The organism is Exiguobacterium sp. RIT452, assembly GCF_003598705.1.
Taxonomy (GTDB): domain Bacteria; phylum Bacillota; class Bacilli; order Exiguobacteriales; family Exiguobacteriaceae; genus Exiguobacterium_A; species Exiguobacterium_A undae.
Genome location: NZ_QXJB01000005.1, coordinates 1 through 57,671, shown reverse-complemented (window position 1 = coordinate 57,671; position 57,671 = coordinate 1). Strand labels below are relative to the sequence as shown.

General features: G+C 49.9%; 51 protein-coding genes and 2 riboswitches (1 of these 53 running past the window's edge). Of the genes, 6 read left to right on the top strand and 45 right to left on the bottom strand.

The window, feature by feature from the left end; translation table 11 throughout:
* Positions 1-183 carry the 3' portion of a hypothetical protein gene (locus D3D03_RS11845; protein WP_028106962.1) on the top strand. 15 nt of this gene lie to the left of the window's left edge, so 183 of the gene's 198 nt are visible here — the last part of the coding sequence; its start codon lies off the left edge, out of view; it ends in the stop codon at positions 181-183.
* A gap of 145 nt (positions 184-328) precedes the next feature.
* Here D3D03_RS11845 and D3D03_RS11840 read toward each other — a convergent pair whose 3' ends face one another.
* Positions 329-1,912 carry an ABC transporter permease/substrate-binding protein gene (locus tag D3D03_RS11840; protein WP_026833928.1) on the bottom strand — a complete coding sequence of 528 codons (1,584 nt, stop codon included), beginning with the start codon at positions 1,910-1,912 and terminating at the stop codon, positions 329-331.
* Positions 1,909-3,036: an ABC transporter ATP-binding protein gene (locus tag D3D03_RS11835; protein ID WP_026833929.1), complete on the bottom strand. Its 1,128-nt coding sequence runs from the start codon at positions 3,034-3,036 to the stop codon at positions 1,909-1,911. The genes D3D03_RS11840 and D3D03_RS11835 overlap by 4 nt, the downstream gene beginning before the upstream one ends.
* A gap of 206 nt (positions 3,037-3,242) precedes the next feature.
* Here D3D03_RS11835 and D3D03_RS11830 point away from each other — a divergent pair, with 206 nt between their 5' ends.
* Positions 3,243-4,262: a LysM peptidoglycan-binding domain-containing protein gene (locus D3D03_RS11830; RefSeq protein WP_119923672.1), complete on the top strand. Its 1,020-nt coding sequence runs from the start codon at positions 3,243-3,245 to the stop codon at positions 4,260-4,262.
* Positions 4,263-4,309: 47 nt separating this feature from the next.
* On the opposite strand, the gene lysA is transcribed toward D3D03_RS11830, so the two are convergent.
* The 12 genes from lysA to D3D03_RS11770 form a co-directional block, all read right to left on the bottom strand.
* On the bottom strand, positions 4,310-5,623 hold the full coding sequence (gene lysA / locus D3D03_RS11825) for a diaminopimelate decarboxylase (RefSeq protein WP_035387678.1): 1,314 nt from the start codon (positions 5,621-5,623) through the stop codon (positions 4,310-4,312).
* A 12-nt stretch (positions 5,624-5,635) separates the two neighbouring features.
* Positions 5,636-6,694, bottom strand: coding sequence for an alanine racemase (alr, locus tag D3D03_RS11820; protein ID WP_119923671.1), 1,059 nt, complete (start codon positions 6,692-6,694; stop codon positions 5,636-5,638).
* Positions 6,694-7,626 (bottom strand): branched-chain amino acid transaminase, encoded by a 933-nt coding sequence (locus D3D03_RS11815; RefSeq protein WP_028106967.1) that lies wholly within the window; start codon positions 7,624-7,626, stop codon positions 6,694-6,696. Before D3D03_RS11815 ends, alr begins: the two co-directional genes overlap by 1 nt.
* Positions 7,627-7,651: 25 nt before the next feature.
* Positions 7,652-8,359, bottom strand: coding sequence for a 2,3,4,5-tetrahydropyridine-2,6-dicarboxylate N-acetyltransferase (dapD, locus tag D3D03_RS11810; RefSeq protein ID WP_026833934.1), 708 nt, complete (start codon positions 8,357-8,359; stop codon positions 7,652-7,654).
* Positions 8,346-9,092: a 4-hydroxy-tetrahydrodipicolinate reductase gene (dapB, locus tag D3D03_RS11805; protein WP_119923670.1), complete on the bottom strand. Its 747-nt coding sequence runs from the start codon at positions 9,090-9,092 to the stop codon at positions 8,346-8,348. Before dapB ends, dapD begins: the two co-directional genes overlap by 14 nt.
* Positions 9,089-9,970, bottom strand: coding sequence for a 4-hydroxy-tetrahydrodipicolinate synthase (gene dapA, locus D3D03_RS11800; RefSeq protein ID WP_119923669.1), 882 nt, complete (start codon positions 9,968-9,970; stop codon positions 9,089-9,091). The genes dapB and dapA overlap by 4 nt, the downstream gene beginning before the upstream one ends.
* Before the next feature lie 20 nt (positions 9,971-9,990).
* Positions 9,991-10,983, bottom strand: coding sequence for an aspartate-semialdehyde dehydrogenase (locus tag D3D03_RS11795; protein WP_119923668.1), 993 nt, complete (start codon positions 10,981-10,983; stop codon positions 9,991-9,993).
* Positions 10,984-10,995: 12 nt separating this feature from the next.
* On the bottom strand, positions 10,996-12,195 hold the full coding sequence (locus D3D03_RS11790) for an aspartate kinase (RefSeq protein WP_026833938.1): 1,200 nt from the start codon (positions 12,193-12,195) through the stop codon (positions 10,996-10,998).
* Positions 12,196-12,308: 113 nt separating this feature from the next.
* Positions 12,309-12,486, bottom strand: a riboswitch (Lysine riboswitch).
* A gap of 67 nt (positions 12,487-12,553) precedes the next feature.
* A complete protein-coding gene (gene argH, locus D3D03_RS11785; RefSeq protein WP_119923667.1) occupies positions 12,554-13,927 on the bottom strand; it encodes an argininosuccinate lyase in 1,374 nt (457 codons plus the stop codon).
* A complete protein-coding gene (locus D3D03_RS11780) occupies positions 13,924-15,129 on the bottom strand; it encodes an argininosuccinate synthase (protein WP_119923666.1) in 1,206 nt (401 codons plus the stop codon). The genes argH and D3D03_RS11780 overlap by 4 nt, the downstream gene beginning before the upstream one ends.
* A gap of 119 nt (positions 15,130-15,248) precedes the next feature.
* On the bottom strand, positions 15,249-15,677 hold the full coding sequence (locus tag D3D03_RS11775; RefSeq protein WP_119923665.1) for a GNAT family N-acetyltransferase: 429 nt from the start codon (positions 15,675-15,677) through the stop codon (positions 15,249-15,251).
* Complete coding sequence (locus D3D03_RS11770) at positions 15,674-16,825, bottom strand: alanyl-tRNA editing protein (protein WP_119923664.1); 1,152 nt, start codon at positions 16,823-16,825, stop codon at positions 15,674-15,676. Before D3D03_RS11770 ends, D3D03_RS11775 begins: the two co-directional genes overlap by 4 nt.
* A 128-nt stretch (positions 16,826-16,953) precedes the next feature.
* Between D3D03_RS11770 and phnF the strand changes: the two genes are divergently transcribed.
* Positions 16,954-17,691, top strand: coding sequence for a phosphonate metabolism transcriptional regulator PhnF (gene phnF / locus D3D03_RS11765; protein ID WP_026833943.1), 738 nt, complete (start codon positions 16,954-16,956; stop codon positions 17,689-17,691).
* A gap of 66 nt (positions 17,692-17,757) precedes the next feature.
* Here phnF and D3D03_RS11760 read toward each other — a convergent pair whose 3' ends face one another.
* The 5 genes from D3D03_RS11760 to D3D03_RS11740 all read right to left on the bottom strand — a co-directional run bounded on the left by D3D03_RS11760 (position 17,758) and on the right by D3D03_RS11740 (position 25,191).
* Positions 17,758-18,855 carry an LCP family protein gene (locus tag D3D03_RS11760; RefSeq protein ID WP_035387679.1) on the bottom strand — a complete coding sequence of 366 codons (1,098 nt, stop codon included), beginning with the start codon at positions 18,853-18,855 and terminating at the stop codon, positions 17,758-17,760.
* 204 nt (positions 18,856-19,059) lie between these two features.
* The gene (gene nagB, locus D3D03_RS11755) at positions 19,060-19,818 is read right to left on the bottom strand and encodes a glucosamine-6-phosphate deaminase (RefSeq protein WP_119923663.1); all 759 of its coding nucleotides are present in this window, start codon (positions 19,816-19,818) and stop codon (positions 19,060-19,062) included.
* Between the two features lie 3 nt (positions 19,819-19,821).
* Positions 19,822-20,970: an N-acetylglucosamine-6-phosphate deacetylase gene (nagA, locus tag D3D03_RS11750; RefSeq protein WP_119923662.1), complete on the bottom strand. Its 1,149-nt coding sequence runs from the start codon at positions 20,968-20,970 to the stop codon at positions 19,822-19,824.
* 310 nt (positions 20,971-21,280) lie between these two features.
* The gene (gene mprF, locus D3D03_RS11745) at positions 21,281-23,839 is read right to left on the bottom strand and encodes a bifunctional lysylphosphatidylglycerol flippase/synthetase MprF (RefSeq protein ID WP_026833947.1); all 2,559 of its coding nucleotides are present in this window, start codon (positions 23,837-23,839) and stop codon (positions 21,281-21,283) included.
* On the bottom strand, positions 23,836-25,191 hold the full coding sequence (locus D3D03_RS11740; protein WP_026833948.1) for an MATE family efflux transporter: 1,356 nt from the start codon (positions 25,189-25,191) through the stop codon (positions 23,836-23,838). The genes mprF and D3D03_RS11740 overlap by 4 nt, the downstream gene beginning before the upstream one ends.
* A 97-nt stretch (positions 25,192-25,288) precedes the next feature.
* Between D3D03_RS11740 and D3D03_RS11735 the strand changes: the two genes are divergently transcribed.
* Complete coding sequence (locus D3D03_RS11735; protein WP_119923661.1) at positions 25,289-26,071, top strand: CHAD domain-containing protein; 783 nt, start codon at positions 25,289-25,291, stop codon at positions 26,069-26,071.
* Here D3D03_RS11735 and glsA read toward each other — a convergent pair.
* The 3 genes from glsA to D3D03_RS11720 all read right to left on the bottom strand — a co-directional run bounded on the left by glsA (position 26,068) and on the right by D3D03_RS11720 (position 30,680).
* Positions 26,068-27,000 carry a glutaminase A gene (gene glsA, locus D3D03_RS11730; protein ID WP_026833950.1) on the bottom strand — a complete coding sequence of 311 codons (933 nt, stop codon included), beginning with the start codon at positions 26,998-27,000 and terminating at the stop codon, positions 26,068-26,070. The genes D3D03_RS11735 and glsA overlap by 4 nt on opposite strands.
* Positions 27,001-27,233: 233 nt before the next feature.
* Positions 27,234-29,807 (bottom strand): ATP-dependent chaperone ClpB, encoded by a 2,574-nt coding sequence (gene clpB, locus D3D03_RS11725; protein WP_119923660.1) that lies wholly within the window; start codon positions 29,805-29,807, stop codon positions 27,234-27,236.
* 6 nt (positions 29,808-29,813) lie between these two features.
* The gene (locus tag D3D03_RS11720; protein ID WP_119923659.1) at positions 29,814-30,680 is read right to left on the bottom strand and encodes a DnaJ C-terminal domain-containing protein; all 867 of its coding nucleotides are present in this window, start codon (positions 30,678-30,680) and stop codon (positions 29,814-29,816) included.
* A gap of 191 nt (positions 30,681-30,871) precedes the next feature.
* Between D3D03_RS11720 and D3D03_RS11715 the strand changes: the two genes are divergently transcribed.
* Positions 30,872-31,063 carry a YwbE family protein gene (locus D3D03_RS11715; RefSeq protein ID WP_026833953.1) on the top strand — a complete coding sequence of 64 codons (192 nt, stop codon included), beginning with the start codon at positions 30,872-30,874 and terminating at the stop codon, positions 31,061-31,063.
* An 80-nt stretch (positions 31,064-31,143) separates the two neighbouring features.
* On the opposite strand, the gene D3D03_RS11710 is transcribed toward D3D03_RS11715, so the two are convergent.
* From D3D03_RS11710 to D3D03_RS11700, 3 genes are all read right to left on the bottom strand, one after another.
* Complete coding sequence (locus D3D03_RS11710; RefSeq protein ID WP_119923658.1) at positions 31,144-32,310, bottom strand: amidohydrolase; 1,167 nt, start codon at positions 32,308-32,310, stop codon at positions 31,144-31,146.
* A 12-nt stretch (positions 32,311-32,322) separates the two neighbouring features.
* Positions 32,323-33,177, bottom strand: coding sequence for a MurR/RpiR family transcriptional regulator (locus tag D3D03_RS11705; protein ID WP_119923657.1), 855 nt, complete (start codon positions 33,175-33,177; stop codon positions 32,323-32,325).
* A gap of 186 nt (positions 33,178-33,363) precedes the next feature.
* The gene (locus D3D03_RS11700) at positions 33,364-34,542 is read right to left on the bottom strand and encodes a CamS family sex pheromone protein (protein ID WP_026833956.1); all 1,179 of its coding nucleotides are present in this window, start codon (positions 34,540-34,542) and stop codon (positions 33,364-33,366) included.
* Between the two features lie 133 nt (positions 34,543-34,675).
* Here D3D03_RS11700 and D3D03_RS11695 point away from each other — a divergent pair, with 133 nt between their 5' ends.
* Positions 34,676-35,251: a class D sortase gene (locus D3D03_RS11695; RefSeq protein ID WP_026833957.1), complete on the top strand. Its 576-nt coding sequence runs from the start codon at positions 34,676-34,678 to the stop codon at positions 35,249-35,251.
* Positions 35,252-35,337: 86 nt separating this feature from the next.
* Here D3D03_RS11695 and ligA read toward each other — a convergent pair whose 3' ends face one another.
* The 20 genes from ligA to D3D03_RS11595 all read right to left on the bottom strand — a co-directional run bounded on the left by ligA (position 35,338) and on the right by D3D03_RS11595 (position 57,575).
* A complete protein-coding gene (gene ligA / locus D3D03_RS11690) occupies positions 35,338-37,332 on the bottom strand; it encodes an NAD-dependent DNA ligase LigA (protein ID WP_119923656.1) in 1,995 nt (664 codons plus the stop codon).
* A 14-nt stretch (positions 37,333-37,346) separates the two neighbouring features.
* A complete protein-coding gene (gene pcrA, locus D3D03_RS11685; protein WP_026833959.1) occupies positions 37,347-39,572 on the bottom strand; it encodes a DNA helicase PcrA in 2,226 nt (741 codons plus the stop codon).
* A gap of 44 nt (positions 39,573-39,616) precedes the next feature.
* Positions 39,617-40,300: a heptaprenylglyceryl phosphate synthase gene (gene pcrB / locus D3D03_RS11680; RefSeq protein ID WP_119923655.1), complete on the bottom strand. Its 684-nt coding sequence runs from the start codon at positions 40,298-40,300 to the stop codon at positions 39,617-39,619.
* Between the two features lie 84 nt (positions 40,301-40,384).
* Complete coding sequence (locus D3D03_RS11675; protein WP_026829299.1) at positions 40,385-40,609, bottom strand: hypothetical protein; 225 nt, start codon at positions 40,607-40,609, stop codon at positions 40,385-40,387.
* A gap of 12 nt (positions 40,610-40,621) precedes the next feature.
* The gene (locus D3D03_RS11670) at positions 40,622-42,001 is read right to left on the bottom strand and encodes a TrkH family potassium uptake protein (protein ID WP_026833961.1); all 1,380 of its coding nucleotides are present in this window, start codon (positions 41,999-42,001) and stop codon (positions 40,622-40,624) included.
* Between the two features lie 39 nt (positions 42,002-42,040).
* A complete protein-coding gene (locus D3D03_RS11665; protein ID WP_012369366.1) occupies positions 42,041-42,355 on the bottom strand; it encodes a YerC/YecD family TrpR-related protein in 315 nt (104 codons plus the stop codon).
* A gap of 67 nt (positions 42,356-42,422) precedes the next feature.
* A complete protein-coding gene (locus D3D03_RS11660) occupies positions 42,423-44,162 on the bottom strand; it encodes an adenine deaminase C-terminal domain-containing protein (RefSeq protein ID WP_119923654.1) in 1,740 nt (579 codons plus the stop codon).
* Between the two features lie 214 nt (positions 44,163-44,376).
* A complete protein-coding gene (gene purD, locus D3D03_RS11655; protein WP_119923653.1) occupies positions 44,377-45,633 on the bottom strand; it encodes a phosphoribosylamine--glycine ligase in 1,257 nt (418 codons plus the stop codon).
* A 15-nt stretch (positions 45,634-45,648) separates the two neighbouring features.
* Positions 45,649-47,169 carry a bifunctional phosphoribosylaminoimidazolecarboxamide formyltransferase/IMP cyclohydrolase gene (gene purH, locus D3D03_RS11650; RefSeq protein ID WP_119923652.1) on the bottom strand — a complete coding sequence of 507 codons (1,521 nt, stop codon included), beginning with the start codon at positions 47,167-47,169 and terminating at the stop codon, positions 45,649-45,651.
* On the bottom strand, positions 47,166-47,741 hold the full coding sequence (purN, locus tag D3D03_RS11645) for a phosphoribosylglycinamide formyltransferase (protein WP_026833965.1): 576 nt from the start codon (positions 47,739-47,741) through the stop codon (positions 47,166-47,168). Before purN ends, purH begins: the two co-directional genes overlap by 4 nt.
* Positions 47,738-48,772, bottom strand: a complete 1,035-nt coding sequence (gene purM, locus D3D03_RS11640) for a phosphoribosylformylglycinamidine cyclo-ligase (RefSeq protein ID WP_028106992.1) — start codon at positions 48,770-48,772, stop codon at positions 47,738-47,740. The genes purN and purM overlap by 4 nt, the downstream gene beginning before the upstream one ends.
* Before the next feature lie 19 nt (positions 48,773-48,791).
* Complete coding sequence (gene purF / locus D3D03_RS11635; RefSeq protein ID WP_026833967.1) at positions 48,792-50,201, bottom strand: amidophosphoribosyltransferase; 1,410 nt, start codon at positions 50,199-50,201, stop codon at positions 48,792-48,794.
* On the bottom strand, positions 50,177-52,396 hold the full coding sequence (purL, locus tag D3D03_RS11630) for a phosphoribosylformylglycinamidine synthase subunit PurL (RefSeq protein ID WP_119923651.1): 2,220 nt from the start codon (positions 52,394-52,396) through the stop codon (positions 50,177-50,179). The genes purF and purL overlap by 25 nt, the downstream gene beginning before the upstream one ends.
* Entirely contained in the window at positions 52,377-53,060 is a 684-nt protein-coding gene (gene purQ / locus D3D03_RS11625) for a phosphoribosylformylglycinamidine synthase subunit PurQ (RefSeq protein ID WP_026829307.1), read from the bottom strand. Before purQ ends, purL begins: the two co-directional genes overlap by 20 nt.
* A complete protein-coding gene (gene purS, locus D3D03_RS11620) occupies positions 53,057-53,305 on the bottom strand; it encodes a phosphoribosylformylglycinamidine synthase subunit PurS (protein ID WP_026833969.1) in 249 nt (82 codons plus the stop codon). Before purS ends, purQ begins: the two co-directional genes overlap by 4 nt.
* The gene (gene purC / locus D3D03_RS11615) at positions 53,302-54,009 is read right to left on the bottom strand and encodes a phosphoribosylaminoimidazolesuccinocarboxamide synthase (protein ID WP_119923650.1); all 708 of its coding nucleotides are present in this window, start codon (positions 54,007-54,009) and stop codon (positions 53,302-53,304) included. The genes purS and purC overlap by 4 nt, the downstream gene beginning before the upstream one ends.
* Positions 54,010-54,069: 60 nt before the next feature.
* The gene (gene purB / locus D3D03_RS11610) at positions 54,070-55,365 is read right to left on the bottom strand and encodes an adenylosuccinate lyase (protein ID WP_026830835.1); all 1,296 of its coding nucleotides are present in this window, start codon (positions 55,363-55,365) and stop codon (positions 54,070-54,072) included.
* Positions 55,362-56,465, bottom strand: coding sequence for a 5-(carboxyamino)imidazole ribonucleotide synthase (purK, locus tag D3D03_RS11605; RefSeq protein WP_026833972.1), 1,104 nt, complete (start codon positions 56,463-56,465; stop codon positions 55,362-55,364). Before purK ends, purB begins: the two co-directional genes overlap by 4 nt.
* Positions 56,462-56,953, bottom strand: a complete 492-nt coding sequence (gene purE, locus D3D03_RS11600) for a 5-(carboxyamino)imidazole ribonucleotide mutase (protein WP_026833973.1) — start codon at positions 56,951-56,953, stop codon at positions 56,462-56,464. Before purE ends, purK begins: the two co-directional genes overlap by 4 nt.
* A gap of 89 nt (positions 56,954-57,042) precedes the next feature.
* A riboswitch (purine riboswitch) is annotated at positions 57,043-57,144 on the bottom strand.
* A 224-nt stretch (positions 57,145-57,368) separates the two neighbouring features.
* The gene (locus D3D03_RS11595; protein WP_026833974.1) at positions 57,369-57,575 is read right to left on the bottom strand and encodes an NETI motif-containing protein; all 207 of its coding nucleotides are present in this window, start codon (positions 57,573-57,575) and stop codon (positions 57,369-57,371) included.
* Between the last annotated feature and the right edge of the window lie 96 nt (positions 57,576-57,671).

The following is a 57,671-nucleotide window of genomic DNA, read 5'->3' as shown; positions in this document are numbered from 1 at the left end:
GAAGAACGGTTAATGGTTGAGCTGTTTTCATCGACGAACAATCCAAGTTACGGTTTACCTACTTTACTGGAACAGGAAACAGATTGGTTGACGGAAGAGCTTCAAGCACGTATCGTTAGTGATGCCGAGCAAAAATCCTTGAGCTTAGGAATAATTCAATCAAGAGAGGAAGAACTTGTATGATCCAGCAAAGTACAGTTCGCGCTTGGCTCGCTAGTCGAATCAAAAAATAATGATCTAATCAGGATTACCTATTTTCCAAACCGATATAGCGCGTCAGCGCGCATAACAAAGAGCCGAAGCGGATTCCCGCCTCGGCTCTCTTTTTTTACTTTTTAATGAGACCTTCTTCAATCAAGAAGTCACGTGCGACATCTTCCGGACGTTCTTTTTCAACGTCCGCTTTAAAGTTCAGTTCCTGCATCTTTTCATCTGTGATTTTATCCTTCAACAGATTCAAGACTTCTTTCAGTTCCGGATGTTCTTCCAGCGTTTCCTGACGAACAAGCGGCACCGCGTAATACGGCGGGAAAAATTCTTTATCGTCCTCAAGGACCGTTAAATCAAATTTCTTCAACAAGCCGTCGGTCGAGAAACTATCGATGACATTTGTTTTTCCATTAGTTAACGCGGTATAACGAAGACCACCGTCAACCGGTTGAACGTCTTGGAATTTCATGTCTGGATACTTTTCCTTCAGTCCGAGGTATCCGTCTTCGCGGTTCGCGAATTCAATCGTCGATCCGAGGATGAGACGGTTACTGACTGCTGCCATGTCAGATACCGTTTTTAAGTCATACTTTTCAATATCTTCTTTTGTCATTGCTAACGCATACGTGTTATTAAAACCGATGGGATCGAGGACATCGACCTGACTTTTCGCCGGGATCATCTCCCCGACTTTTTTATAGACGGCTTCCGGATCGGTTTCGACGCCTTGTTTCAAGACATCGATCAGCAATGTTCCGGTGTATTCGACGTACGCATCAATTTCACCGGTCTCCAGTGCCCCGTAGGCGACTTTTGTTCCACCAAGGTTCAACTGGCGTTCGACCTCAAGATCGGTTTTTTCTTCAATCAAGTCTGCCAGCATGTTTCCTAAAATCAATTGTTCCGTAAAGTTTTTAGAGCCGATGACAATTTTATCTTCTTTCAAGAACGAATAAGCGACCGTTCCACCAATCAAGAGGAATACGATACTCGCAATGGCGATTTTCTTTCCGGCCGACATCGCTTTCCGACGTTTACGCGCCTTACTTTTGATACGACCGTCTGCAAGCGGGATACCGTTTGGTGCGACAGAGTACTCAATTCGACTGACGATGAAGTCGATCGCAAGGGCCAAGATACCGGCGGGAATCGCTCCGGCAAGGATTTGGTTATTATCGACGGTTTGGATACCTGAGAAGACCAGATAACCGAGTCCACCGGCACCGATGAAGGCAGAAATCGTCATCAAACCAACAGCGGTAACGGCCGAGATCCGAATTCCGGCCATCATGATCGGTAAGGCAAGCGGAATCTGAACTTTCCCTAAAATCTGGCGTTCAGTCAGACCAATTCCTTTTGCCGCTTCCAGCGTATCTCCCGGTATACTCGACAGACCGGTATACGTATTTTTAACGATCGGGAGGAGTGAATACAGGACGACCATGATGATCGCCGGTGTCGATCCGATTCCGATGAACGGAATCAGGAAACCGAGCAAGGCGAGACTCGGAACTGCTTGGACAACACTCGTCAAGGCGAGGATCGGTTTGGCAAACCGTTGATACCGTGTGATTAAAATCCCGATTGGAATCCCTAAGACGACGGCAATGACGACAGCAAATACAGTCAGTTGTAAATGTTCGAGTAAGAGGTCAAAAATTTGACCGGTGTTATTTTGTACATAATCGAAAAATCCATTCATTGTGCTTCCTCCTCCTGAATGAACTGCTCACTCAAGACGGAAAGTAAGCTACTTCTTGTAATCAGTCCACGTAATTGACCGGCTTTATTGGTGACCGGCAGATAACCTGTTTCTTCATGGTTCATGACTTCCAACACATCGAGTAAGGAATCCTGCTCATCAACCGCTACAAGTTCCCCTTCCATGACGTCTTCAATCCGAATCCCTTTATCCGGTGCTGTTTGAATATTCTTCAGTTTGACGATTCCCTGCAAAATCCGGTCACGGTCCGTAATCAACAGACTGTCGACCTTCCGTCCACGCATGATTTCAATACCTTGCAACAGCGTACGTTTCCCGCTGATTGAGACAGGATCTTCAATCATGATGTCTTCTGCTTTGATGAACGCCGGACTGCTCCAAATCTTATTTTTTCCAATAAATGATTCGACGTATTCATCTTTAGGGTGACGCAGGATTTCTTCCGGTGTATCGAATTGAACGATTTCCCCATCACGCATGATACAAATCCGATCAGCTAATTTAATCGCTTCATCCATATCGTGGGTGACGAATACAATCGTTTTTTTCACTTCTTCTTGGAGATTAAATAACTCTTCTTGGAGGTCATTGCGGGTTACGGGGTCAAGGGCACTGAACGGTTCATCCATTAAGATGACGTCCGGATCATTCATCAACGCCCGGGCAAAACCGACACGTTGCTGTTGGCCACCACTGAGTTCACTCGGATAACGATCAATAAATTGTTTTGGATCGAGACCGACCATCTGAAGTAACTCTTCCGTCCGGAGATCCATCTGATCATGATCTTTCCCTTCAAGACCGGCAATCAATTGAATGTTTTCCCGAACCGTCATATGTGGGAATAAACCCGTTTGTTGAATGACGTATCCCATGTGACGACGTAATTCAATCGTATCGGTTTTCATGATGTCTTTTCCGTTCACTAAAATCGTACCTGATGAAGGTTCAATCAATCGGTTGATCATTTTAAGAGACGTTGTTTTTCCACAACCACTGGGTCCGATGAAGACGACCAGTTCGCCCTCTTTGATTTCGAGGGTCAAGCCTTTTAAGACAACGTTATCTTTAAACTGCTTCCCAACGTTTTTAAATTCAATCATCCATATTCCACTCCTTTTACTATTTCCATATACCATGTTTTCCCTGTTCATTTCATGATTAAACAATTATTTTATTTTTTTCAGTTTGAACCCGTAAAAATTCGGGAATTATTTCCCTCTTTTTTAATTTTTTTGCTGAGAAAGGGTAATAGATAAGTAGAGGCAGACGAGGCAGAGTCATCCGAGAAAAAGGAGGCGAACTACACATGCACAGCAAGTGGATTCGGATCATCATGATTGTGTTAATGTCGCTTTTTCCTTTCTTCAGTTATGGTTTGACAGCAGATGCAGCGAGTTCGACATTTGTCACGAAAGGATCGACGACGAGTAAAGTCGTCGCACTGACGTTTGATGACGGTTCAGATGGTGGCAATATCACGAAGATTCTCAGTATCTTAAAAAGTAACAACGTCAAAGCAACCTTCTTCTTGACCGGTGCAGGGGCGAACAATCACCCTCAACTGATCAAAAACATTGCAACCGCCACCCCGACGCATCAACTCGGGAATCACTCTTACACGCACCCCGATTTTACGAAGTTAACTGCATCACAGATGACAAGCGAACTGTCCAAAACCGAGACATTGATCAAATCACTGACCGGCCGGACGACTAAACCGATTTTCCGTGCGCCGTTTGGTGCCAGCAACAGTGCGGTCCTCGCTGCCGTCGGAAATGCCGGTTACACCAAAACGATTCAATGGAACATCGACACAACAGACTGGAAAGGCATCAGTTCGACCGCCATCCTGGCGCGTGTCGTGCCGAACGTCGTACCGGGCTCAATCGTCTTGATGCACACCGGTGTAGGGGCGCCGGGTACTCCAGTTGCTCTCCCTTCAATGATTTCGCAACTTAAAGCAAAGGGCTACAAATTCGTCACGATTTCTGAACTGCTGCAACTTCCTCCAAGCGGCAGTAAAACCTATACCGTTAAATCAGGTGATACCTTGTACAAAATTGCCAATCTATACAATGTCAGCGTTTCAGCTCTTGCGAAAGCCAACAATATCACGAACTACAATCTGATTAACGTTGGTCAAGTTCTCGTCATTCCGGGCACTACACCTCCACCTGCGACCGTCACTTATACCGTGAAGGCTGGAGATACGTTATATTCCATCGCAACGAAATATGGCGTCACCGTTACCGCTCTCGCCAGTGCCAACAAGATTACCAATGTCAATTTGATTTCGGTCGGACAAGTTCTTGTCATTCCGAAGTAACTAAAAAAACACCTTCGTCCGTTAAAGGCGAAGGTGTTTTTGGTTTTTTAAGAGGATGGAATGTTTTCCAGTCCGAGATCACACTGGATCAAGTCGGCATACGTCTGTCGACGCACGACTTCACGGGACTCCCCGGCGTTGACGAAAACAACAGCCGGTCGTAGAAATTGGTTGTAGTTGCTCGCCATCGAATAGTTGTAGGCACCTGTTCCGAACACAGCTAGTGTATCTCCACTGACAGGTTCCGCCAGATCAGCTGACTCAGCGACCAAATCTCCTGATTCACACGCTGCACCGACAACGGTCACGTGACGTGTCTCCCCCTGGATTCGATTGGCGATGACCGTTTCGTACACCGCTCCGTATAAAGCAGGACGGATGTTGTCCGCCATTCCGCCGTCGACGGATAAATACGTTCGGACACCCTGTACTTCTTTAATTGCCCCGACGGTATAGAGAGTCGTTCCTGCATTCGCGACGACCCAACGTCCCGGCTCAATGCCGATTCGCGGACGATCGATGGCGAGACGGGATGTCTCTTCGTCGATGATCGCCATCACCCGCTCCATCGTCTGTTCGAAATCAAGTGGTTGATCCGCTTGCGTATAGGCAATACCGAATCCGCCGCCAAGATTGACTTCACTTGCGACAAACGCCGTCCGTTCACGAATCGTTTCCACAAACCCCATCATCGTCCGGGCTGTCCGTTCAAACAGCTCGATCTCTTGAATTTGCGAACCGACGTGACAATGAATACCGAGTAACACCAGATGTTCCGCTGCTAAAACGGCTTCGACCGCTTCCAGGTACGACTCGTCATGCGTCGAAAAACCGAACTTCGTATCGACACCACCGGTCTGAATTTTCGTGTGAGCCCCACCAATGACTTGCGGTACGATCCGAATCAGGACGTGGACCGTTTGACACGCTTCTGCGGCAATTTGATTGAGTTGGGCGATTTCGCCGTAATGGTCGATGACAATCTTACCGACACCTTCTTCGACGGCATAACGTAAATCCTGTGACGACTTGTTCGAGCCGTGGAAATAGATCCGTTCGGCCGGGACACCCGCTTTGCGGGCGATAAACAGTTCGCCGCCCGTTACGACATCGATTCCAAGTCCGTGCTGGACGACTTGCTGATATACGGCACCAATCGTTAAGGCTTTAGAAGCAAACGAGGCATACGTATTCGGATATTTTTCTAAGAAGGCATCCCGTACGGTCGCCAGACGGTCTGTCAATTCACGCTCTGCCATGACATAAAGCGGTGTCCCGTATTGTTTCGCAAGCGCCGTTGCCGCCACACCATCGATTTGTAATTCATTCTCTTGTTCCGTCAAATATTGGCTTCCGTACATCTGGATTCCCCCTTATAAATAACGATGTGTCAAACGCCACGAACGGGCACACATCTGCTCCGAATTATTGGCTGTGCCGGTCCGGGTGATATCATCGATTTCGATGCCGTCCCCGTACAGTACAACTTTGTCACCGATTTGAACCGTCGAATCGATGGCGATGAATGTATGACTCATGAACAATTTGCTGATGATCGGATATCTTTTCCCGTTGATGATGACCGGCAGCGATGAGCGTCCGCGGACGACCCCGTCTCCGTATCCAACCGGCAGAACAGCAACACGAATCGCTTCCGGCGCCGTATACGACGTACCATAGCCAACGTGTTCCCCTGCCTCCACTTGACGAATCTCAACGACTTCCGTCGTCATCCGGAGAGATGGCACGAGCCAGTCCATTTTTTCAATCGGTGAGTAACCGAACAAGAAAATACCGGGACGGACATAGTTACAAAAAGCGAGACGTGGATCATGTTTGACGATCGTCGCGCTGTTTTCCGCATGCAGATACGTAAAGTCATGTTCCGCCCGTAATGGTCCGCCGATTTCGAGGAATCGTTCGACCTGACCGTCATGATCGGCTCCCGGCTCATCCGCCAGTGGAAAATGCGTGTAGAGCCCCGTCAGGATAAGCTCCTGTTCGCGCACTGTCTCAAGTACCGCTAACGCTTCTTCAAGCGAACTGACACCAAAACGGTTCATCCCGACATTTATTTTTAGATGAAGTTCAATTCCTGATAACTCAGCCTGATGACGTTTCAGCCAGTCGAGCGAAGGAATTCCAAGTGCTACTCCATGCAACCGGACTTCTTTAAAATGCGACGCCGGATTCATCGCCAGGACATAACTGTCTGGAAAATTCGTTTTGATTTCAATTGCTTCGTAGACTTCTGCCACTGCGAAATGCCGGACACCGGCTTCCATCAATGTGGCGACCATCTCAATCATTCCTAAGTTATACGCATTATTTTTGACCACGGCAAAAATCTGCTTATTGGACCGGGCGAAAACCGATGCGACGTTATGTCGCACCGCTTCCCGATCGATTGTAACGACAGTTCGTGAACTCATTATTCTGCGATGGCAGGTGTCACGTAAGTCAACCATGCCGCATATTGTGGCAATTGACCCGAGACCGCTTGACGGTAAAGACCAAGTAACTCATCTGCGACAGCCCGTGTTCCGCCGTTGATGACGATATGATCAATTTCACCGACACTAGTGATTTCTGCAGCTGTACCCGTCAAGAAGATTTCGTCTGCGACGTATAACTCATCACGACCGATATGACGCTCGACGACCGGATACCCTTGATCCTGCGCAAGACGCATGATGACTTGACGTGTGATACCGTCAAGAACCGAACAGTCGAGTGAAGGTGTATAAATCGTGCCGTTTTTCAACATAAACAAGTTGGCGACACTCGCTTCACTGACATTTCCGTTCATATCAAGGGCAATCGCCTCATCAAATCCATCACGAAGTGCTTCCCCTTTTAAGAGTTGCGAGTTCATGTAGTTGGCGGCAGCTTTTGCTTGCATCGGCATCATCGTCGACGAAACGCGACGGTATGAAGCGACCTTCGCACGGATGCCGGCACCTTTATCAAAGTATTCACCGAGCTCCCAACAAGAAATCCCGACGTGAACCGTCGTATCTTTTGCCATCAGTGCCTGCCACGGTGTACCGAGGAAAACAAATGGGCGAATGTAACAAGATTCAAAGCCGTTTTTGGCGACAAGATCAATCGTCGCTTGGACGAGTTCTTCCACTGTATAAGGAATCGTCACGTGATAAAAAGCACAACTCCGGAACAGACGTTCAATGTGTTCCGTCAATTGGAAAATCGCCGGACCATCCGGTGTCGCATACGCACGGATTCCTTCAAAGAATCCACTTCCATAATGGATCGCATGTGACATGACGCTCGTATTTGCTTCTTTTGGATCATGAAAAACCCCGTCTAACCAAATCGCTTCACCATACTGTGTATCCACTGCCATGTGTTTTCCTCCTCTTAGACGTCAATCAGAGTGAACGTAAATCATCCACGAGTTGCGTCTTTTCTGCTGTTTTTTCGTCTTTCTGTTTGATCACGCGTGCTGGTGTACCAGCAACTACGCTACCGGCAGGAACGTCTTCTGTGACGACACTGCCCGCTGCGACGACGGCATCTTTTCCGACGCGGACACCTTCTAAGATGACGGCGTTCGCTCCGATCAAGACACCATCTTCAATGATGACCGGTGTTTTTGAAGGTGGTTCAAGGACCCCAGCGACCACTGCACCGGCACCTACATGAACGTTTTTACCAATCGTTCCGCGTGCACCAACGACGGCGTTCATATCAATCATTGTACCATCTCCGATCGATGCACCGATATTAATGATTGCCCCCATCATGATGACCGCATTGTCGCCGATGACGACATGATCACGAATCCATGAACCTGGTTCGATCCGGGCATTCAAATGACGTGTATCGAGCATTGGCACGGCACTGTTGCGACGGTCGTATTCGACGTGCACTTCAGTAATCCGGTCTGCATTCTCTTCTAAGAAAGTTGAAGCAAGTCCTGCATCGGCGAAGAAAATTTTGGATTGATCCGTTCCGAATGCCGTTGCTCCTTCAATCGTCAATCCTGCCAAGTCACCGTTGACGTACAATTTGACGGGCGTTTGTTTTTTCGCATCTTTAATGAACTTCGCAATTTCATAAGCATCAGTTAATAACATGTGAATCCTCCTGTGTGTAGAGCGTCTCCAGTGTATAGAGTCCCGCTGATTTTTGAATGAGTGCTTCCGCCGCTTTGATGGCGCCTGAAGCGAATACTTTTTTGGATAACGCCGTGTGTTTGATTTCGATCAACTCATCGACCCCGGCAAACAACACTTCGTGTTCGCCGAAAATCGTTCCCCCACGCATCGAGTGCATCCCGATTTCGTTTGGTTCCCGCTTTTCACGCGTCGACTCCCGTTCGTAGACCGGTTGGACATTTCGTAAATCCTGAATGGTCCGGAGCAACAGCTCCGCCGTCCCGCTCGGTGCATCGACTTTTTGATTGTGGTGTTTCTCAAGCAGTTCGATGTCGAAAGCTCCAGCAAGCGGAACGAGTGTTTTCAACAACTGTTGCATCATCGCGATCCCAAACGACATGTTATACGATTGAAAAATCGGAATCTGTTTGGAAGCGTCACGAATCGTCTGCAGCTCGGCTTCCGAGAAGCCGGTCGTCGCAATGACGAGTGGTGTCTTCGTTCTCATGCCATAATCCAGTAGATCCGGCAACAAGCTCGGATGCGAAAAATCAATGATCGCATCAACCGATTCCGTCATTTCGGCGAGCGTGCCGTATGAGGGCACACGTTCCGCCGTTTTCGTTTTGTCGATGACGGCGACGACGGCATCCGGTGCCAGTTCATGCACGTAATGTCCGGTCGCTCCGTATCCGTGAATGGCGAGTCTCATCCAACCACTCCTTTATAACTCCGCATCGTCTCAAGCAGGTGCGCATGTCCCGCTTCCGACTGACGGACGAGCGGCAGACGGGGAGCCCCGACGGCAATTCCGATTTCTTCAAGTGCTGCTTTGACGGGAATCGGGTTGACGTCGCTGAACAAGGCGGAAATGACAGGCATCAGATCACTCTGAATCCGGCGTGCCGTGTCGTAGTCGTTTGCAAGCAGCGCTTCTGCCAAGGCCTGCGTCTCAGCCGGATACGGATTCGACAAGACGGAAATCACGCCTTGTGCCCCCCATGCCATGTACGGGAGAATTTGATCGTCGTTGCCGCAGAAAACGGCAAAGTCGTTTGGTAAAGCCGTCATCAGTTCACCCATGAAGCTGACATCTCCGCTCGCTTCTTTGAACGCTTGGATGTTCGGATGCTTCGCAAGCGTCACGGCAGTCTCAACTGAAATCGCCACCCCCGTACGTGACGGGACATTATACAGCATGATCGGCAGCGAAACCGCATCCGCGACAGCCGTGAAATGCGCTACGAGCCCGGCTTGTGACGTTTTGTTGTAATACGGTGTCACGAGCATCGCTGCATCGGCACCAAGACGTTCCGCCGCTTGTGTCTTTTCAATCGTCTGCGCTGTATTGTTCGTTCCGGTTCCGGCAATGACAGGCACGCGTCCTGCCGTCACACGGACCGCCGTTTTCAGTAACGTCTCGAACTCTTCATTCGTCAGCGTCGATCCTTCTCCTGTCGTCCCACCGACGACCAATGCTTGAATGTTTGCCGCGAGTTGTTGTTCGATGAGTTGTTCAAATACGGTTAAATCCAGTTCACCCGTTGAAGTGAACGGTGTTGCCAGTGCTGTTCCTGCTCCTTTAAACATGTCGGATTCCTCCCTGTTTCTTAAGAATGGATTGAACTTTCAAGTGCTTGGCGCGCCACTTGCACGGCGTTCGAAGCGGCCCCTTTTCGAATGTTATCGGCGACACACCAGATGTGGAAGGTGTTCGCAAGACTCTGATCCTGTCGAATCCGTCCGACGTATACGTCATCCGTTCCACTGGCGTCAAGCGGCATCGGATACTGATTTTGACTGACATCATCGACCAGAACGACGCCGGGTGCTTGACGCAATGCTTCGCGGATTGCTTCGACCGTCGTCTCCTGCTCAAACGTCACGTTGATCGCAACGGAATGAGCGTTCGTGACCGGGACGCGGACACATGTCGCACTGACCGGCAACTCCGGTAAGCGGAAGATTTTGCGTGTCTCGTCAATCATTTTCTGTTCTTCTTTCGTATACCCATTCGGTAAGAACACATCGATATGCGGCAGGATGTTATCGTGAATCGGGTGCGGATAATTGACCGGTTCTTCGCCGCGGCTGCCGCGAGCTAAATCCTCAATTCCTTTTTGACCCGAACCGGAGACCGCTTGATACGTCGTATAGTTGATACGCTGTAAACCAAACTGCTGAAGCGGGGCCAGGGCGACGACGGATTGAATCGTCGAACAGTTCGGATTGGCAATCAATCGATCGTCCGGACCGATTGCCTTCGGGTTTACTTCCGGTACGACGAGCGGGATATCCGCCTGCATCCGGAAGGCACTCGAGTTGTCGACGACGAGTGTTCCTGCTGCAGCGAGTAACGGGGCATACTGTTCACTGATCGTTCCGCCTGCTGCGAACAGTGCGACATCGATGCCGTCTTCTGTGATTTGCTCCGATAATGCTTGAATCGTAACGTCTTGCCCTTTGAACTGGACGGTTTTCCCGGCAGAACGGGCTGAAGCGTAAGCTGAAATTTGACGAACCGGAAAGTCGAGTTCCGCCAAGACTTGCAACATTTTTTGTCCAACGGCGCCTGTTGCGCCAATGACTGCTACATGATACATATGGTTTCCTCCTTACAGATCAAATGCATTGGCGATTGCTGCGACGGTCCGTTCGATGTCGGCTTGGGCAATCGTATACGAGATGCTGATTTCTGACGTCGTGACTTGATAAAACGTGATGTTTTCCGCCCGGAATGTCGCAAATAATTTCGAAGCGACGCCTGTTGCGTCACGCATTCCGATTCCAACGACCGATAACTTGGCATGTTGGTTATGACGGTCGACTTTGACGGTCGGGAAACGATTGATGATATCCTGCAAGGCTTCTTCCAAAAACTCTTCTTCGTCGAGCGGACACGAGAACGAGAGGAAGATGTCACTGTCAAACGTCGTCTGACTGATCATATCGATGTTGACGTGACGTCCTGACAACAATTCAAAGATATCTGCGACCGCTGAGTTTGTCTGTGGTACGTGTTTGATCGATACCGTCATGACGTTTTTTGTCACACTGACACTTGTGACCGCTTTTTGTTCCATCGTTTCCGTTGCCTCCATGATCCAAGTCCCTCTTTCCGATTCAAGTGTTTTTCCGACAAAGATGTGTACACCGTATTTTTTACCTAACTCGACACTCCGCATCTCCATGACTTTGGAGCCAAGAGCACTCATTTCCATCATCTCATCATATGAAATGTGTGGAATCGGCTGTGCTGCGGCATGGATCCGTGGATCAGCCGTATAAACGCCGTCAACGTCCGTATAGATTTCACATCGTTTATCGAGAACGGCTGCCAGTGCGACGGCTGTCGTATCCGATCCGCCACGCCCCAGTGTCGTGACGTCCCCCAGTTCATTGACCCCTTGGAAACCGGCGACGATGATGACATCGTAGGTCTCGAGTTTTTTCCGGAGCAATTCGCCGTCAATTTGTTTGATTTTACTTTTCGTGTGGAGTCCCATCGTACTGATGCCTGCTTGTGCGCCTGTCTGGGACAAGGCTTTTGTCCCGAGTGAGTTCAAGGCGATGCTGAGCAACGAAATCGTCTGTTCTTCACCGATTGCAAGCAGACGGTCGAGTTCGCGCCGTTCCGGTCGATCCGTGATCGCCTGGGCTTGGGCAATCAATGAGTCAGTCATTTTTCCCATCGCCGATACGACGACGACTAATTTTTCTCCTTGATCCGTCCGATTCTTCAAATAATTCGCAATTGACTGAATCTGTTCGACAGTCGCAACCGAACTACCACCAAATTTAAGTACAGTTGTCACAATCCTATCTCCTTTTGTCCCGAAACAGAAAAAAACGACGGGCCGGTAGGAGCGTTCCTACGGCCCGTCGTTATCACGATCGGACAAACGATGACAGTGTCATTCGTTCTTTTACGTAAGATAGCGCTCCGAAACGTGGGTTTCGGCAGTACAACGGATCTTAACCGTTGTACCAGCAACCAAGAAAAAGCATTTTCTTGTTCACTTCGGCGGATTTCCCCTTTCACATCACTTGGCATGCTTGCCTTTGTAAGTGTTGCTACTGATGTCATCCGCGCCTCTATCTGTCGGTTGTTAGTTACAGTTATAGCAAACATTTTTTGTTAAATCCAGTGATTTGCCAAACTTTTTTTGATTTTTATGATTTTTGAAGGGTCTGCTTTGCTTGGGTCAGCTGTTCGCGAACAGCGTTAAAACCAGTCCCGCCATAACTGCCTCGTCTTGCGACGGCTTGAACCGGATCGAGCAACGGATAGACATCTTCCGTAATGACCGGATGGAATGTCTGATACGTCTCGAGTGTCAAATCCTTCAAGAAACAGCTGGTCTGGACACAATGCAGAACGGCTTTGCCGACGATTTCATGCGCTTCCCGGAAAGGAATGCCTTTTGTGACAAGGTAATCGGCCAGTTCCGTTGCATTCGAGAAGTCTTGCATTGTCGCCTTCTTGAGCGCTTCTGTCTTAAACGTAGCGGATTCGAGCATCCCGGTAAAAATCTGAACCGATTGTAAAACCGTATCAGCCGTATCAAAGACGCCTTCCTTATCTTCTTGCATATCTTTATTGTAAGCGAGTGGTAATGCTTTCATCGTCGTCAAGAACCCCATCAAGTTTCCATATACCCGTCCTGTCTTTCCGCGAATCAATTCTGCGAAGTCCGGATTCTTTTTCTGCGGCATCATGCTTGATCCCGTCGAAAACGCATCGGACAGTTCAATGAACAAAAATTCTTGTGACGCCCAGATGATGATTTCTTCACAGAACCGTGACAGATGCATCATGACCGTCGAAGCGATGCCAAGGTATTCAATGACGAAGTCCCGGTCCGAGACGGCGTCCAAACTGTTGGGATAGACGTGTTCAAATCCAAGCAACTCGGCTGACTTGAACCGATCAATCGGGAAAGTCGTTCCGGCGAGTGCACCGGCACCAAGCGGTGACATCCGGACCCGTTTTAAGTTGTCCGTCAGTCGCTCGGCATCACGCTCAAACATCCAAAAGTAAGCCAGCAAGTGATGTGCAAGCGAAATCGGTTGAGCACGTTGCAGATGGGTATAGCCGGGCATGACCGTTTCGACGTGTTGATCCGCTTGTTCCGTGATGACGGATTGCAGATTGCGAAGACTCGACAGGAGTTCTAAAACATGCTGCTCCATCCAGAGATGAAGATCAGTTGCGACCTGATCGTTTCGACTGCGCGCTGTATGCAGTTTACCGGCGACAGGACCAATCTGTTCCGTCAATAACCGCTCGAGGTTCATATGGATATCCTCATCGGCCAGTGAATAGACATGCTGATCAATCGTCGTTTGTAAATGATTAAGTCCAGCTTCGATTTGCTGCCATTCCGTCTCCTCGAGAATCCCTTGTTCGTATAACATCTGCGCATGGGCCAGGCTGCCTTGTAAATCGACAGCCGCCAATTTTTGATCAAATGAGATCGATGCGCCGAATGCCTCCGCCTGAGCGGAAGCACTTTCCGTAAACCGTCCGCCCCATAGTTTCGTCATTTTTTCACGCCTTCCTGACGATGAACACTCGCATGTGTCGCAATCGCTAGACCATGCAGTTTGATGAATCCTTTTGCCGCTTCGTGATCAAAGGCATCTTCTTTTGTGTAAGTCGCGAGTTTCTCGTCGTACAACGAAACAGCCGATTGACGTCCTGTGACGCTTGCGTTCCCTTTATAGAGTTTGACACGGACTTCGCCGGTCACATCCTGCTGTGTCGCTGACAAGAAGGCTTTGAGTCCTTTTGTTAACGGAGCATGGAATAGTCCGTTATAAATGGTTTCTGCATATTGTTTGCTTAAAATCGGTTTGAAATGGGCGACATCTTTTGTCAACGTAATCGTTTCGAGTGCTGCATGCGCTTTGAGTAAAACCGTTGCGCCCGGGCATTCATAGACTTCACGTGACTTGATCCCGACAAGACGGTTCTCGACGTGATCAATCCGACCGACTCCGTGCGCCCCTGCAATGATATTCAGTTCTGTGATCAGTTTTGCGAGTGGATATGCTGTTCCGTTAATGGAAACCGGCACGCCCGCTTCAAAGCCGATGATGACTTCTTCTGCTTGATCCGGTGCGTCTTCCGGTGCAACGGTTAAAGCGTACGCATCTTGCGGCGGCTCCGTCCACGGATTCTCAAGGACCCCACATTCATTACTGCGTCCCCATAAGTTCATATCAATTGAATACGGGCTGTCGAGGTTAATCGGAATCGGCACATCGTTTTCTTTTGCGTAGGCAATTTCTTCTTCACGTGACCATTTCCACTCGCGGACCGGTGCGATGACTTCGAGTGACGGATCAAGAGCGGCGACCGAAACTTCAAACCGGACTTGGTCGTTACCTTTTCCGGTACAACCGTGCGCCACTGCTGTTGCACCATGGGCATGTGCGACTTCGACCAGTTTTTCAGCGATCAACGGGCGGGAAAGAGCTGAAATCAGTGGATACGCGCCTTCATAATGAGCGCCGTATTGAAGTGCCGGTAAGACAAACTCGTTTGCGAATTCCTCTTTGACATCAAGGACAATGGATTCAACGGCTCCGACAAGCAATGCCTTTTCTTTGATGACCGTCAAATCTTTTCCTTCACCGACATCCATGCATAACGCGACGACATCATAGTCCTTGCTTAACCATTTGATGGCGACTGAAGTATCGAGTCCACCGGAATACGCTAAAATCAATTTTTGTTTTGTCATTACTGATTCCTCCTTGATATCGACTGTATCTGTCTGTATAAAAATTCACTATGGATTATATATATACATAAACTTTCAAAAAAAGAAACCCTTTTTTAGGATTTCTCATAAAATAACCGTTAAATTTTTTTCTCCATCGTCCGGTGTGGAATACCGGCATCATCAAATTCATCCGATACGATTGTATACCCGAGACCTTGATAAAACGGAATCGCCTGGACTTGGGCACCGAGTGTCAAAATTGTCCGCCCTTCCCTCCGAGCCACCCGTTCCATCGCCCGCATCAATTCGCCGCCGTATCCTTTCCCCCTTGTCGCAGCAAGGGTTGCGACACGTTCCACCTTCATCCGTTGTTCGTCATAGGGACGTGTCCGTCCCGTTGCAACGGGACGATTCATTTCATCGAGAACGAGAAGATGAATCGCCGTTTCGTCGTGCGTGTCATATTCCAAATTGCGCGGCACCCCTTGTTCTTCGACGAAAACGCGCTCGCGAATCATCCGGACTGCCTGTTGTTGTTCTGCTGTCTTTACCTGAATTACCGTCATGTATGTAATTCCTCCTTCAATGCTTCGATATAGCCACTTGCATCTTCATACGTCGTAAACAAGGCTTGGGCATTTTTTTCGCTTCCGCCGCCGCGTCCATTAAATTGTTTTAAGTGGGTTTTCGCAAATTTGCCGAGATGGACCGGTCCTGAACTGCACATCAATAATTTTTTAGCGGTCTCATTCCAAATCAACGCTGTCCGTTTTTCCTCTGCCAAGGCTTTCATCATCTTTTCGGAAAATCGGATGTTTTCCTGTTCATGGTGCAACACCAAGACGGGGTCTGATGAAGTCAACACCTGTTGCAGAACGGTTGTGACATGTAAATCTTCCGCTTGTCCAATTTGACGGTTCAACCGGAGTTGCTCCTGTTTGAGTTCTTCGACGACGGTGTGGACCTGATCCTTTTTCGCGGACAATGCCCGTGCCGTCTCGGTTAAAACCCGTCGTTCAGCCGTCAACAAACGGAAAGCGCGGTCTTTTGCAACATACATCAAACGGACATTCCCCCGGACTTTTTCCTGACCCGTGAATAAAATCAGTTCCAGTTCCGATGTCGATCCGAGATGTGTCCCTCCACAAGCACTGTAATCAAGTTCGCCGATCTGGACAACTCGAATCTGTCCCGTCACTTGCGGTGTTTTCCGTAACGGTAATCGGACAGCGTCGGCTTCTGTATATTCCGTTGCTGTAATCGGCAACGCCGCTCGAATGACACTTCGCAACCGGTCCTCAAGACGGCTTTGGATCGTTTCAGTCCATTCGTTCAGCTCAAGATCCAGTGTCGATTCTTCTGATCCGGTACGGAAGCTGACCGTCTTGATTTGAAACTCGTCTTGAAGAATCGCGGAAATGACATGTTGGGCTGTATGCTGGGCGGCATGATCCGTTCGCGTGCTGTCATCGATTGTACCTTGCACTTCGTTTTCAAGGAGTGGTGTTTCAAGTCGATGCCAAACGATTCCCTCTTCGAGTTGCACATCCAGTACGGGGATTCCGTTCAGTGTGCCCCGATCGGCCGGTTGACCGCCGCTTTCCGGATAAAAATAACTTTTCTCAAGCGCAACCCATTGCCCTTGCTGGTCTTTGACATCCGTCACGGTCGTTTCGAACGTCCGGACCTCCGGGTAAATTTGTTCAAGACGCATCCTACGTCCACCTTTCTTCATCTGATTTCGCTTCTATTATGCCACAAATTAACTACAATCGTTTGTCGGCATCCCCTTTTCCTAGTACACTAGATGAAAGACTATCGACCGCGAAGGGACGAAATGCCGTGATTCAGCACATCAATAAAAATTCACCACTTCCAATCTACTACCAAATTGAAGCTGCCTTAAAACAACAAATCGAAAGCGGCTTGTTACAGCCCGGTGATTTGATCCCTTCTGAACGAGAGTTCGCCGAAGCTCATCAAATCAGCCGAATGACGGTGCGTCAAGCGATTTCGAATTTAGTGAATGCCGGCTATCTGATCCGTCAAAAAGGACGGGGTACGTTCGTCGCCAACAAAAAAATCGTCATGCAACTGTCTGGATTAACCAGCTTTTCGGAGGAAATGGAACATCTCGGTCTGGAACCGGCGAGTGAACTCTTGTCCTATCAAATGATTGCTGCTGACATGCCGATTGCCAACAAACTCGGAATTCGTGAAGGGGCTCAGATTTACGAATTAAAGCGGTTACGCATTGCCGATGAACAACCGCTTGCACTTGAAACCGTCTATATTCCGGAACAACTGTTACCCGGCTTGAATCAAGAAGTCGCCATCACTTCCTTGTATGCCTTTGCGGAAGCCAGTGGACTTAACCTCGGGCGTGCCAGTCAGACGTTCGAGTCACGTCTCGCCACAAAAGAAGAGGCACAGCATCTCGGATTGTCGGTCAGCTCACCTGTACTGTCCGTCGAACAATTGACGTTTCTTGCGACCGATCAACCGTTTGAGTATGTCATTTCCGCTTACCGGGGCGACCGGTATACGTTCACGGTCGAAATGGAACGGCAACGTGGATGACATGAATCGTAAAAAAAGACCGTTTTTTCCATCAGTTAACGATGGGAAAAACGGTCTTTTTAAAAATCATTGAACAGGTTCTTCTACTGTTGTCTCATCAGTCGATACAGGTGTTTCCGTCTCCTCTTCAAGTGGAGCAACCTCTTGTCCTTGCATCGCTTTGGCTAAATTCGCTTTGACGAGTTCCAACTGATTCGGATCGAGATGATATTCCCATTTGCCGCTGATGCCGATATATCCTTCTCCGGCAAGCTGGTATTCGGTCGTATCACGTAATGCCGTCGTGAAGTCCGCCAGACGTGTGTAGTCGTTCGGACCAAGGTTCGTTTCGACGTTGTCTCCGACTGCATCCAAAATGTCACGGTACGCACCTAGTGACCGGAAGCTCGCCGCTTCTTTCGCAACGGCCTGAATGACTTGCATCTGTTTTTGACCACGCCCGATGTCCCCGAGCGGATCGTCATGACGGTTCCGGACATAAGCAAGTGCCTGTTCACCGCTCAGATGTTGCATTCCTTTTTCGACGGTAATCGTTCCAGCTTTTCGCGCTGAATCTTGTTCTTTAAAGGCGTAACGGACATCGATATCCACACCGTCCAAAGCATCGATCAACTGAACGAATCCTTGGAAATTGACTTTGACGACGTGATCGATTTGAATCCCAAGCAGGTTTTCTGTCGTCTCACGTGCTAACTTGATACCGTTGTAGGAGTTCGATTGATCCATCGAGCCAAAGTAATGGGCATGTGTGATTTTATCCTGCTCGACGCCTGTTTTTCCGTAAGGCACGTCGTATTTCGAGTAGTCGATGTTGACAAGAGAATCCCGCGGGATACTCGTCAACACAAGCTGTTCGGTCTTTTTATTCAAGACCCCGACAATCATGACATCTGATCGTGCCGGTTCATTCCGTGACTTACTCGCTTTTGTCTCATCCGTTCCTAAAATCAGGAATGACTCCGACGGCACATCGTCGTACTTCGAACTGACATTTGATCCTGGAATATTGATTTGTGTTCGCGCTAATGTTTCTTGTGTTTTTATAAAAACTGCTCCCGCATAACCGGAACCAATGACAGTGAAAAGTAATAACAAGGCAGCAATCACTTTAAGGAACATCTTCCCAGCGCTCGGTTGCCTTTTTCTTGCTGATCTCGTCTGCATCTTTGAGCCCTCATTTTCATGTAAATTTTCTGTAAAGTTCACTATCCTCCATTATCCGGACTTTTATACAAATGTCAATTTACGATTCGGTTAAGATCAGATCGCAACATTCCTTTGACGTTGAACAAAAGTTACTTCGGTAAACAAAAAAACGTTCCCTGTCGCCAATACCGAAGGCATTGACGAAAAGAACGTTTATCTGACTCATTTCATGAAATTCGTATAGGCTGCCCGCCCTGTCCGCTTGGCTTCCTCTGATAATAAACTGGCTGCTTCTTCATCGAGAACAACCATGACATCCGCATGCCGTTGTAAAATCGTCGCCGGACAATCGACTGTCGCCGGTCCTTCCATCATGTCCCGAACCGCTTCCGCTTTTCGTTCACTGGATGCGACAAGCAAGATTTTCTTCGCTTCCATGATCGTTCCGATTCCCATCGTAATCGCTTCTGTCGGGACATCTTCCAACCGATCAAAAAATCGTTGATTCGCCATCCGCGTCGATTCCGTTAATTCTGTCACATGTGTTTTTGCGTCAAACGGTGTCCCCGGCTCATTAAAGGCGATATGTCCATTTGATCCGATCCCAAGCAGTTGAATATCGATTCCCAACGTCCGGACGAGTTGCTCGTACCGTTCACTTTCCTGATGAGAATCCGCCGTGTTGCCAATCGGCAGATACGATTCCTTGAACGTCACCGTATCAAAGAGATGCTCCTTCATGAACGTATGGTAACTGTGCGGATGGTCCGGACTGAGTCCGACATACTCGTCGAGATTGACGGTCGTCACGTGACGGCAATCCAGTTCGTCTTGACGCCACTCTTCATACACACCAAGTGGTGAACTGCCTGTCGCAAGTCCGATCGTCAAGCCTTCCGGATGTCTCAGAATCTCCTGCTTCATCAATTGATACGAAACGTTTGCCAGTTCTTCTGCCTTTTTTACAATCATCCATTTCATCCGTTATTCCCCCTCTTGTCCTTTGAATCGATGAATCGTCCCGCGGTGAATCGTCTGTTCCACTTCCAAATCAGCACTCAACACGACAAAATCCGCATCTTTGCCTTGTTCAAGCCGCCCTTTTTGTGTCAGACCAAACTCTTCCGCTTGATTGACCGATGTCATTTGCACGGCTTGTTCCAATGAACAGCCGGTAAACGCAATGATATTGCGAAGCGCCTGGTCCATCGTCAAGACACTTCCTGCTAAATTGCCAGTCGCGAGCCGCGCAGCTCCGTCCTTCACATATACCGCCTGTCCGCCTAATTCATACTCTCCGTCCGCTAAACCTTTTGCCCGCATGGCATCAGTGATGACTGTCAATCGTTCCGGACCTTTCATCCGGTAAGCGAATTCGACCATCTCTTTTGAACTGTGGATGCCGTCCGGAATAATCTCGGCGAACACCGTCCGCTCTAACAGACAGTACCCGACCGTCCCCGGTTCACGGTGATGCAAGGCCCGCATCTGATTGTAAAGATGTGTTCCGTGCGTGACCGCACCAGAACGATTTTGTTCAAACGTCGCGTCTGTATGACCGGCAGAAGGAATCGCCCCTGTTTCTCGGACGGCTGCTTCAAATGCCCGTGCGCCCGGTCGTTCCGGCGCATACGTGACCAGTTTGATTTGATTACCGGAAGCCTCTTGCCAGTTCAGGAACTGTTCGACGCTCGGTTCCACGATGTATTCCAAAGGCTGTGCACCGGCATATTCCGGATTGATGAACGGTCCTTCGAGATGGATTCCCTCCATCGTCGTTTGGCGAGAAGCTATGACCTCTCCCGCGACTTCCAAGGCTTTCGTAATCTGGTCCCAGTCTTGAGTGATCGTCGTCGCAAAAAAGGAAGTGACACCTTCCGCAAGCATCGCTTCACTGAAACGAACCAATCCTTCCCGGCTCGCATCCATCGTGTCGACATCGTATCCGCCATGGACATGAATATCAATCATGCCCGGTATCAACCGTTTTCCTTTTAAATCGATGACTGTCTCTTCACGTGGAATATACTCCGTCATCTCACCGATTTCTTCGATGACATGATCGAATCGGATGTAGCCGTCGTGAATGATCGTCTGACCTGTATAAATTTCTGCATGAATGATACTTGTCATGTTTTCGCTCCCTTTCGGTTCATGATTCCGGCCGTCAATGTTTCTTCTTCCTCAGTATAACGCGATTGATTCTAGTTGTATAGACCTTTATACATTTAACCGTGAATAGAAAAATGAAGATGATTCAAAAAAGAATCACTCGTCTTTTCACGCCCTTTCCTCTAGGAGTTGCGTGTAACGCGAGTAATTCTTTTTTACGAGGTAAGGGTGGCAGATTATCATTCCGCCACCCTTACCTTTGGAGAGACTGACTTTTGAGTCAGTCCTATTTTGTATAGCGACTGCCTCGGAAGCAATCCTTCTTGAGTCGTTACGGCAATAAAATCCGATCTTTTTTCTTCGAGATGAGACGTGTTACTTTCAGGATCGCCATCGTCAAAGATTGGCGTTTCCGGTAAGCGAGATAACGTCCTTCCCACTTCGGATCATATTTTTCTTTGTACCGTCTTAAGCCGGTGAAACTGTACATATACCGGATGTTATTAAAGACGTCTGCTGCAACCCGCTCCTGCCAAAAGGACGTCTCGTCTTCTCCGACTGACGATAACGGTGCCATCCCCATATTGAATGTATGATAGCCGTTGTCTTTCGCATAATCAAACAAGCGGATGAACATCGCGTCCATGATGCCGTTTGGTCCGTCCGGACGAAAACGCATCAAATCAATCGACAGAACACCTTCTTGGTAAGCGGGCATGAAGGTCATGAACCCAAGCATCTGTCCCTCTGCATCCCGCATCACACCAATCGGCGCTTGGTTCAGATAGGTTTCCTTAAAATAGCCTAACGAAAATCCTTTTTCAGACTTTCCACCTAACCACTCATCCGAGACATCACGCAATTGGTGCAGGAACTCTTCTGTAAAGGGAGGCGAAATAACATCAAACGTCATTTCCTCCCGCTCAAAACGATTTTTAATCGAGCGCAGTCCGGCCCGTTTTTTCCCTGAGACCGTAAAGCTTGTAATATCGACGATCGCTTCTTCACCCAGTTTAAAGAAGTTGAAGCCAAAATCGTGATAGAGCGACATATTTTGCGCTTGAATCTGATAGATGTTCGGGATATAGCCCAAGTCTTCGACACGGCGTAAAAAGCAGGCAATCAGTTGTGAATGTTCTTCCGGATCACCGCTCGGATCACCGAGCATCATGATTCGATTGCCCGTCTGACTGAACTGGATGAACGAACGATTCGACTCCGAGAAGAAAAAGCGTTTGTCCCCTAAGAAAGCCAGATGACTTAAGTAATTTCCCCCTTGCTCTGCCAAAACCTGTCGCACTTTTTGTTCATCCAATTTCTCTCCCAAGACCGGTTGATTAAATGTATTGAACAAACGGATGAACACAAGCGTGTAGACCAGGGCAAAGATCGAGGCACTCGCCGCGAACATAAAGATTTCATGTGCCGGATAAACTTTTGTTCCATCTGCAGAACCGAGTGTATAAAAGGCGTATCCAAAAAAGATGAAACCCCCGATGTATAAAAATCCGGCAATGGCCGAACGAATCAGCCGTGTCGTCGTGATCAACGTCCGTTCCCGTTGAAACGCGTTCCGCGACATCATCACCAGAATGAGAACAAGCAGAACGACGGACAACGAAATCAGATTAAATCCACGGAGAGCCATCCCGATCAAGGCAAAGACCGATGCGCCATACACCATATACAACGAACGTTTTGTCCGCCGGTATAAGGAGGGTGCGAGTAACACATACAGAAGACCGCCCATTAAGAAGAAACTGTTGGCAAGCAATAATAACTCATGCGGCAGACGGGCCTCCAGGTATTCGTATTGAGTGGAGTTAGGTGGTAAAATCGCCAGTCCCCAAATCGTGATTCCGGCAAGTAACGTAATCAAGGCGAGCGTAAAGTGGCGCACCTTGCTTAAAAAGCGTAATTGAAGCCGCCAGATGACTCCCCCGACTTCAACGGACGGTCCAACGATCGGTTTGTCTTCAATCATTTTGACGACCGGACCACTGAATTCACGTGCCGAGAAAATCACACCAATCACAAACGGAATCAAGTAATAGACCAGTCGATAAATCAACAGTCCCGTCAAGACGATTCCTTCTTCGACACCAGCCCGTTGCATTCCAATCAAAAAGACCAAGTCAAACGAACCAAATCCTCCGGGAACCATCGAAATCAATCCAGCTGTCGCTGCAATGATGAAGACGCCGATGACTTTCGAAAAGCTGACATCCGTTCCGAGCGCCGCCAAGATGAAGTAGACGACGACTCCGGCACTGAACCATTCCGCGAGTGACACTAATGAATACAGGGCAATCGAAGACGGACGGATGCTGCTGCTCCCCCGCCGGAACGTAAACAACAGATAAACCGGGAAGAAAAAGGCCACACCGATAATGACCGGCCATAACCATTTTTTCAGATCCAACACTTCAAATGCCGGGAAAATGTTCAGCAACGACAGGGCAGACAAGATGGATAGTCCACTGATCAATGTCGGTGCCATCCATCCGATCGCTTTCAGCAACCGGGTCCCTTCGACAAAGGGACGATACAGCGCTGAACGAACACCAATCCCCGCCAGTCCCCCGAAACCGATGATGCCGTTAAACGAATTGGCAATCCACGACGCCCGAAATATCAACCCAAGCGGCACTTTAACTTGGAGGGAGCGTAATAAGAACACATCATAAAAGAACATCGTCGCGACAGCTGCCAATCCCGCGAGAATCAATAAAATAAATTCCCAAGACGGAATTTGCTGAATCGCCCGAATCGATTCTTTCAACGACAAACTTTTTAATTCGTTTTGTCCCTGATAGAAAATGAAAGCAATCAAGACGATCGGCAAAATGACTTTGGCAATCGTGATGATGCGTTGTTTGTTGATTTTCATTCTGCAACCTCCTTCGATTTTCTGACGAGATGCATTAAGCGGAGTAACAGAAGACCGGCGCCAACGGCAAGTCCGATGATCAGTCCCCACCAATACCCGTCTGGTCCAAGCGCCGTAAAACGCTCAAAGTAGAATCCAAGCGGCAAGCCGATGACCCAGTAAGCGGTAATCGTCAAAATGAAGGTGACATTAACGTCTTTGAAGCCGCGCAACGCTCCTTGGGTCGGAGCGGCGATCGCATCCGATAACTGAAAGAAAATCGCGAGGATCATGAAGTGGGCAGCCATTTTGATGACAGCCGGATCATTACTGTAAAGAGCCGCAATCTGTTCGTTTTGAACGTAGAGCAATGCTCCTGAAAATAAAGAGACGGCGAGACACAGCAACAAACCGATCCAGACATATTGCACGGCATCCTTGACTCGTCTTGCCCCTACCTCAAATCCAACCGTAATCGTCAATGCCGAGGCGGCAGAGAGCGGAATCATATAGACGAAGGAAGCAAAGTTGATTGCAGCTTGATAGGCCCCGATGACGACATCGCCGTAAGCGCCGAGCAGCAACGTGACAGCCGAAAAGATACTGACTTCTGAAAAAATCGCCAATCCGATCGGTGCACCGAGTAAAACCAATTCCTTGATCCGCTTGAGATCCGGTTTGTAGAAACGCCGGAGAATCCCGAGACGTTGGAACAGTTCTCCTTTTAAGACGACGCCGATGACCGCGAGACATAAAATCCAGTACGTGATGGCCGTCGCCACTCCGGCACCGATTCCGCCCAGCTCAGGAAAACCAAACTTTCCGAAGATGAACAGATAATTGAAAGCGACATTAATGGGTAAAGAGAATAATAATAACGTCATCGTGATGTTTGACTTCCCTAACGAATCAATCAGGGTACGCAGGACAAAAAAGACAAACATCGGAATGATACCAAAACCTAACATGATGAGATAGACACGAGCCACGTGGCGCGCGGTATCGGATAACTCCATCTGATTTAAAATCGGGTTGACGAGTAAAAATCCAAGGACAACCGTCAGCAAAATGATGACGACCGACACATACAGGGCCTGGATGACGATTCGTTTGACTTCCCGTTCCTTCCGGGCACCCATCGCCTGGGAGACGAGTGGCGCAACAGCCAATAAAATACCGGTCAATCCGGTATAAACAGGCGCCCACAAACTGGCTCCGACGCCGACACCCGCCAAATCAGCTGATCCGTAACGACCCGCCATGACAGTATCAAAAAAACTAATTAAGTAAAACGCTACCTGTGTGACCAGAATCGGAAAGAAGATTTTCATGAATTGCTGAATCTTTCCGGATAGCGTAGTTGTCTCTAACATTGTTCCACCACATTCCAGGGCAACACATTCGCCCTATTTTTAATCAACGGTCATTGCCGTCGTCTGTTCTACGTAAAACACATAAGGAGGGATTCAGATGAATCATCGTGATGTCGAAAATTTAACCTTTGAATTGCTGGAAACCTGGTCGACGTTTAATCATTATGCCAAAGAAGCACAAACCTTTAAAAATCCGGAGGATGTACACCAGGCCCGGATTCGTCTGCGGAAATTGATTACGTTCGCCAAATTACTCGATCAAACGGAAGAACCGATTTATCTCATTTGGAAACGTCTGATGCATGCGTTCGGGCAAGTCCGAGATTTGGACGTCCAACTGAGCCAACAATCCGTCAAATCACCGATTGAACAATTGTTTGCCGAACATCTTGCCTTGCAGTTGCAAGGAAAACGCGCGACATTGATTGAAACGATGCATCTGTTGATTTCAAACGAACTGGATCGTTCGGTCCGCCGCTTCCTGGCAGGTCCTTTGACCAAACAGTTGAAACGTATCCATGAAAAGGAGCTGCTTCAAACTGCTGAAAAACGATTCGATAAAAAGAAATTGAACTATGAAAAAGTCCAACACAAGGAAGGGTCAAAACGGATTCAGATGATGCACGAACTGCGTCTTGCGACGAAGTTCTACAGGTATACGGTAGAATACTTGCGTCCTTACACGGATGTCCAAAAGACCACTGTCGACCGACTTAAACGTATTCAGACTCAACTCGGTGACGTCAACGATACGTACAACCGTTTAGAACGCTGGCGCCTCTTCAGCCCACCGGTCGCGCAAGAGCCGGACCAAACCAAAGAAGTCGCACGTCTCGAACGAAAGTTAGCGAAGATGCTCGATCAACTTTCGTTCGCTTAAGGATGGCGTTGGACAAGCAATTCAAGCATTTTTGTTCCGGCGATTGAATTTCCTTTCAAATCCAATGCCGGTCCGAAGATACCGATGCCAAGATCCGCCATGTCGAAATCACTTCGACCACATGCGACGATTGCGCCGGAGACACCACTCTTTCCGGGTAATCCGACTTGAACCGAAAATTCACCGGAAGCATCATACATGCCGCAAGTCGTCATGATTGCCCGGATGATCCGCGCATTCCGACGGGAAATGACTTGTCTTCCCGAAGGGGTTTTCCCGGACTGGCTTAAAATCTTGCCCATCATCGCCAGACCCTTACAGTTCGTTAAAATCGCACACTGTTTGGTATACACGTCGATGATTTCCTCAACGTTTCCTTCGATGACTCCATGATAACGCATAAAGTAGAGCAACGCCCGGTTCAAATCCGTCGTTTCAAATTCAGATTTCGCGACTTCCGCATCATATTTGACCATATCCAGTTCAATGTCGAGCAGATCGGCAATGAATTGACGCAGTTGATTTAACTTGTCCGCCGCATCTTCTCCCGGCAACATACTCGTGACGGCAAGCGCCCCTGCGTTGATCATCGGATTAAGCGGCTTCGTCGGAATCGTCTCCTCGAGTTTCGCAATCGAGTTGAACGCATCGCCGGTCGGTTCCATTCCGACTTTCGAGAACACATAATCCTCGCCGAACGTCTCTAAGACAAAGGCCAGTGTGATGATTTTGGAAACACTTTGTAACGTAAACATCGTTTCCGCATCACCGGCAGACACAAACGTCCCGTCTGCATTACAAACCGCGATTCCGAGCTGTGTCGGTTCCGACTTTGCCAGTTCCGGAATATAACTTGCCACTTGCCCGAGCACCGTGTACGGACGGCATTCCGCAATTAATTCTTCTAGTTGTTGTTGCGTTACGTTCATTAAAGTCCCTCTTCCTGTCGTTTTCACTAGCTTATCATGCTTTTTGGAAACGAGATATGACCGTTCTTCTTTTTCAACGGTCGTCGTCAAAAAAGGGACCACCTCAAAAAGGAAGCATGCGCTTTCCTCAAGGGAGTGATTCCTTCTGAACAAGACGAGGGTGGCAGACTTATCATCTGCCACCCTCGTTTGTGTAGAGATTGACTTGTGAGTCAGCCTCCTGCTTGTAGTCCTTAGCGAATGATCAATTCTGTCCCGTCTGTATCGATCGCGACGTGTGAACCGTCTTGAATCGCTCCACTGATTAGGGCGCGTGCGAGTTTCGTCTCGATCGTCCGTTGAATATAACGATTGATGGGGCGCGCACCATATTGAGGTTCAAAGGCTTCATTGAAAATCAACGTTTTTGCTGCTTCCGTCACATCAATCGTAATCTCGCGACCCGACAGACGCTCACTCATTTTGCTGACTGCTTTATCAATGATTCGTTCGATTTCCGCCCGATGAAGCGGATGGAACAGAATCGTATCATCAATCCGGTTTAAAAATTCCGGCCGGAAATAATTTTTCAATTCCTGGCGGACAGCTTCCTCTTCCGCCGCATCGATTTCCCCATCCTTCGCCGCTTCGAGCAAAATGTTCGCTCCGATATTCGACGTCATGATGACAATCGTATTTTTAAAATCGACGACCCGTCCCTGGGCATCCGTTAAACGGCCGTCGTCCAAGACCTGCAACAGGATGTTAAAGACGTCGCCGTGTGCTTTTTCAATTTCATCAAACAACAGAACCGAATACGGACTGCGGCGGACGGCTTCCGTCAACTGACCGCCTTCTTCGTAACCGACGTAGCCCGGAGGCGCACCGACGAGACGAGAGACATTGTGTTTTTCCATATACTCCGACATGTCAATCCGGACGATGTGGTCTTCACTGTCGAACATCGCTGCGGCAAGTGCTTTCGCCAGTTCCGTTTTCCCGACACCGGTCGGACCAAGGAATAAGAAGGAACCGATCGGACGATTCGGGTCCTTGATGCCAGCCCGTGCCCGAATGACGGCGTCCGAGACCAGCCGGACCGCTTCATCCTGACCGAAGACCCGTTCATGAAGCGTCTCTTCCAGATACAACAGCTTTTCTCGTTCCCCTTGTGCCAAACGGCTCACGGGAATTCCTGTCCACTTCGAGACGATATCTGCGATTTCTTCGTCCGTCACCGCCTCACGGACTAATTCATGCGACACATGCTCTGCCGATTCTTCCGCTACTTTCAACTGATTCTCAAGTGCCGGAATCTGACCGTACTTGATTTCAGACGCTGTATTTAAATCATATCGTCCTTCTGCTTCTTGCAGGGCCAATTTCGCTTTTTCAAGATCCGCCCGCAATTGTTGGACATTTTGCGAGCTGTCTTTTTCACGTTGCCAACGTGTCCGGAGTGCACTTTCATCTTCGCGGACAGAACTGAGTTCCTGTTGTAAAATCTCGAGTCGTTTGCGTGAGGCGTCATCGGTTTCTTTTTTCAGTGCCGCCTCTTCGATTTCGAGCTGCATCACCCGTCGGACCAACGAGTCGAGTTCTGCCGGCATCGATTCCATATCGGTCCGAATCATCGCACAGGCTTCATCCACAAGATCAATCGCTTTATCCGGCATGAACCGGTCCGTGATATAGCGATCTGACAGGATCGCTGCTGCGACGAGGGCATTGTCATGAATCCGGACACCATGGTGAATCTCAAAACGTTCCTTTAAGCCGCGTAAAATCGAAATCGTATCTTCGACATCCGGTTCCGCAACAAGGACTTGTTGGAACCGGCGTTCGAGTGCCGGATCTTTTTCGATGTATTTACGATACTCATCCAGCGTCGTAGCTCCGATACAATGTAACTCTCCGCGGGCAAGCATCGGTTTTAACATGTTCCCCGCATCCATTGCCCCGTCCGTCTTTCCGGCTCCGACAATCGTATGCAGTTCATCAATGAATAACAGAATCTGACCTTCCGCTTCTTTCACTTCATTCAGGACGGCCTGCAACCGTTCTTCAAACTCGCCCCGGTATTTGGCACCGGCGACAAGCGTACTCATATCGAGACTGAACAATTGTTTGTTCTTCAGACTTTCCGGCACATCGCCCCGGACAATCCGTTGTGCCAGTCCTTCGACGATTGCCGTTTTCCCGACGCCCGGCTCCCCGATCAAGACAGGGTTATTTTTTGTTTTGCGGCTGAGGATGCGGATCACCCGGCGAATCTCATCATCCCGTCCAATGACAGGATCCGTTTTACCCGACCGAAAATCAGCAACGAGGTCGCGTCCGTATTTCTTGAGGACATCAAAGGTCGCTTCAGGATTTTTGGTCGTCACTTTCCGGTTCCCGCGCATCTCAATGATGGCTTCACGAAGCAGCTGTTCCGTCACGCCTTGGCTCCGCAAGTACTGGGTCGCCGGACTTGATTGCTTGATCAGCCCCATCAGCAAATGTTCAACCGAGACATACTCATCCTGCATCAATCTGGCTTCTGTTTCCGCTTCCGTCAAGACTTGCAGCAATGAGTTGCTGATGCGCGGAGTTGAGGATTGAGCAAGTGCCGGTAATCGACTGATTGCTTCGTTGATTCCGGTCTCCAACTGATCAATCCGTTGGTCGAGCTTCTCAAAAACGATGCGGGCAATTCCTTCCTCCTGAGAAAGTAAGGCGAGTAAGAGATGCCATTCCGTAATCTCACTGTGTCGACGTTGTTTGGCAATCGCTTGTGCCGATACGATTGCCTCATGCGCGCGATCTGTCAATTTTTCGAAATCCATTTCACGTCACTCCTTCACAGATAAACGATTTTCCCATTCTTCATAAAACGCTGGATCCATTTCCGGAAGTTTTACTTCCAGTTGAACAAGCAAGGCTCCCCGGTGACCCTCTCGATTGCTGAGTCCACGATTCGGAATCCGGAGACGTGCCCCCGGTTTTGTGCCCGGCTTGATTTTCAGCTTCACCCGTTTTCCTTCCAACGTATCCGCTACCACTTCGCCTCCTAGGACAAATACCGTCGGATAGACGCGAACGGTCGAGATGACATCTGTTTCCTGACGGCGGAAACGATCATCATCTTTGAGGTGGATCGTTACATACACGTCCCCGGCAACACCTTTTCGGTTCCGCATCGAACTTTTTCCGCGCAACCGGACTTTTTTACCGTCATATAAATCTTTTGGGAGACTCATTTGAATCGCACCGGATGCTAAACGAATCGTCACCTTCTCATTCGTGCTGAGATGACTGAGCGGAACGGTCAACTCGAGTTCCTCGTCGGTCGCTTCTTCCTCTTGACTGAAGAAGGAGCCAAACATGTCTTCAAATCCAAACGATTGCCCGGCTGATCCGGTCGGTCGTGATTGACGTCCGTTAAATTGACGGAACAGATCGTCATAATCTGCCGATTGTCCCGCTCCCGCTCCAGCCATCCGTTCGAAGTTACTGCCGTAGCGGTCATATTGTGCCCGTTTTTCTTCGTCCCCGAGGACATCAAACGCTTCTTGAATATCTTTAAACCGTTGATCGGCGCTTGCCTCTTGGTTGACGTCCGGATGAAACTGTTTTGCCAGCTTCCGGTACGCTCGTTTGATTTCCTGGTTCGAGGCTGTCTTCTCGACACCGAGCGTTCGATAATAATCTTTCGCCACTCTGATCACTCCTTTAACTTTTGTTCTGTATCTTAATTATAGAATTGGTCAGTCCATTGGTCAAATATAGTCAAACTTTTTTAGAACGATTCTTTTGTTCTTTTCACTTTACGGATTTTCCTCAAACAAGTTTCGCTCGGAGAAGCATGATATACTGACAACTATCATCACTAAAAAGGAGCGATTAAGACATGGATGGGAAAAAACGAGCCGACGTCAAAATCGGACAAACAGTCAGTATCGTGTTAAAACAGGATCAACGGACAGGTAAACGGACGGAAGGCATCGTCAAAGATTTGTTGACGAAGTCTCCGAACCACCCGCACGGTATCAAAGTCCGTCTCGAAGATGGGCAAGTCGGTCGGGTTCAAGAAATTTTATAATCATCCGTACATGACACCCTCTATATCAAAGACACCCGTTTTTTGGTGATAGACCAAAAAACGGGTGTCTTTTTCACGGCTCATTCCGCCAGATAACGTTTCGTCGCTTCGATTAAAATCCGGGCGGCATATTGCATCGCCTGTTCTTCAAAATCAAATTTCGGATGGTGATGCGGATAAAACGTTTCATCACCTGCACCGGTAAAGAAAAACGTCCCCGGAACCTGTTGCAAGTAATAGGCAAAGTCTTCGCCGCCCATCGTCGGTGCAATCTCAAAGACCTGATCTGCTCCGACGACGTCCGATGCGACGGCGCGAACCAGCTCCGTTTCCGCCGGATGATTGACGACCGCCGGATAACCTCTTTCGTACCGAAACGCGTACGTTGCCCCTGCCGCGTCACAGACGCCTTTGATCGTCCGCTCCATCTCACTGACAATCTGATCGGCGACGAGCGGGTCAAACGTCCGAATCGTTCCGGTCAATTCCGCACTGTCGGCGATGACGTTAAACGTGTTCCCGGCATGAAGGGTACCGATCGTCAACACAGCTTGTTGCAACGGGTCAAGTCGTCGGCTGACGATACTTTGCAGTTCCTTGACGACGGTTGCTCCAAGTACGACGGCATCAATCGTTTCGTGTGGTTTCGCCCCGTGTCCGCCGCGGCCAAATAACGTCAGCTCAAATTTATCAGCTGCCGCCATGACCGGACCGACGCGGTAACCGATCGTACCAAGCTTCGTCGTCGACCAGAGATGTGTCCCGAAAATGACGTCGACGCCGTCTAAACAACCATCGGCAATCATGTCACGCGCTCCACCCGGGACGACTTCTTCCGCGTGTTGATGAATCAACACGACATTTCCCGCCAAGTGTTCTTTTTGACCGACAAGGATTTCCGCAACCGCCAACAACGTGGCAGTATGACCGTCATGACCGCAGGCATGCATGGCACCGGGAACCGTCGACCGGTAGTCGACTTCTTTTTCATCCTGAATCGGCAAAGCATCAAAGTCAGCCCGCAACGCAACCGTTTTGCCCGGTTGACCACCGCGGATTGTCCCGACGACACCCCGTCCGCCCACTCCGGTTCGGACTTCAATCCCAAGATCCGTTAATCGTTCGGCAATGAACCGTGGTGTGTCGACCTCATGAAACGACAGTTCGGGGTGTTGATGTAAATAACGACGCCGTTCAACCATGACTGGAAATAACTGCTCAACCATCTCTTCCACTGTCTGTTTCATTATGTACGCCTCCTATTTTTTGCTGTGCAACATCTTCACGCTTTCCCGTGTATATTGAAGCCGTTCAATCGTATCGTCATAATGTACTGCCGCATAGGACAAGAACAAGACATCAATCGCAAACAACTGTGCCAACCGGGAACTGAGAGCCGCACTGCGTAACGGGGCTTCCGGTGCGCGCGACGTCCATAACGCAATGTCTGCGAGCTGACTGATCCGGTTGTCCCCAAACCGCGTCAAACTGATGACTTTCAAACCGCGAATCTTGGCAAGACGAATCAATTCGACGACTTCTTCCGTTTCCCCGCTGTAAGAAATCGCAAAAAAGACATCATCCGCACTCGCATTCGCAAGAATCGTCGCGACGAGATGTTGGTCGGATTCTTGAATCGTCAACTTCCCGACCCGTGTCCATTTTTGTGCGGCATCTAAGGCGACAACGTTGGAAGCCCCGATTCCATAAAAATAGATGGCCCGTGCCTGATCCAACACTTCCGTCGCTTGCGCAATCCGGTTTTCACTGAGCTGCTTCGCCGTATCCTGCAAGGCTTGGATACTGTTGCTTAATGTCTTCTCCACCAGATCCGCCGGGCGTTCATTTTTTTCGATATCGTGATACCCTTTCAAATCCGTTCGTGCCGTATCGGCTGAAATCCGCATCCGCAATTCCGGATATCCTTTTAGACCAAGCGCCCGGCAAAAACGGACGACGGCTGCCGCGCTCGTTCCCGATTCTTCCGCTAAATGATGAATCGTCATTCCCGCAATTTCATTCATATGCGCCAAAACAAAATCAGCGACTTTCCGTGATGAAGAGGGCAACTCTTCGCGGACAGCACTAATCTGTGAAAAAATACCACCTTTCATGCAATTCTCTCCCTTACAATGGATTAAAACAGACGAATTCAGCGTCAATCCGCCTGATCCGCATTATGCTTCTTTTCTATTATGCTCCTCCAAGATAGCTTTCGTAAATCCAAACAAGTCCATCGATGTAATTAAGTAGCAAAAAAGACTCCCGCTTACGCAAAGAGCCCTTTTCTAATGCTGAAATCAACGAATTTTGACGATTGGTTTTTTTGTATCCGGTTCGACGAACAGCATCGCTTCCGTATCCCCGTTCAGATTCGTGACGGTAATCGTCGTCGGTACATTACGATTGTACTCCCAACGGTTTTCCAACAGGTACGTCACGTACTGAATGAACGCCACAAGCTCTGCTTTTCCGTAAAATTGAACCGGAATCTTAATCTCCAGTTTTTTCAGCTCACCTTCTTGGTAAAACCCTTCCCCCATCATGCCGGTGTAGTTCGGGAAGTAGTCTTCCAGACGGTCCTTGAACAGATCAAACTTGGCCGCATCATCGCGGACATCATTGGTTGCAGCACTTGACGGATAGTAATAATACTTTTCATCATAGTTTTTCCAGTCGTTGGCACTGATCTGGTTCCCGCGTCCAATGAAAGCAGACGACAGGTAATGACCGGAAACCGGTGACCCTTCATTTTCTTGCAGGTACAACGCCACATGAATCGGTGTCGTTTTCATGCCTTCTGTTTTTCGCATCTTCTTCACGAGTTCGTTCGCCATCTGTTTCCCTTGCGCGACGACCTTTTTCTCATCCAGCTTGACCGTGTAGGTTGGTCCATAATTCTCATCCTGGAAGACATACTCACTGTTTAAGACGAGAGCGATTGACGTCCCGCCGAGCTCCAGCTTTTTATCTTCTTCCAACATATAGTCTTGCTCGAGGATGTGCGATAGAATCAAAGGAGACTTTTGGTTTTTTTCTTTGTAAGTTTTTCCGGTCGTATACGCCGGGTTTAATCCGTTCGGGTCACTGACTCCGTCTCCGGCTTTCCCTTTACGCAAAAGCCACTGGGCGATTTGATCCGCTTCCAGCAATTGACCTTCTTGATAATAATATTTTTCCGGATCAAAGAATTGCGTCGAATGCCGCATCAGACCGGTCTCGATTTCATCCAGCTCAAGGCGCGAGCTGACACGTTTTTGTGTCATACCGCGTGCAACACTCGGTCGAAACGGTAACACGGTCCGGTAATAGGAATCTGTCGTATCGATCGCCGGACTGACGACGGCCTGGACTTCTTTTCCTTGTTCACTTTCTGTAATGACTTCTGTTGTATCGCTTTTTTGTGATAAGTCAAACGAACACGCACCGAGGAACAATGTACTTGTTAACGTCACTGCCACCATTTTTTTATATTTCATTGATTTACGCACCCCATGTTTTTAAAATCGTTCTCTCTATCATAACAGAATAGTTTTCCATCGGGGAAGGTGTAGTTTTTCCCTGTTTTTCAAAAAAGTACACCCTGCTTTTCAGCAGACGAAAGGATTTTTTATGAAACGACGACAAATTTTAGGTCTGCTTCTATTGACCGCTGGTATTTTACTTATCATCTGGCCGCTCTACACATCGCATCAAAAACAGGCTGCCGCTGAAGAACTGAAACAACGTTGGACACAGGATCTAAAAGCCGTCGATGCCAAAGAAACGAAGCAACCGGTTGCGACTTCGGGAGCCGGCTTACTGACGATTCCGTCGCTTGGTTTTGAGCAGGTCATCTTAGAAGGGGCTTCGACTGACATTCTTGACCAAAGCATCGGGCATATCAAGCAGACCGGATCACCGGGTAAAGGGAATTATGCCTTAGCGGGACACCGCAGCTTCACAAAAGGACTTCACTTCAATCGCTTGCCGGAGTTAAAAAAGGGAGCACACGTCATCGTGACGACAAAAAGTCACCGCTATACGTATAAGATGATGACGTCACAGCTCGTCAAACCAACCGATGTCTCCGTCTTGAACCAAGACGTCAAACAAGCGACCATCACCCTCATCACATGTGACCCGCCGGAAACGGCAACCAATCGTTTGATTAAACAAGGGACTTTGATCAAAACGGAGTCACTGTGATTCCCCGTCCACGTTAATACGAAAAGGGACTGACTTTTGAGTCAGTCCCTTGTTCTATTCAGGTCATCCACTTGATCAACCTTGTATTACCCTTCATATTTGGCTAACTCTTCGAGCAATTGCGCTTCATTCCAAATCTCAATTCCTAACGATTCCGCCTTCGTCAGCTTCGAACCGGCCTTCTCTCCTGCCACCAAAATGTCCGTTTTTTTACTGACACTGCCGGTTACGTCTGCCCCGAGCAATTCCAACCGTTTTCCGGCTTCAGAACGTTTCAGCGTTTCGAGTGTGCCCGTCAGGACAATCGTCTTTCCGGCCAGTGGCGCATTCGACTGGTCGACCCGTTGTCCGAGGAACTGTTGATTGAGTCCAAGTGCAGCCAAATCTTGAATCAAGGCCTGCGCTTCCGGATGCTCAAAATATTTCGTGACCGAATCAGCAATCTTACTGCCGATGCCGTCAATCGCCAGAATATCGTCGTACTCCGCTTGTGCAATACCATCGAGTGTATCAAACCGTTCCGCTAACAAGTAGGCTGCTTTTTGTCCGACCAATCGGATACCAAGACCAAACATCAGCCGTTCCAATGAGTTGTTCTTGGACGCTTCAATCGCCTTCAGTAAATTCTCGACCGAGGTTTCGCCCATCCGCTCATATGTCAACAATTCTTCCCGATCGAGCCGATACAGGTCGGCTAAGGTCCGAATCGCTTCGTTTTCGTACAATTGGCGGACGACCTTCTCGCCCAGTCCATCAATGTTCATCGCTTGTCGCGACACAAAATGAATGATGCCTTCCACCAGTTGTGCCGGACATTCCGGACTGACACACCGGATATCCGCTTCGCCCTCGAGGCGAACAAGTTCCGACGCACAAGCCGGACAGTGTGTCGGAAACTCAATCGGTTGTTCGTTCCCTGTCCGTTCTGAGACGACGACACTGACGACCGCTGGAATGACATCGCCGGCTTTTTTGATGATGACTTGATCGTGCAGACGAATATCTTTTTCCGTGATGAAATCGGCATTGTGAAGTGTGGCATAACTGACCGTCGAACCGGCGACGACGACCGGAGCAAAACGTGCACGCGGCGTGACTTTTCCGGTTCGTCCCACACTGAAATCAACTTCTTCGACCGTCGTCATGACTTCTTCCGCAGCAAATTTATAAGCCGTTGCAAAACGGGGACTTTTCGCTGTGAACCCGAGCTCTTCTTGATCATCGTAGCGGTCAACCTTCAGCACGATCCCGTCGATTTCGTACGGAAGTGTTGCCCGTTCCACCGTCCAGTGCTGAATGTACGCCAAGATATCTTCCACCGTTTCACACGTCTGCATCTCTTTGTTCGTCGGCAGTCCGAGATCAGCAAGCTGAAGCATCGCTTCACTGTGCGAACGGGCGCTGAGTGTATTGACACCGACACCGTACACGAACAACGACAGATTACGGGATGCCGTAATCGACGAGTCGAGCTGGCGTAAACTTCCGGCTGCCGCATTCCGCGGATTGGCGAACAAGGCTTCTTCCCGTTCCGCCCGATCTTGATTCAGGCGTTCGAACGATTGTTTAGGCATATAAGCTTCACCACGTACCTCGACCGTTTCATTTTGACGTAACCGCAGCGGCAAGGCTTTGATTGTCCGCAGATTTTGCGTGATGTTCTCGCCGACAGTTCCGTCGCCGCGTGTTGCACCACGGACGAGACGTCCGTCTTCGTACTTTAAGGAAATCGCCAGACCATCAAACTTTAATTCGGCGACATATGTCGTCGAACGGCCGAGCGACCGTTCAATCCGGGCGACCCACTCCCGAATCTCCGTCTCATCAAATACGTTCCCGAGCGATAACATCGGTAAGTCATGTGTCACCTTCTCGAACGCGTCAAGCGGAGCCGCGCCGACACGTTGTGTCGGCGAATCGGGCGTAATCAACTCCGGATGTTCGGTTTCAAGCTCCGTCAGTTCACGCAACAGTTGATCGTATGTGCTGTCCGGTACCGTCGGCTGATCTTGGACGTAATATTCATAACTGTACTGGTTCAGTTTCTGGCGCAATTCATCGATTCGTACTTGTCCTGTCATCTTAGTGCCTCCACTCATACCTTTTTGATCGGTGCGAATTTCGCAAGCAATCGTTTGACGCCGACTTCCGGGAAAGCGATGTCGATTTCTAAGCTGTCACCTGATCCGCGTGTCTGAACGACCGTTCCGCGTCCCCATTTCCCGTGTTCCGCTTTGTCCCCGACGTTCCAGCCGAGTGATTCAGCACCGGACGTCTTCATCGCCGTCGGTTTTGTGACCGAACGTCCGATGACGGCTTTTCCTTGTGGTACCGGACGGTCTTCCCACGGTAACGGTTTTGGTTTTTTGCCGGTACGCTCGAGCACTTCCTCCGGTAATTCGGCGAGGAAACGGGATTCGAGGTTGGCATTCGTCCGTCCGTACAGCGAACGCATTCGTGCGTGCGAGAGATACAATCGTTTTTCAGCGCGTGTAATGCCGACATAGGCGAGACGGCGCTCCTCTTCCATCTCATCTTCATCCTGCAACGAACGGCTGTGCGGGAACAAGCCTTCTTCCATTCCGATCAGGAAGACGATTGGGAACTCGAGACCTTTGGCCGAGTGTAACGTCATCAGCGTCACTTGTTCACCCGGATCACTTTCATCGAGGGAATCGACATCGGCGACCAACGTCAGATCGGTCAGGAAGGCAATGATCGTCTGTTCTTCCGGATCCGCTTGTGCCGTTTCTTTTTCAAAGTTTTGTGCCACCGTGATGAACTCGTTAATGTTCTCGAGACGGCTTTGTGCTTCAAGTGTCTTGTCTTCTTTTAAGACTTGACGGTAGCCGCTCTTCTCAAGCACTTCTTCCACCAGCTCGGATAGGCTGATGAACTCTTGCATCTGTTGCAGACCAAGAATCATCGTCCGGAAGTCCGTCAGTTTTGCTGCCGTTTTCGGGGCGATGCTCGACAATTCGATGTCACGGATCGCTTCCATCAGGGAGACCCCCTGCAAATCGGCGAAATCACGTAATTTATCGATCGTCGTCGCACCGATTCCGCGCTTCGGTTCATTGACGATGCGGGCAAACGATAAATCTTCGTTCGGATTCGAAATCAGACGCAGGTAAGCCAAGACATCCTTGATTTCTTTCCGGTCGTAGAACTTCGTACCGCCAATCATCTTGTACGGAACATTGGATTTGAGCAACGTTTCCTCAATCGCCCGTGACTGGGCATTGGTCCGGTACAGAATCGCGACATCGTTTAATTTCATTCCGTAACGCAAGGCATTGCGGATTTCCTGAACGATATAAAACGCTTCTTCCCGTTCGTTTTCTGCTGTATGGATCACCAGTTTTTCGCCTTCCGCGTTTTCCGTCCAGAGTTTTTTATCTTTACGGGTGCTGTTGTTCTGAATGACGTGGTTCGCCGCGTCCAGAATCCGTTTTGAAGACCGGTAGTTTTGTTCAAGCAGGATGACTTTCGCTGTCGGATAGTCTTCCTCAAACGACAGGATATTGGCGATGTCGGCTCCGCGCCAACGGTAAATCGACTGATCCGAGTCCCCGACGACACATAAGTTCTGGTGCGCCGCTGCGAGCAGATTGACAAGATCATATTGGGCTTTGTTCGTATCCTGATACTCATCGACATGGATGTATTGGAACTTGCGTTGGTAAAACGCCAGGACGTCCGGATTTTGTTTGAACAACTCGGTCGTCTTCCCGATCAAGTCGTCAAAATCCAGCGCGTTATTGCGGCGCAAGACGGCTTCGTATCCTTTGTAGATTTCAGCAACGGTTTTTTCGTACGGGTTCGTGACGATCGAGGCGTAAAACTCCGCGCTCCGCAATTCGTTTTTTTGACTCGAGATGATCGACAACATCGACCGTGGATCCCATTTCTTCGGATCGAGGTTTTGTTCTTTTAACACAAGTTTAAGCGCCGACTGCTGGTCGCTTGAATCGAGAATCGTGAAGTTTCGGTTGTAGCCGATTTTTTCGATGTCCCGACGTAACATCCGGACACACATCGAGTGGAAGGTCGATACCCAGATGTCGTTGGCGACACCGCCGACGAGCCGGGAAATCCGGTCACGCATCTCGCGTGCCGCTTTGTTCGTAAACGTGATCGCCAAGATGTTCCACGGGGCGACTTGTTTCGCAGCCATCAAATAGGCGACGCGATGCGTCAAAACACGTGTTTTTCCTGATCCTGCTCCCGCCATGATCAGCAGGGGTCCGTCCGTATGTTTGACCGCTTTTGCTTGCTCCGGATTCAGACCGCTGACAAGCTGTTCACTTAAATTAAACATCTAAATAGCCTCATTTCTATATTCCGAACTTTTGTTCTTATATTTTATCGTGTTGCTGTGACTGTCGCAAGTGCTGCTTCCAAATTCTCATAGATGATGTTGCCGACGATGATCGTATCGGCATGTTCCAGCATTTCTTTCGCCCGCTCGACCGAGTCGATGCCGCCGCCGTAAAACAACCGACCTTGCTTCAGCACGCGTTTGACCGAGGCGACCAGATTCGGATCACCGTAGATCCCGCTGTATTCCAGATAAACGACAGGCATCCGGAAGACGCTGTCTGCGAGTTGTGCGTAGGCAATGACCGTATCGTCCGCCAATGGCTTGGCTTGCGTGACACGGGCGACCTTGGCATCAGGATTCAGTACGATATACCCTTCCCCGACAAGATCGGCGTGCGCTAACATATGGCCCACTTCCTCGAGTGCCTCGACTTGTTTTTCAATGACGTGCTCAAGCGTTCCACTGTTGAGGACGCTTGGTGTCAAATACGTATCAAACCCCATCGTCGCCGCTTCGAGCTCTGACACTTCCAAGGCAACGGCCACCGGATAACGACGCAATCGCATCAGTAAATCAAGTGTCGCATCGAGCGTGATGTCATCGGTTCCGCCGACGATGATGGCGTCGGTTCCTGACGTGGCAATCGCTCGGAGGGCGTCTTCTTCAATTTCCTTTGCCGGATCGAGCTTAAAGACATGACGCCATTCATTATACGGTAACAACATATTGCTTCCACCCTCTCTTTTGATTCGCTGTGTCCAGTATAAAACAAAAACCCATCCCGCGCAGAGCGAGATGGGACAGACCTTTCAAGTCCGGACTTGGCGTTTCGTCAACAATGCGGCAAGCCCAAGGGCCAGGAAGGCATAGAGGACGGCAAACGCCCAGGGTTCAGCCAAGAAAAAACCAAGCACCGGCACATCCAGTAACGGGGAGTCCGGCGAACAGAGCGCCCGCCCGTTAACGATCGCCAGAAACGGCAACGCCGGAACCATGAAGATATAACCAAAGTTGATCCAAAATGCACGTTGCATGACGCAACCTCCTTAACCGATGATGACCGATTCTTTTGGATAATTGTAATTCCGTTTCGGCTGGTTGGCTTTGAGCAGCAGCACAAAGGAAATGACACCGATTCGTCCGATGAACATCAAGACGGACAAGGTCCACTTGCCGACATCGGATAATTCACTCGTAATCCCAAGTGACAATCCGGTTGTTCCAAACGCCGAACAGGCTTCAAAAAACAGGACCAGGAACGGGGCATCTTCAAAGATCAATAAGACAATCAATCCGATCATCGTCACGCCAGTCGAGACGACGATGACGACAAATGCTTTCCAAATATCGGACTGTCCGATCTCACGTCCAAAAATCTTAATCCCATACTCTCCGCGGATAAAGGCAACGACACTGAGCACGGCGACGGCAAACGTCGTCGTCCGAATCCCTCCCCCGACGGAGGAAGGCGACGCCCCGATGAACATCAGAATCGATAAAACGAAAATCGAGGCTTGCGAGAAGGTCGTGATATCGACCGTCGTCAGCCCGCCGTTTCGGGTCGTCACGGATTGGAACAAGGCATCGACCAGCTTTTCACCGACCGGTAATCCTTTAAAGGATTGATTCCATTCAAACAGCAGCAGGCTGGCTGTTCCGAACAGGACCAAAATAAAGAACGTCGAAGCCGTTAATTTCGTGAATAATGAAAAATGGTACGGTTGACGCGTTGATTGGCGTGTCGCCCGGTAAGAGATATAGCGCCGGACTTCAACCAAGACCGGGAAACCGATCGCCCCGAGCGTCAATAACAGAATCTGCATGAACACGACAAATAAGTCCCCGCGAAACGGCAATAACGATTCTCCGGTAATATCAAACCCGGCATTGGTCGTCGCGCTGACGGAACCAAACAATCCTTGTAACATCGCCTCACTTAGCGTCGGAAAGTACTTCGTATAATACAAGCCTAAAATCAAGGCTCCAATGAGTTCAATCGATAAGATGATCAAAATGACTTCGCGGATGTATTTGACGACGCCTTGCATCGTCGTCTGGTTTTGGTCACGGACAACAAGTTGCCGTTCCCGGAAACCAATCCGTTTGCCGAGGATAACCCACATCGCGATATGCAGCGACATCAAGCCGATCCCGCTGACCTGGACCAAAATCATGATCATAAAGTAACCAAACGTCGTAAACGTATCCGAGACCGAGACCGTCGTCAGACCGGTCACGCTGACACAACTGACAGCCATGAACACAAGGTCCGTAAAGTCCCAATTGTAATCTCCCCGTGTCGACCAGGGCAATCCAAGCATAATGATTCCGATGATGACGGCAACGAAATAAATAATGACGAGTGACTGGATCGGCGTCAGTTTTCGAATAAAATGTTGCATTTTTTGTTGAAACGCTAAATCCATCCGGCTTCGTCCTCCTTCGCAGAAATAGCGGATAACCGGTTAGTTATCCGCTACTTCCTCCTCTACAAGACCTAATCGTGCGAGTGCCAAGTCATAGCCGCCAGAACCGTAGTTCAGACACCGCTTCACACGGGAAATCGTTGCTGTTGAAGCACCTGTTGCTTTTTCAATCTTGTGGTACGTGTTTCCTTCCCGTAACTGCCGGGCGACTTCAAGTCGTTGTGCCAATGCCTGAATCTCATTGACCGTCGCTAAGTCTTCAAACAATGTATAACAATCTTCTAATGAATCCATCTTCATGATAGCCGTAAATAATTGATCAAGTTCTTTTCCACGCAATTTATCGAGTTGCATCATCTAACTCCCTTTCCCATTCATTGCTCTTTAACAGTTTAAAGTGCGACGTTTTAAATTTCAAGCGTCATCGCAAAATTGCCGGGAAAAGTACTTTCTTGCGTAAGACTTCATAAATCCCCTGCGGTGTGATCCGCACATACGGCAGGTGGGTCGAAGCCAGGAACAGCAAGGTATAGATTGGATCTTCAAACTTGTATCCTCGGGCAAATAACGCTTCGCGCAAAGCCGTTTCTTGAATGATTAAATCTTCGAGCGGCAAATCCGACGTTTGCCCCATTAACGTTAAAGGAATTTCCGCAATCACTTCGCCGTCATCAACGAGAACGACGCCGCCGCCAAACGATTTCATCCGTTCAAAGGCAATCTGCATGTCCCGTTTGGATTTTCCAATCAACAAGATATCGCCGCTGATCGAATACGAGCTGACGAGTCCACCGACGTGGGTCGCAAAGTTTTTTAAGACGGTATTCAGACGCCATTTCCCTTCGCGGTCAACCAACATCAAAAACGACTCCTCACATCCGTCCGGTAACACTTGCATACTCGTATCATGTTCAATCTGATACAGCTTCATGATGACGGAATTGACCATTTCAAGTCCGACCGGCATGCTGAAGGAAAAGTCATGTTCCGTCAGTTCAATCCCGATTTCAGACTTCTGCATCAAGTCAAGCGCATGATCCATCGCTTCGACCGGGTAACACGGGATATCGTTTTTCCGGACCCATGTTCCTCGTGCCAAGACATCGACCGGTGTCGGTTGGTCTTTTGCTTCCAAGATGTTCAGGTGGGCAATCCGTCCCGGTGCGATGCTGCCGAGCAGATGATCCAGGTTAAAGTGACGTGCCGCATTATAAGAGGCAATCCGGTACGCTTCTTCCGGAGCAATCCCTGCGGCCAGCATCAACCGAATCGTCTCATCCATCAGACCGGCTTTATAAAAGGAAGGGGTCGATCCATCTGTCGTCACGAGCACCTTCTCGTAGTTCTGTAATCCCGCTTCAACGAGACCCGCAAAAATATCCGGTAGGTCGGGACGAATCGACGAGTAACGGATGGTCGTCGTATAGCCGAGCTCGAGCCGCATCAGTGCCTCTTCGACCGTCATCGCTTCGTGGTCGCTCGTCACGCCGTATAATGCCATCTTCGTCAACGTTTTCGCGGATGCTCCCGGAAAATGTCCTTCGATCGGTTTTCCAAGCTTCATCGCATCCTGCATCCATTGCAGCAACTCGTCATCACCTTGCGAAAGACGCGGCCAGCCGGTCAGTTCGCCGGCTTGAATGACCTGGGGATGCTTCAGCCAAGCTTGAATCCGCCGGTTATCAATCGTGATGCTGTCGGCGTCGAGTTCCGTCTGGGCATCGAGTCGCGCCCACCAATACATCGAAGTCGGCAGGTCCGCTAGTGCTTCGACTTGCGCAAACGCTTGCTCCACCGGCTCTAACAAAAGAAGCATATTGTCATTCACAAGTGTCGTCGTGCCGCGTTCCGCTGCAAACTTCGCAAGCGTCGCCGGGTTATAGAGTTGGAACGGATGCGCGTGCGGTTCGATGTAGCCCGGGACGATGAATTTCCCTGCAGCATCGTACACTTCGTCCGCCGTTTCCGGCATGTCCGGTCCGACGTAGATGATCCGGTCGCCGCTGATCCAAATATTCGCCGTCCGCCACGCTTTGAGTCCTTGATTTAAGTACGTCGCATTTTCAATCACGAGTGTAGGCGCAAGCTTTCCATTGATGACCGCTTGATGGGTCCGGACTTCTGTTTTCGTCCATGGGGACCGTCCACAATTTTTTTTCATGAAAGCTCGACCTCCTTTTTATTTGAAAACGCTTTCTTATAGTTCTTATACTAAAATGTTACCGGAAAAGTTTCAAGCTTATTCGTCGTCAATTCGACTCATTTCGCCAAAATAACACAAAACCGCCACGGAAGACAAGCGTCTTTCATCGCCGGACACAAAAAAAGCCGGTGCCTCACAATCATGTGAGGCACCGGCTTTTGCCGTTATAAAATCAGATTGTTCGAAATGCTTTTTTGGCGATGTCCGTCCGGTAAAAGAAGCCGGTCCGGTCAAATGAATCGAGTCCGCTGTAGATTGCCGACACCGCATCTTCCATGTTCGCCGCTTTCGCAACACAAACGAGGACGCGTCCTCCGGCAGATAACACCGTCTCTTGTTCACCGGCGACGGTTCCGGCATGAAAGACAAGGACATCGGAACCGATCGTATCCGTCCGGACCAGATGGCCCGTTGTCGGCTGTTCCGGATATCCGTTCGCTGCGATGACAACACCGACGACGGCTTCATCCGACCAGACGACTTCGGGAACGTCACCTTCCATCAAGGGGATGATGACATCCAGCAGTTCGGTTTCGAGACGGGGCAAAATCACTTCCGTCTCCGGATCGCCGAAGCGCGCATTGAACTCGATCACGGACGGTCCACGGTCGGTCAACATCAGACCGGCGTATAAGAAGCCGGTAAACGGAATCCCTTCACTCGCCATCTGTTCGACGAGCGGCCGGAGGACCCGTTGCATCGCTTCTTCCGTTACCGCCTGTTCATCAAACTGTGGTAACGGACTGTAAGCGCCCATACCACCCGTGTTCGGACCAAGATCACCATCAAAGACCCGCTTATGGTCTTGCGACAAGACCATCGGAATGACGGTTTCTTCGTGCACGAAAGCCATCAGCGAACATTCCTCTCCGACAAGACATTCTTCGATCACGACGCTGCTCTGCTCCCCGAAATCACCGGCAAAAATTTCGTCGACAGCTTGGTTGGCCTGTTCCGTCGTCGCAGCGACGGTCACACCTTTCCCTGCTGCCAGACCATCCGCTTTGATGACGATCGGTGCTCCTTGCGCCCGAATGTAAGCATTCGCTTCAACCGCGGAAGTAAAGACCGCATGGTCAGCCGTCGGAATCCCGGCCCGGTCCATCAAGGCTTTCGCAAATTGTTTACTGCCTTCAATCGCCGCCGCTTCACGGGACGGTCCAAAGATCTTTAATCCGGCTGCTTGGAACGCATTGACGATTCCGAGGACAAGCGGTCCTTCGGGTCCGACGATCGTCCAATCAATCTGTTCGTCACGGGCGAACTGAACCAATTCCCCGATGGCGTCTTCCCGAATCGGGACACAAACAGCTTCCGTCATCCCGACGTTTCCAGGTGCTGCATAAATCGTATCAATCCGGACATCTTGTGCCAGTTTCCAAACGAGCGCATGCTCGCGTCCACCTTTACCGACTACTAATACTTTCACTCGGACCGCCTCCGCTTAGTGTTTAAAATGACGAACGTTCGTAAAGATCATCGTGATACCGTGTTTATTGCACGCATCAATGGATTCCTGGTCGCGAATCGATCCACCCGGTTGGATGATCGCCGTGATGCCTGCCGCTGCCGCTGCTTCGACCGTATCCCCCATCGGGAAGAAGGCGTCTGATCCCATTGCGGCACCAATCGCTTTCTCACCGGCTTGGGTGATCGCGATATTCGCTGAACCAACACGGTTCATCTGTCCGGCGCCGACGCCGACCGTCACTTCGTCTTTCGCAATGACGATGGCGTTCGATTTGACGTGTTTGACCGCACGCCAAGCGAGTTTTAAGTCTTCCCATTCGGCTGCCGTCGGTTTCCGGTCCGTTACGACACGTGCTGACGCATCATCGAGTGTCTCATCGTCACTGTCCTGCACAAGCATGCCGCCGGCGACTGCCGTATAACGAATCGCTTGGACACGTTTGACATCCAGTTCGAGTAACCGAAGATTTTTCTTCGCTGCAAGCAACGTAAACGCGTCTTCCGTAAAGGAAGGAGCGATGATGATTTCGAGGAAAATTCCGCTTAACTGTTCTGCTGTTGCGAGATCGACTTCGCGGTTCAAGGCCACGATCCCACCGAAGATGGAGACAGGATCGGCGGCGTGCGCCCGGCGGAAGGCTTCGTCGATTGTCGGACCAACCGCGGCGCCACATGGATTCATGTGTTTGACGACGACGGCTGCCGCTTCACGGAACTCATCGAGAATCTCAAGCGCTGCATTGGCATCCTGGATATTGTTGTAGGACAATTCTTTGCCGTGGAGTTGCTTCGCCGAAGCGAGTGATGCCCCGCGGTAAATCGGTGTTTTGTAAAAGGCGGCTTCCTGGTGTGGATTCTCTCCATAACGCAGATCCTGAACCTTCTCTAGCGTGATCGTCAACTGATCCGGGAACTTTTCGCCTGTCTGCGTCAAGAAGTAGTCTGCAATCAAGGCATCGTAAGCCGCTGTATGGCGGAACGCTTTTGCTGCCAGCTTCTGGCGTGTTTCGAACGTCGTTCCACCAAGATGAATCTCGTTGATGACATCTGCGTAATCTGCCGGATCAACGATGACCGTCACCGCCGCATGATTTTTCGCAGCAGATCGGATCATGCTCGGTCCACCGATATCGATGTTTTCAATCGCATCGGCGTACGAGACGTCTTCCTGCATGACCGTTTCTTTGAACGGATAGAGATTGACGACAACAAAATCAATCGGTTCAATCTGTTGTTCTGCCATCTGTTCCCGGTGGCTCTCGAGATCACGTCGTCCAAGCAGTCCACCATGGACCATCGGATGAAGGGTCTTGACCCGTCCGTCCAGCATCTCTGGAAACTGTGTGACTTCACTGATACCAATGACCGGAAGTCCTGCTGCCTCAAGGGCTTGATGTGTCCCACCTGTCGAAACGAGTTCAATCCCTGCCTGGTGCATCGCCTGTCCTAATTCAACGATGCCGGTTTTGTCTGATACACTGATTAACGCTCTCATACGTTTGCCTCCTCTTTCATCCACTCTTCGATGACTTGCGGGTACAGTTTATGCTCGACTTGCTGAATCGCCTGTTGCAGCGTTTCCCGTGTCATATCCTCTGTGATCCGGACCGCTTCTTGTGCGATGATCGGTCCCGTGTCCATCCCTTCATCGACTATATGAATTGTAACACCTGTGATTTTGACTCCGCCACGAAATGCTTGCCCGATTGCATCTTTTCCGGGAAAAGCCGGCAGCAACGACGGGTGGATGTTGACGATTCGTCCGGCATAGTGTGCCAGCAAAACATCCCCGATTAATCGCATATAACCGGCCAAGATAATTCGTTCCACATGTCGCCGCTCCAACTCGGCGACGATTTCCCGCTCGAACGTTGGTTTATCCGGATACTCCTTGGCTGTAAACACGAACACATCACAGTTACGTGCGCGTGCCCGTTCAATCACTTTCGCTTGTTTTTGATCACAGACGACGAGTTCAATCGTAGCCTGCAGACGTCCTTCTTCAATCGCTTCGAACAATGCTTCGACATTACTGCCACTTCCCGAGGCAAAACAGGCGATTTTCATTGATCGACTCCATGGATGCGGACGCCCGGCTCATCCGTGACTGTCCCAATCGTATAGACTGTCTCATTTTCACGGGCAAGGCGTGCCGTGACGGCATCGACATCTTCCGGTTTAACAATCATCATGTAACCGATGCCCATGTTGAAGACATTGTACATATCGTGACGCGGCACGTTTCCGGCTTGTTCGAGCCAATCGAAGACCGGCAACGTCGGCCATTTTTTCGGGTCAAACGTCGCACCGCATCCTTCAGGAAGAACACGTGGAACGTTTTCGTAAAAACCGCCGCCGGTAATATGGACCATCGCCTGAATTTTTTCTGTCTCGAGGGCCGCTTTGACCGCTTCGACGTAAATCCGCGTCGGCATCAGTAACGTATTGCCGATTGTACTGCCGAACATCATCAACTCATCTTCGTACCGCAGACCGCTTTCGGCGACGATCTTCCGGACAAGTGAAAAGCCGTTCGAGTGAACGCCGGACGAAGCGAGACCTAAGATGACGTCTCCCGGTTGAACGTGTTCTCCTGTGATCAATTTTTGTTTTTCGACGGCACCGACCGCGAATCCGGCGATATCGTATTCACCGTCTGCATACATCCCCGGCATTTCTGCCGTTTCCCCGCCGATCAATGTACAACCGGACTGGACACAACCTTCGGCAACACCGGCGACGATCCGCTCGATTTTAGCCGGAACCGCTTTTCCGAGAGCGATGTAATCGAGGAAATAGAGCGGTTCCGCCCCTTGGACGATGATGTCATTGACACACATCGCAACACAATCAATCCCGATCGTATCGTGCTGGTCGAGGGCGAAGGCAAGCTTCAGCTTCGTTCCGACGCCGTCCGTACCGCTGACGAGGACCGGTTCTTTCAAATTCAATTGACTGAGGTCGAACATTGCACCGAAACTGCCGAGTCCCGTCATGACTTCTTTGCGCATCGAGCGGGCCACGTGTTTTTTCATTCGAGAAACGGATTCGTATCCTGCCGTCAGGCTGACACCTGCTGCTTCGTATTGTTTACTCATGCTTTGTTCCCCCATCTGTTCAAAGTTTGGCTTCTAATTCTAATGCACCGATCGGTGTTGGATATTCGCCTGTGAAACAAGCCGTACATTGACCTTTCAACGGACCATCAAACGGGCGGTCGATTGCATTGACCATTCCGTTGACCGTCAGAAACTCAAGCGAATCGGCTCCGATTTCCCGGCAAATCTCACTTGGTGTCAAGCGGGCGGAAATCAGTTCATCTTTTGAGGATGTATCGATCCCGTAATAACACGGATTGGTGATGGGCGGTGCCGTGATGCGGACATGGACTTCGGTTGCCCCGGCTTCCCGTAACAGTCCGACGATGCGGCGGCTTGTCGTCCCGCGAACGATTGAATCATCAACCATGATGACCCGTTTGCCGTTGACGACACCCCGCAGCGCCGATAACTTCATCTTGACACCGCGCTCGCGGAGTTCTTGTGACGGCTGAATAAACGTCCGACCGACATAACGGTTTTTGATCAAACCCATTTCATATGGAATGCCGCTCGCTTCCGCATACCCGATGGCAGCGGAAATACTCGAATCCGGCACACCGGTGACGACGTCTGCCTCGACCGGTGCTTCTTCGAACATCTTTTTGCCAAGTGCTTTTCGTGCCGTATGGACGTTGACCCCATCAATCATCGAATCGGGACGGGAAAAGTAGATGTATTCCATCGAACACATCGCCCGCTCATGTGGTTCCATATATTGACGCGATGACATGCCGGACGTTGTGATGGTCACGAGCTCCCCAGGCTCGATATCCCGAATGAACTCGGCGCCGACGATGTCAAACGCACATGTCTCCGATGAAAAGACAATTCCGCCGTCCGGTGTTTTCCCGAGTGACAACGGTCGCAGACCGTGTGGATCAACGGCGACGTACAACGTATCTTCCGTCAAGAACAAGAACGCGAACGCGCCGACGAGTCGAGCCAGACTATCGGCAATCCGGTCTTCAAGCGTCGGTAACTTACTCCGCTTGACGAGGTGAGCGACAACTTCCGTATCACTCGTCGTTTGGAAAATCGCTCCTTCTGCTTCGAGTAGATGTTTTAATGAATCGGCATTGACGAGGTTCCCGTTGTGCGCAAGCGCCAGGTCGCCCGTCCGTGATTTAAAATGGAGCGGTTGTGTATTCTCAAGCGTATTTCCCCCGGCCGTCGAATAGCGGACATGTCCGATGGCGTGGTGCCCGGATAAAGAATCCAGTGTTTCTTGCGAAAAAACTTCCGTGACGAGCCCTTGTCCCCGGTGCGGCAGGAGCAGTTTGCCGTCGCTTGCGACGATTCCTGCCCCTTCCTGTCCCCGGTGTTGCAGGCTGTGGAGTCCGTAATACGCAAGTTGCGCTGCTTCCGGTTGTCCAAAAATCCCGAATACCCCACACTCTTCATTTAATCCTTTGATGTCATATAACACGCGATCGCCCCTTCCCAGTCGGCTTGCAGTGTTGAACGTGTCGCTTCGATGAGTGTATCGCTTGTCTTGATTTGCAAAGCATCTTGATCGGTAACGTATCCTATTTTATGCGCCCCTGTCTGTTTTACGAAGGCTGCTTCCTGTTCCGGCTTCACCGTCACGACGAAACGTGATTGCGATTCACTGAACAGATTTAGTGCCGGACCGTCAAATGTCACGTCAAGACCAAGCGTCGTTCCGAATGTCATCTCGGCTAAGGCAACAGCGAGACCACCTTCTGCCACGTCATGAATCGCTGTGACTTGTCCTGCTTGAACCGCTGCTTGCAAGGCCAGTAACCGCTCTTGTTCGACGGCTAAGTCAATCTGCGGTGCTTTCCCGAATGATTTTTCGAATTGCAGGTATTGCAGTTCACTGCCGCCGAATTCTGCTGTCGTTTCTCCGAGCAGGTAAACAGCGTCGCCTGCTTGCTTGACGTGTTGCGTCGTAATCCATTCGGTCTGTTCGTGAAGACCGACCATCCCGACGACCGGCGTCGGATGGACTGCTTTGCCGGCGGATTCATTGTACAAAGAGACATTCCCGCCGATGACCGGCGTCTCGAGCACACGGCACGCTTCTGCCATTCCGGCCGTCGCTTGCTGTAGTTGCCAGAAGCCTTCCGGTTTATCCGGATTCCCGAAGTTCAGGCAGTCGGTGATCGCGAGTGGTGTCGCACCACTGGCAACGATGTTGCGGGCTGCTTCAGCGACGGCAATCTGTCCGCCGACGAACGGATCGAGGTAAACGAAACGGCTGTTGCAGTCTGTCGTCATCGCGAGTGCTTTGTTCGTTCCGCGAACCCGGATGACGGCTGCATCAGAACCCGGTGCGACGACCGTTGACGTTTGAACCATATGATCGTATTGGTCGTAGACCCAACGTTTTGAAGCAATCGTCGGTTGTTTGAGTAGGGCACGCCATGTCTCGACCACATCGTCAACGACTGGTAACGTTTCCTGCATCGTTTGGAACTCTTCATAATATGCCGGGACACGGGATGGTTTGTTGTAGACCGGTGCTTCTTCCGCGAGCGCATCCACCGGTACTTCAGCGACGATTTTGCCGTGGTGGACCAAACGAAGGACTTTTTCATCGATGACTTCTCCGACATGCACCGCATGGAGTCCCCATTTGCTGACGATCGCTTCGATTTCCGATTCGCGTCCGCGTTCAACGACCAACAACATCCGTTCTTGTGATTCCGATAACATCATTTCATAAGCTGTCATGCCTGTTTCCCTTTGCGGTACATCATCCAGATGCATCTCGATGCCCATACCGGCTTTCGAAGCCATCTCGGCTGATGATGATGTCAGTCCGGCAGCTCCCATATCCTGCATGCCGACAAGTGCCGGATGACCAACGATTTCAAGACAGGCTTCGATCAAGAGTTTCTCCATGAACGGATCCCCGACCTGAACGGCCGGACGTTTCGCTTCCGTATCTTCCCCTAGATCTTCTGAAGCAAAGGTCGCCCCGTGAATCCCGTCGCGTCCGGTTGCGGCTCCGACGTACATGACCGAGTTCCCCGCCCCTTTGGCGAGACCCTTTTGAATGTCTTCATGGTTGATCAAGCCGATACACATCGCATTGACAAGCGGGTTGCCCTCATACGAATGATCAAAGCCGACTTCTCCCCCGATCGTCGGAATCCCGACACAGTTCCCGTATCCGGCAATTCCAGCGACCACTTGTTCAAACAGTTGATTGACACGCGGTGTGCCGAGGTGTCCGAAACGAAGCGAGTTCATCAAGGCGACCGGACGGGCTCCCATCGAAAAGATATCGCGGATGATCCCACCGACACCGGTCGCTGCCCCTTGATACGGTTCGACGGCTGACGGGTGATTGTGACTCTCGATTTTAAAGACGACGGCTTGATTGTCCCCGATGTCGACGACACCGGCTCCTTCACCCGGACCTTGCAAAACGCGTGGACCTGTCGTCGGAAACTGACGTAACACCGGCTTCGACGTCTTGTACGAACAGTGCTCCGACCACATGACGGAAAACAATCCGATTTCTGTGTAGTTCGGTTGGCGTCCGAGTAAGTTGACGACCATCTCATATTCCGCATCGCTCAGTCCCATTGTTGCGTAGATCCGTTGTTCCTGAATTTGCTCCATCGTTGGTTCAGACTGTTGTTTTAACATGATGTGCCCCCTGTTTGACGAGTGAAGTGAATAACTTAAGTCCATCGGTTCCGCCGGTCAGCAGCTCAACTGCCCGTTCCGGGTGTGGCATCATGCCGAGAACGTTCCCGGCTTTATTCGTGATGCCGGCGATATCGCCGCGTGATCCGTTCGGGTTATCGGTATACGTAAAGGCAATTTGTCGGTTCGTCTGTAACATCGCATACGTCGCATCGTCACAGTAGTAGTTGCCTTCTCCGTGCGCGATCGGAATCGTAATCGTTTCTTGCGCTGCGTAGTCGGATGTAAAACGCGTCTCATTGTTTTCGACCTTCAGTTCAACCGTCCGGCACATGAACTTCAGTCCCGTATTCCGGTGTAAGACACCCGGGAGAAGCCCGGCTTCAACAAGAATTTGGAACCCGTTGCAGACGCCGAGGACCGTTTTGCCTTCTGCCGCAAATCGTTTCACTTCCTCCATGATCGGTGAGAATTGAGCGATCGCGCCACACCGGAGATAGTCACCGTAGGAGAAGCCGCCCGGTAACAGGACACCGTCGTATCCTTCAAGGGACGTTTCCGTATGGAAGACGTAGTCCGCTTCTTCGCCGAGTGCGTCTTTGACAGCATGATACATATCTAGATCACAGTTCGATCCGGGAAAAACGATGACGGCAAACTTCATACGGTCGTCACCTCTTCTACGTCAAAACGGTAATCTTCCATCACAGTGTTGACGAGCAGTTTCTGACACATCTCATGAATCATCGCGTCCGTTGTCTCATCGGAAACGAGCAACTCAATCCGCTTGCCGATCCGAACTTCTTCGACCCCCGCAAAACCAAGCTGGGTAAGACCGCCTTTGACCGCGACACCTTGTGGATCTAAAATACTTTCTCGTAATGCGACCGCTACTGTAACCTTTTTCATTGTCCGTTTCCCCCTAGGCGATTGAATAGTGTTTGGTATGTGTCGATGAGTGATCCGATATTGCGGCGAAAAACATCTTTGTCGAGGTGTTCGCCCGTTTCCTTATCCCACAACCGGCATGTATCCGGTGAGATTTCGTCTGCCAGCAAAATTTCGCCGGCCGGTGTTTTACCGTATTCCAGTTTAAAATCAACGAGCGTGATGCCCTTGTTGTCAAAGTAGGGACGCAAGACGTCATTGACACGATGAGCTTCCTGTTCAAGCCGTAAAAGCTCTTCTGTAGTCGCAATCTTCAGTAAATTGATGTGTGCCGGTGTGACAAGCGGATCACCTAAGCTGTCATCTTTATAATAAAACTCGACGATCGGCGTCTCGAGCACCGTTCCTTCTTCGATGCCCAGCCGTTTACTGAGGCTGCCGGCGACGATGTTTCGCACGACGACCTCAAGTGGAATGATGGTGACACGACGTACGAGCTGTTCGCGCTCCGATGTCCGTTCAATGAAGTGGGTCGGAATTCCCGCCGCTGCGAGGACCTCAAAAAAGTGGCTCGTCAAGCGGTTGTTTAATTCTCCTTTACCGGCAAACTCTGCCTTCTTCTCTCCATTAAATGCTGTTGCCTCGTCTTTGTAGACGATGCGGAGCACATCCTGCTCCTGCGTCGTGTATAACCGTTTCGCCTTGCCTTCATAAAGTGGTTGCATCGATTTCGTCCCCCATGATCCTAAGATGTAGACGGGAGCCGAGCTCCCGTCCCAGGTTGATTAGTTCAAGCCACACCGTTCAAAGATTTCATCGACTCGGCTCGTATGATACGTTGGATCAAAACAAGCATCGAGTTCTTCTTCTGTAAAGAGTTGTTGAATGTCCGCTTCCTGCCATAAGACATCGCGGAACATGATTTGTTCTTCCCATGCCTGCATCGCCCGCGGTTGAACGAAGTCGTAGGCCGCTTCACGTGACCAGCCTTTTTCGATCAAAGCGAGTAAGACGTGACCGGAGAAGATGACACCAAACGTCCGGTCCATGTTGCGTTTCATGTTTTCCGGGAACACCGTCAGATTTTTGATGATGTTGCCGAACCGGTTCAACATGTAGTTGAGTAATCCCGTCGCATCCGGCAAAATGATCCGTTCCGCAGACGAGTGGGAGATATCCCGTTCATGCCACAGTGAGACGTTTTCGTACGCTGTCACCATATGGCCGCGGATGACACGGGCAAGACCCGTCATGTTCTCCGAACCGATCGGATTTCGTTTGTGCGGCATCGCCGATGATCCCTTTTGACCTTTAGCGAAGAATTCTTCGACTTCACGGGTCTCCGTTTTTTGAAGACCACGAATTTCCGTCGCCATCTTTTCAATCGATGTCGCGATTAAGGCAATCGTCGACATGTAATGGGCATGACGATCACGTTGCAGGGTTTGCGTCGAGACCGGTGCCGGTTTCGTGCCAAGCTTCTCACAGACATATTTTTCGATGAATGGGTCGATGTTCGCAAACGTTCCGACCGCTCCCGACATCTTGCCGTATTCGACTGTTTCCCGTGCTGCCTCGAACCGGACTTTATTCCGTTTCATTTCTTCGTACCAAAGGGCCAGCTTCAGACCAAACGTCGTCGGCTCGGCATGTACGCCGTGTGTACGTCCCATCATGACCGTATACTTATGTTCGTTGGCTTTGACCTTCAAGATTTCAATGAAACGATCGAGATCGGCCGCCAAGATATCATTGGCTTGTTTCAACAGATACGATAACGCCGTATCAACGACGTCCGTTGACGTCAGTCCGTAATGAACCCATTTGCGTTCTTCGCCAAGTGTCTCCGATACGGCACGTGTGAAGGCGATGACGTCGTGTCGTGTCTCTTGCTCGATTTCATTGATCCGATTGACATCAAAGGAAGCATTTTCCCACAGCAACTGGACGTCTTCTTTTGGAATCACGCCAAGCTCACTCCAGGCTTCACATGCTAAAATCTCAACTTTCAACCAGGCTTCGAATTTGTTCTGTTCTGTCCAGATCGCTTTCATTTCAGGACGTGTATAGCGTTCGATCATCTAACCGTCTCCTTCCATATCTGCAGGCGCGCAACTTCGGCTAACGCTTCTTCGACCGAATCAGCCAAGATGTTCAGATGCCCCATCTTCCGGCCCTGTTTTGCGTCCTGTTTTCCGTATAAATGGACTTTCGTCCGCGAGGATAACATCGGTAATACCTCGTCTAATGCTGTGATATGTTGACCTAGGATGTTCGCCATGACGACCGGTGTCGTCAAGCGGGTATCGCCAAGCGGCAGTCCGCAGATGGCTCGTATGTGTTGCTCGAACTGTGACGTCTCGCACGCATCAATCGAATAATGACCCGAGTTGTGCGGACGCGGCGCCAGTTCGTTGACGATCAGTTCGGAACCGACGACGAACAGTTCGATTGCCAGTGTTCCGATCAAATCGACATCGTTCGCGAGACGCGTCGCCAGGTCAATCGCTTGTTGCTCCAAGTCGCTTGAGATGCGGGCGGGAACGATCGACAGATGCAGGATGTTGTCTTGATGGATATTTTCACTGACCGGGAAGACTTTTGTTTCCCGCTCGCTTCGCGTGACGATGACGGAAATCTCTTGGTCAAACGGCAACCACTTTTCGGCGACGTATTCTGTCGGTTCAAAACGGGCGACGGCCGTTTCTAGATCCAGTTCCGTTCGAATGACTGTCTGCCCTTTGCCGTCATACCCAAAACGTGCTGTTTTTAAGACGAAGGGAAGACCTAACTGCCGTTTCGCTTCGAGAAGATCATCGGTCGTCTGAACTGCCTGGTATGGTGCCACCTGGTAACCGAGCTGTTCCATCAGTTCCTTCTCGCGAATCCGGTGTTGTGTCCGAAACAGAAGTTCTGTGCCATGGATCAATTTACCGCCGATGGCTTCCGCTACTTCGTGTGAGATGTTTTCAAACTCATACGTTACGACATCCGAGGCGTCAGCCAGTCGTTTTGCTGCCTCGACATCCGTGAACGGTGCCTCGATCTGTTGATCGGCTACTTGCGCACACGGTGCATTCTCCGTCGGGTCAAGCGTGATGAGCGAATATCCCATTTGGCGTGCAGATAAAGCCATCATCCGCCCCAATTGTCCTCCGCCTAAGATTCCGATTCGTTTCATGTCAGATGCACCTCCGAAGCGATGACATCCCCTTCCAGTTCGACCCGCATATGATCCAAAGCCCGGGCAATCCGTTCATCGACGGTCGCAAGAATCTGAGCCGCAAGCAAACCGGCATTTTTCGCTCCAGCGTCCCCAATCGCAACGGTCGCGACCGGAACACCACCTGGCATCTGAACGATCGAGAGTAAGGAATCGATGCCTTGGAGTGCTTTGCTCTGAATCGGGACACCAATCACGGGAAGCGTTGTTTTCGCTGCCACCATTCCCGGAAGGTGGGCTGCCCCACCTGCACCGGCAATGATGACTTTTAATCCTCGTTCCCGAGCCGATTCCGCATAACGAAACATTAAGTCCGGTGTCCGGTGTGCGGAGACCACTTTCTTTTCGTATGCAATGTCCAATTGATCCAGTACGTCACACGTTTTCTGCATGGTCACCCAATCCGATTGACTGCCCATGATGACTCCGATTTCCACCTTACTCATCTTCGTTTCCTCCTTTTTGCATAAAAAAAGCCCAAACCACGTCTAAAAGGGTGGCTTAGGGTATAAAAAGGTACGCCAAAAAACGATCGACGAACATCCATATACCCCATAGTCCAACGATTTAGGGTCGTCGGGTAGAAACTTGCAAGCCATATCCCTGCTATTATACGAGGTGTTATATTCAATCTTCCTATCACGCCTTCATCTTAACAAGACTGAACTCGATTCGTCAACCAAAGGCGAACAATTTAATTATCTGAAAATTCATCGTTCGGTTTTATACTTAATTTCTCCCATTCGGTTAGTTTTCCATTCGGAAATTTAAACTGCTGTCAACCTGACAGAAAGAAAAACTACTAAAAAAGACCATCCTCTCATAAAAGAAAGGATGGTCTTTGCGAAAAAACAATTCGATTCATGCGTTCTCAGATTCGAGTTTCGGCTTACAGTCAAAGATGATTTGTTGGCGGATAGGGTACGGTTCTCCGTTGGCATCAAGTCCAAAAATCGGTTCTTCCCGTCGAACGGTCGGACGATAACCCATGGCATCAATCCGATCAATGCACTCGCTGATTGTTTCATTTTCTTCTACGGCAACGCGCATTTTTTGTTTTTTTGCCATGAGTCTCACATTCCTTCCTTATTATATATATGAAAAAACCAAAAAAAGTCCATAAAAAAGCGGCGGCCCTTGAGCGTATGCTCCAGAACCACCGTT

Bases quoted from the DNA above. Each gene is read 5' to 3' on its own strand.
- D3D03_RS11840 (WP_026833928.1), bottom strand. From the start codon at position 1,912: ATGAATGGATTTTTCGATTATGTACAAAATAACACCGGTCAAATTTTT.
- D3D03_RS11835 (WP_026833929.1), bottom strand. From the start codon at position 3,036: ATGATTGAATTTAAAAACGTTGGGAAGCAGTTTAAAGATAACGTTGTC.
- D3D03_RS11830 (WP_119923672.1), top strand. From the start codon at position 3,243: ATGCACAGCAAGTGGATTCGGATCATCATGATTGTGTTAATGTCGCTT.
- lysA (WP_035387678.1), bottom strand. From the start codon at position 5,623: ATGTACGGAAGCCAATATTTGACGGAACAAGAGAATGAATTACAAATC.
- alr (WP_119923671.1), bottom strand. From the start codon at position 6,694: ATGAGTTCACGAACTGTCGTTACAATCGATCGGGAAGCGGTGCGACAT.
- D3D03_RS11815 (WP_028106967.1), bottom strand. From the start codon at position 7,626: ATGGCAGTGGATACACAGTATGGTGAAGCGATTTGGTTAGACGGGGTT.
- dapD (WP_026833934.1), bottom strand. From the start codon at position 8,359: ATGTTATTAACTGATGCTTATGAAATTGCGAAGTTCATTAAAGATGCG.
- dapB (WP_119923670.1), bottom strand. From the start codon at position 9,092: ATGAGACTCGCCATTCACGGATACGGAGCGACCGGACATTACGTGCAT.
- dapA (WP_119923669.1), bottom strand. From the start codon at position 9,970: ATGTTTAAAGGAGCAGGAACAGCACTGGCAACACCGTTCACTTCAACG.
- D3D03_RS11795 (WP_119923668.1), bottom strand. From the start codon at position 10,983: ATGTATCATGTAGCAGTCATTGGCGCAACAGGCGCCGTTGGACAAAAA.
- argH (WP_119923667.1), bottom strand. From the start codon at position 13,927: ATGACGAAACTATGGGGCGGACGGTTTACGGAAAGTGCTTCCGCTCAG.
- D3D03_RS11780 (WP_119923666.1), bottom strand. From the start codon at position 15,129: ATGACAAAACAAAAATTGATTTTAGCGTATTCCGGTGGACTCGATACT.
- D3D03_RS11775 (WP_119923665.1), bottom strand. From the start codon at position 15,677: ATGACGGTAATTCAGGTAAAGACAGCAGAACAACAACAGGCAGTCCGG.
- D3D03_RS11770 (WP_119923664.1), bottom strand. From the start codon at position 16,825: ATGCGTCTTGAACAAATTTACCCGGAGGTCCGGACGTTCGAAACGACC.
- D3D03_RS11760 (WP_035387679.1), bottom strand. From the start codon at position 18,855: ATGCAGACGAGATCAGCAAGAAAAAGGCAACCGAGCGCTGGGAAGATG.
- nagB (WP_119923663.1), bottom strand. From the start codon at position 19,818: ATGAAATGGATGATTGTAAAAAAGGCAGAAGAACTGGCAAACGTTTCG.
- nagA (WP_119923662.1), bottom strand. From the start codon at position 20,970: ATGACAAGTATCATTCATGCAGAAATTTATACAGGTCAGACGATCATT.
- mprF (WP_026833947.1), bottom strand. From the start codon at position 23,839: ATGAAAATCAACAAACAACGCATCATCACGATTGCCAAAGTCATTTTG.
- D3D03_RS11740 (WP_026833948.1), bottom strand. From the start codon at position 25,191: ATGTTAGAGACAACTACGCTATCCGGAAAGATTCAGCAATTCATGAAA.
- D3D03_RS11735 (WP_119923661.1), top strand. From the start codon at position 25,289: ATGAATCATCGTGATGTCGAAAATTTAACCTTTGAATTGCTGGAAACC.
- glsA (WP_026833950.1), bottom strand. From the start codon at position 27,000: ATGAACGTAACGCAACAACAACTAGAAGAATTAATTGCGGAATGCCGT.
- clpB (WP_119923660.1), bottom strand. From the start codon at position 29,807: ATGGATTTCGAAAAATTGACAGATCGCGCGCATGAGGCAATCGTATCG.
- D3D03_RS11715 (WP_026833953.1), top strand. From the start codon at position 30,872: ATGGATGGGAAAAAACGAGCCGACGTCAAAATCGGACAAACAGTCAGT.
- D3D03_RS11710 (WP_119923658.1), bottom strand. From the start codon at position 32,310: ATGAAACAGACAGTGGAAGAGATGGTTGAGCAGTTATTTCCAGTCATG.
- D3D03_RS11705 (WP_119923657.1), bottom strand. From the start codon at position 33,177: ATGAAAGGTGGTATTTTTTCACAGATTAGTGCTGTCCGCGAAGAGTTG.
- D3D03_RS11700 (WP_026833956.1), bottom strand. From the start codon at position 34,542: ATGAAATATAAAAAAATGGTGGCAGTGACGTTAACAAGTACATTGTTC.
- D3D03_RS11695 (WP_026833957.1), top strand. From the start codon at position 34,676: ATGAAACGACGACAAATTTTAGGTCTGCTTCTATTGACCGCTGGTATT.
- ligA (WP_119923656.1), bottom strand. From the start codon at position 37,332: ATGACAGGACAAGTACGAATCGATGAATTGCGCCAGAAACTGAACCAG.
- pcrA (WP_026833959.1), bottom strand. From the start codon at position 39,572: ATGTTTAATTTAAGTGAACAGCTTGTCAGCGGTCTGAATCCGGAGCAA.
- pcrB (WP_119923655.1), bottom strand. From the start codon at position 40,300: ATGTTGTTACCGTATAATGAATGGCGTCATGTCTTTAAGCTCGATCCG.
- D3D03_RS11675 (WP_026829299.1), bottom strand. From the start codon at position 40,609: ATGCAACGTGCATTTTGGATCAACTTTGGTTATATCTTCATGGTTCCG.
- D3D03_RS11670 (WP_026833961.1), bottom strand. From the start codon at position 42,001: ATGGATTTAGCGTTTCAACAAAAAATGCAACATTTTATTCGAAAACTG.
- D3D03_RS11665 (WP_012369366.1), bottom strand. From the start codon at position 42,355: ATGCAACTCGATAAATTGCGTGGAAAAGAACTTGATCAATTATTTACG.
- D3D03_RS11660 (WP_119923654.1), bottom strand. From the start codon at position 44,162: ATGAAAAAAAATTGTGGACGGTCCCCATGGACGAAAACAGAAGTCCGG.
- purH (WP_119923652.1), bottom strand. From the start codon at position 47,169: ATGAGAGCGTTAATCAGTGTATCAGACAAAACCGGCATCGTTGAATTA.
- purN (WP_026833965.1), bottom strand. From the start codon at position 47,741: ATGAAAATCGCCTGTTTTGCCTCGGGAAGTGGCAGTAATGTCGAAGCA.
- purM (WP_028106992.1), bottom strand. From the start codon at position 48,772: ATGAGTAAACAATACGAAGCAGCAGGTGTCAGCCTGACGGCAGGATAC.
- purL (WP_119923651.1), bottom strand. From the start codon at position 52,396: ATGTTAAAACAACAGTCTGAACCAACGATGGAGCAAATTCAGGAACAA.
- purQ (WP_026829307.1), bottom strand. From the start codon at position 53,060: ATGAAGTTTGCCGTCATCGTTTTTCCCGGATCGAACTGTGATCTAGAT.
- purS (WP_026833969.1), bottom strand. From the start codon at position 53,305: ATGAAAAAGGTTACAGTAGCGGTCGCATTACGAGAAAGTATTTTAGAT.
- purC (WP_119923650.1), bottom strand. From the start codon at position 54,009: ATGCAACCACTTTATGAAGGCAAGGCGAAACGGTTATACACGACGCAG.
- purB (WP_026830835.1), bottom strand. From the start codon at position 55,365: ATGATCGAACGCTATACACGTCCTGAAATGAAAGCGATCTGGACAGAA.
- purK (WP_026833972.1), bottom strand. From the start codon at position 56,465: ATGAAACGAATCGGAATCTTAGGCGGAGGACAATTGGGGCGGATGATG.
- purE (WP_026833973.1), bottom strand. From the start codon at position 56,953: ATGAGTAAGGTGGAAATCGGAGTCATCATGGGCAGTCAATCGGATTGG.
- D3D03_RS11595 (WP_026833974.1), bottom strand. From the start codon at position 57,575: ATGGCAAAAAAACAAAAAATGCGCGTTGCCGTAGAAGAAAATGAAACA.